The sequence below is a fragment of the Brucella sp. HL-2 genome (assembly GCF_025846885.2).
Taxonomy (GTDB): domain Bacteria; phylum Pseudomonadota; class Alphaproteobacteria; order Rhizobiales; family Rhizobiaceae; genus Brucella; species Brucella quorumnocens.
Genome location: NZ_JAOYTK010000032.1, coordinates 1 through 46,679 on the forward strand (window position 1 = coordinate 1; position 46,679 = coordinate 46,679).

The window sequence follows — 46,679 nt, forward strand, 5'->3', positions numbered from 1 at the left end:
CGCCTCAAGGACTGGAGGAGGGTCGCGACACGATATGACAAGCTCATGCTGAACTTTACAGCCACATGCTATATCGCTGCCATCGTCACATGGTGGCTCAATTGAGTCTGGACCCTAGAACGCATCCGGCCTCTTTGGGCAAGCCTGTGGCAGCACATAAAAAAAGCGGCAGATTGCTCCGCCGCTTTTTTCCAATCGCGAATTGCGAAAAATTATTCGCTTGCAGCTTCTTCAGCAGGAGCGGCAGCTGCTGCGGCCGCAGCTTCAGCAGCAGCGGCAGCCTTGGCTGCTGCATCTTCTTCAGCCTGCTTGGCGAGAGCGAGACGCTCCTGAGCCTTCTTGCCTGGCTCACCCTTGGTCAGGTTGCTGCGTTCTGGGCGCTTTGCAAGACCGGCCTGGTCGAGGAAGCGAAGAACGCGGTCGGTTGGCTGTGCGCCCTGCGAAATCCAATGCTGGATGCGGTCGCCATCGAGCTTTACGCGTTCAGCGTCCTTGGCAAGCATTGGGTTCCATGCACCAACGGTTTCGATGAAACGTCCGTCGCGTGGAGCGCGAGCATCAGCAACAACGATGTGGTAGTAAGGACGCTTCTTGGAGCCAGCGCGGGCGAGACGGATCTTAAGAGCCATTTTTTCTTTCCTTTAGACAAAAGTTCTACCCTGACGGGCAATTGGTTAAGCCGGTAGAGCATTTCCAGCAAAAGTGCGAAGCGGTTTTGCGTCGGATAATGCGTAAATTAAACAAACAGAGTGGTTTCATTTTCACTGAAACCGCTCTGTTCGGTTATTCAGTTTCCGCTGTGGTTGGCAGCGGCATGCTCATGGTGCCGTATGACTTCCTTCACGATAAAGTTCAGGAATTTTTCGGCAAAATCTGGATCGAGATGGGCATCAACAGCGAGGCCACGAAGGCGCTCGACCTGACGCTTCTCACGAGCCGGGTCAGCAGCAGCAAGGCCGCGCTCGGCTTTCAAGACACCTACAGCCTTGGTGCAGCGAAACCGCTCCGCAAGCATGTGGATGAGTGCTGCATCGATATTATCGATGGAAGCGCGCAAGGACAGAAGTTCAGCGGGTACGGTGTTCTGTTCGTCGGCCATGATACTCACTTCTTCTTAGGTAGCCCGGGGAGACCACCACCAAGACCAGGAAGCTTAGGTCCACCCAAACCCGGCAATCCTGGAAGACCGCCGCCTTTGGTTAGACCAGCTGCTTCTGCCTGCTTGGCCAGCGCTTCGAGCTGCTTGGGATCCATCTTGGAAAGATCAGGCATGCCACCCATACCACCACCAAGACCACCAAGCCCCATCTTGCCAGCCAGACCGCCCATCATCTGCTTCATCATTCCGCCCTTGCCCTTGCCCATGACTTTCATCATGTCGGCCATCTGGCGGTGCATCTTGAGAAGCTTGTTGATGTCGGCAGCATTCGTGCCTGAACCTTTGGCGATGCGCTGCTTGCGGCTATGCTTGAGAAGGTCTGGATTGGCGCGTTCGGCTTTGGTCATCGAACCGATGATTGCGATCTGACGATCAAATACCTTGTCGTCAAGACCAGCTGCAGCAACCTGATCCTTCATCTTGCCCATGCCGGGCATCATGCCCATGATGCCGCCCATACCGCCGAGTTTCTTCATCTGGCCCAGCTGGTCGGCAAGATCATTGAGATCGAACTTGCCCGACTGCATCTTCTTGGCCATCGCTGCAGCTTTTTCCGCATCGATGTTTTCGGCAGCTTTTTCGACGAGCGAAACAATGTCGCCCATGCCGAGAATACGGTCGGCAATACGCTTGGGATAGAACTCCTCAAGCGCATCCATCTTTTCGCCGGTGGCGATCAGCTTGATCGGCTTGCCAGTAATGGCACGCATCGAAAGTGCTGCGCCGCCACGGCCATCACCATCCATACGGGTCAGAACGATACCGGTAATGCCAACGCGCTCATCAAAGTTGCGTGCCAGATTGACGGCGTCCTGACCAGTGAGGCTATCGGCTACGAGCAGAATTTCATGCGGATTGGCGGCTTTGCGGATATCCGCCATTTCCACCATCAGCGGCTCGTCGATATGCGTACGGCCTGCGGTATCTAGGATGACCACATCATGACCGCCAAGTTTCGCAGCCTGAACGGCGCGCTTGGCAATCTCGACGGGCGACTGACCAGCAATGATCGGCAGTGTATCAACAGACGTCTGAATGCCGAGCTGACGGAGCTGTTCCTGCGCTGCCGGACGACGCGTATCAAGCGACGCCATCAGCACCTTCTTGCGCTGACGCTCCGTGAGGCGCTTGGAAAGCTTACCGGTGGTGGTCGTCTTACCCGAACCCTGCAAACCAACCATCATAATGACGACAGGTGCAGGCGCATTCAGATCAACCGTGACACCTTCAGTGCCCAGCATTTCGATAAGCTCGTCGTGGACGATCTTGACGACCATCTGACCGGGCTTGATGCTCTTGAGGATTTCCGCACCGACAGCCTTTTCGCGGACCTTGTCAGTGAACGAACGAACCACTTCCAGCGAGACGTCGGCTTCAATCAGCGCACGACGCACTTCGCGCAGCGCAGCCGTCACGTCGCTTTCAGAGAGAGCGCCGCGTCCGGTCAAGCCGTTCAGAATGGAGCCAAGACGCTCCTGAAGTGATTCAAACATCGAATTTCCTTTTAATCCGAGAGGAGGCTTAATGCTTCATCAGGGATAGATCGTCCCACATATCTGCCAGTTCAAGAAGCAGCCCAGTTATAAAACCAATCAAAGAGGTACAGCACCCGAGGGCGCATCGCGCTGTCGGATGTGGACCTCCGGGATCGTTTTATACCACAATGGGTCCCGGTCGGCGGCTCGCGTTCTGAAGATCGCGGATAGATTGGGGTAGGCTCTAAGGCGATAAACCTGCAATGTCAAGCAAAAGACGGGAAGCAGCCCTGTACAATGTAGCACAGAGCCGCTTGCTCGAGCGTTATTGTGCAACTGCTCCGACAAGTGGATCGCCGATGCCCAGCACATAGAAGCCGATTAACAACAACGTGCCTGCCAGCGTCACATAATAGATCGTCGGAATGATGGTCATGCGCATCGTCAAGCCTTCGCGGCCCAACAATCCGACCGTTGCAGAAGCAGCAACGACATTATGAATAGCGATCATATTGCCCGCCGCAGCACCAACCGACTGTCCTGCAACCATCAAAGCCCCGGATATTCCCAGCCCTTCCGCAACACCGTACTGGAACTGACTCAGCATGAGATTGGAAACAGTATTGGAACCCGCAAGAAACGCGCCGAGAGCACCGACGGATGGAGCGAAGAATGGATAGATATTGCCGACCTCGACAGCCACCCAATCCGCAACCATCAGCGGCATACTTACCAACTCCTTTGAATTGACGCCTGAATTGATCATCACTCGAACCATTGGGACGGTGAAGAGCAGCACAAAGCCAGCGCCGAGCAACGTCTTTGTACTCTCCCCAAACGCCTTGGATAGTTGTGTTACAGACATGCGGTGAATGAAGAACGTGATCAGGCAGACAATGACGAGCAGCCCTCCAGGTAGGAACAAGGGCGCAAAGTCACCGCTTATTCCGGTTTCCCCCATGATATTGGTTGCAGCGAAAGTCACCGACTTCAATGCACTGCCAACAGCAGGGAATGTACGGCTTATCACAAGGAACAGCGCCAGAAGTATGTAGGGCGTCCAGGCAAGTCCCAACGATATTTTCCGTGATGTCAGCTCATCGAGTTTCATCTCGACGCTGCCCATCCAGCCTTCCGGCCATTCAGACGCTGGCGCAAAATCCCACGTGTCTTTTGGCATCAGAAATCCGGCACGTGCTGCAAGCGTGGCGAAAGCCAGACCGACCAGACCGCCGATCATTGACGGAAATTCCGCACCCAGAAACACCGCGCTTAGAGCGTAAGGTATTGTGAATGAAATGGCTGCGAAGAGCGCGAAAGGCAGAATGGCCAGCCCCTCTGTCCACGACCGGTTGCGCCCGAAGAAACGCGTCATGATAAGAACAAGAAAGAGCGGAATGAAAGTGCCGCACATTGCATGCAGAATGGCTACTTCCGACGTGATGACGTGAAAGAAGTATTCCCAGCTTGAACCAGCGCCCTGAAGTTGCTCCGTCAATGCCTCGCGATTGAGGCCCGACTGAACGCCCACAATGAGAGGAGTTCCAACCGCTCCAAAGGAAACGGGCGTAGATTGAATAATGAGACCGAATGTGACGGCGGCAAGCGCTGGGAAGCCAACGGCAACCATCAATGGAGCGACAACAGCCGCAGGCGTTCCAAAGCCAGACGCCCCTTCAATGAAAGAACCGAAAAGCCACGCAATCAAAAACACCTGAATGCGTCGATCGGGACTAATCTGTGCGAAACCAGACCGGATCGCAGAAATGCCGCCCGAATGCTTCAGTGTGTTAAGCAGCAGGATCGCTCCGAAGATGATCCAGAGCAATCCGGCAGTCTGGATCAAGCCCTGAATGGTAGAAGCGATGATGCGATTGCCGCTCATACCCCATAGGGCCATGGCAATAATGACTGTGACAATGTAAGTGACCGGCATGGCGGTCCGGGCTTGAATACGAAATCCAACCAGCATTACACCGGCTACGAAAATCGGCAAAAATGCAAATAACGCAAGAAATCCATTCGACACGTGGCGTCCTCCCTCGTCAATGTCGTGGCCTAAAAGATCAAATTGTAATCATAGTGGTAAATAGTTTTTACCACCTCGGCTATAGTTCATAGGTATGAAGCACTTTGTCAACAGGGGCGAAAATGCTCGTTCTCAAGCCCTAAACTTGTCAAACTCCCCTATTTTAGCGATAAAATACTTGAAATGGTGGGACTTGATGCCCGGTTCCGGCATGACATTTGACGTAAAGAATGGCAAATTCGCGCCGAGGTAGAATCAACTCCGAAGGAGAAACGAATGGCATTGTTTGCCAAGGGCCGGTCTTGGACGGCAGCAGCAGTTCTTGCAGTGGGCATGATGGCCGGAACTGGCCTAGCCGAGGCAGCCCAGTGCGGAAACAACGGCGCTGGCTATAATGCCTGGCTCCAGCAGACGATCAAGGAAGCGCAGGGACGTGGTATTGGCAAGCGTGCAATCAGCGCACTGACCAATACAAAATATGCGCAGGCCACGATCAATGCTGATCGCAATCAGAAGAGCTTCAAGCTTTCCTTCGAGCAGTTCATGCAGAAGCGTGGCGCAAACACGATCATCCAGCGCGGACGTTCGATGAAGAAGCAGAATGCAGCGCTCTTTGCTGCAATCGAAAAGCGCTATGGCGTTCCTGCCGGCCCGTTGCTTGCAATCTGGGGTATGGAAACTGGCTTCGGTGCCTATCTCGGCAAGCAGCACACGCTTTCGGCTGTTGCAACGCTCGCCTATGATTGCCGCCGCAGCGACTATTTCACCCAGCAGCTTTATGCAGCGCTCAAGCTGATCGACAATCAGGATCTCGATCCAAATGCTGTCGGCGCCATGCATGGCGAAATCGGCCAGACACAGTTCCTGCCTGTTAACGTTCTGAAATACGGCGTGGACGGCGATGGCAGCGGTCATATTGACATGGCTCGCTCTAAGGCGGATGCACTCTATTCGACTGCTAACTTCCTCGTCGGTCACGGCTGGAGACGCGGCGCTGGCTACCAGCCAGGTGAAGCCAACTACGGCGCGATCCAGGGCTGGAATGCTGCAAGCGTTTACCAGCGCGCCATTGCAGAAATGGGCAAGGCAATCGACGAATAATCAAACTTATGGCGAAGTGAGAACATTGTTTCGCCATAAAACGAACAGAGAAAAGCCCCGAATTTCGGGGCTTTTTTCGTCTTATGCTGCTGTTTCCGGTGCGTCTATGACCGAACCTTCAGGTCTCTTGAAGTCACCGGTCTGCTGATCCATCACCCAAAGCTCGCCGGTCGAAATATCAAACCACGCGCCATAAAGGGTAAGCTTGCCCTTCTTCTCAAGAATGTCGACACATGGGAATGTGCGCAGATTGTTGAGCGAGTAGCGGATCGAAATACGCTCCAGCGCAGTCTGACGCTCGGTCGGTGTCATCAGCTGGTTGCCACTGATGGTCTCCGCCGCTGGCGCAATCAGGCTCATCCACTTGCCGATAAAGTCGCTTGGTGAAAGCGGCGCGCTTTGCGTATCAAGCGCTGCTTTAATGCCGCCGCATCGACCATGGCCCATGACGACGATATTCTTCACCTTGAGGCTCTGCACTGCAAATTCGAGCGCAGCAGAAGCCGCATGGAATTCACCATCCGGCTCATAAGGCGGAATAAGATTGGCAACATTGCGCAAAACGAATATTTCGCCCGGTGCCGTGTTGAAGATTGTTTCCGGAGCGGCGCGGGAATCGCAGCAGGCAATGACCAGCGTTTCTGGTGCCTGACCTTTTTCAGCGAGTTCCTTATAACGTGCCGTTTCAGACGCGAAATGCTCGCTCATGAAGGTTTGGTAACCGGCGAGGAGTGTATCTGGAATATCAGCCATGGCTTTCCATTATCCCTATCGAAAACGCAGAGCAATTAAAAACGTGAGGCGACAACTTGCGACCCGTTGCCACTTAACCCAACTCTTATACCAAGGCGGCTCAAGATGCTGCAGACGCATCACGCCTTGAAAAGTTCAATCACTGGCGCTTACAGCAGTTCCAGTTAATAGTGAATCGTTGGAACTGCTGTAGCTATTTGTTTTTAGGCATTTCCGAACGCAAAATCGGTTCCCACTTTTGCTGGAAATGCTTTAACCAAAATCCCATGAGTGATTCTCATGGGATTTTGGTATTATGCGCGCAATCCCTTGGTTGGATGTACCAACCGTCGGGTTTGTACCATTGCCATCGGCGTTGCGAGACTGGACGCATCTGCTTCCAGCATCAGTTCATCAGCCCCGCGCTTCGCAGAACGAGCCATGATCTCAAACACTGCAGCTGTCGTACTTTGCAACATCTTCTCGTCGGAAAGACCGGAAAGCTTGCGCGCCAGAAACACCGCCGAAGTTAGATCTCCAAGACCATTGGTGGGGCCTTCGACACAACGATGCTCCGCCATCAATGCGGCCGTAGGCGTCAGCAAAATATTACCGATACTGCCCGTCATAAGCGGGAAAGCAGATGTCACCAGCATCGTCGCAGGCCCCGCATCAAGTGCTGCTTCCATCAGTGCCTTGTTATCTTCAAGCGGCACGCCGGTCAGCCAGGACAACTCAAATCGATTGGGCGTGGCAATATCGGCAAGCGGCAACAACTTGTCGCGGATGCCGACGGCCGTCGCTTCAGGAACATACAGCCCCTTTTGATCGCCGATAACCGGATCACACAGATAGAGCGCATTTGGATTGCGCGCTTTCACCGCCTTGATCAGTCCGGCTACAGCTTCTGTTTGTTCGGGATGCCCGAGGTATCCGGTCAGGATCGCACCCACTTCACCCAGCCACGGCGCGCGTTCCAGATCCTGCATCAATGTCGCAAATTCCTGCGGCGGCGGCACAATGCGCCCAGCAGGCCCATGACCAGGATGCCATGGCAACACCACAGTTGGTACGGCCCAAACAGGAAAACCCAGCGTTTCCAATGCAAAAACCGCGGCGCGATTGCCCACCGAACCGCGAACGACATGACTTGAAATGACAATAACGGTTGTCGCATCCGACGGCGCTGAGAGCGTCATGTTGAACCTAGCTTTGCATGAGATAGAAAAGGAGCCAGCCGATAATCGCCAGCGTGATGATGAGGCCGAGTCCGCGCCCAACGCGCGTAGCCCAGAGTTCGATTGGATCATTCTCTGGTGCGTCGCTGGCGGAGAGATGATCGGCGGTGCGAGAAAGCCCACGCCGCACAATGCCCTCGGCACCAATCTGTTCACGCTGCAGCCGATCAAGAATACGCTGCGCCTCGTCCTGACGCTCGCGTCCCGGACCGCTGCCCTCGCCTATACCCGCCTGCTGGCGTTCACCCATGACCTGCCTGCCCTCAAGAAAAGACTCGCGTCTCAGAGAAGAACCACAGCATCACGCCCGAAGCGCCGTTCTGCAAGCAGAATGTTTGATCAAACGTAACTCGTCTGCAAACAGATTGGCATTTTTCGAAATGCACTCATGCGATTTTCACGATCAGCTTGCCAAAATTACCGCCCTCAAGCAGCGAGAAGAAGGCTTTTGGTGCATTTTCAAGCCCGTCAACAATGTCCTCGCGATAGCGCACATGACCATCGGCAATCCACTTCGCCATATCATGATAGAAGGCCGGGCGCTGCTCCACGAAATCACGCTGGATAAAACCGCGAATGGTAAGGCTCTTTGACAAAACGTCCCGCATGAAAACCGGCAGTCGATCCGGTCCATCGAACGCTCCGCTTTGGTTATATTGGGCAATCAGACCACAGACCGGCACACGCGCAAACTGATTGAGCAGCGGGAAAACTCCCGCAAAGACTTTGCCGCCCACATTCTCAAAATAGACGTCAATGCCTTTGGGGCAGGCTGCGGCCAGCTCTTCTGCAAAGTTATCGCTACGATGATCAATTGCTGCATCAAAGCCAAACTCTTCAATCAGCGCACGACATTTATCTGCACCACCCGCGATGCCGACAGCGCGCGCGCCTTTCAGCTTCGCAATCTGGCCAACAGCTGAACCCACAGGTCCTGTTGCTGCGGCGACCACAACGGTCTCACCTTCTTTCGGTTGACCAATTGTGAGAAGGCCCGAATAAGCGGTAAAGCCCGGCATTCCAAGAATGCCAAGTGCCGTGGTTACGGGCGCTGCTTTCTGATCAAGCTTGCGAACATCGGTGGCTTTTGCCAGCGCATAACTTTGCCAGCCCGAATGGGAAAGCACGAGGTCGCCCGGCGCAAAACCAGCGCTTCGACTTTCAACCACTTCGCCCACGGTTCCACCATCCATGACGGCACCGATCTCGACAGGCGCAGCATAGGATTTGGCGGCACTCATGCGCCCACGCATATAGGGATCAAGCGAAAGGTAACGCAGTTTGAGAAGCAGCTCACCTTCGCCCGGGCTTGGGATTGCCACTTCCTCAAGTCTAAAATTCTCAGCTACCGGCTGCCCATCGGGACGCGATGCGAGGACGATACGTTGATTGACTTTCGTGGCCATGGAAAACTCCCTGCACATTCTGGCTGATCAAAAGGCATTATGCCCCTTACTCTTGATCCGAACGTAAGTTAATCGCTTCGACTGAGAAACGACCGCACGGAAATCTTCGTGCTTGTTTTAAACGAATGGAAAGAAACTCTGTTCCCTTTCCGGCACGCCATTAGAAAAGAAAACCCCGCCACGATGGGCGGGGTCGATATTCCATAAAATGCGGTCGTTACTTCATCGTTGGAATAACGAATCGGCTCCGTCCTTGACGTCACCGCACGTCCGCAGCGAAGTGAGGACGCGCAATGTAAAAATCGTCTGGCGTTACTTCATCGTTGGAATAACAAATTCAGCTCCGTCCTTGACACCAGACGGCCAGCGCGAGGTGACTGTCTTGGTCTTGGTATAGAAGCGGAATGCATCCGGGCCATGCTGGTTGAGATCACCGAAGCCAGAAGCTTTCCAGCCACCAAAGGTGTAATAAGCAATCGGAACAGGGATCGGCACATTGATACCAACCATGCCGACCTGAACACGGCTTGCGAAATCCCGGGCTGCATCACCGTCGCGGGTGAAAATGGCAACGCCGTTGCCGTATTCATGTTCATTCGGAAGGGCCAGCGCTTCCTCGTAGGTCTTAGCGCGCACAACCGAGAGAACCGGACCGAAGATTTCTTCCTTATAGATGCGCATATCCGACGTGACATTATCGAACAGGCAACCACCCATGTAGAAGCCGTTTTCATAACCCTGCATCTTGAAGTTGCGGCCATCGACGACGAGCTTTGCACCTTCTTCGACACCGAGATCGACATAACCACGAATGCGATCTAGTGCAGCCTTGGTAACAACCGGACCGTAATCAGCTGAATTATCAGTCGAAGGACCAATCTTCAGCGATTCAACGCGTGGGATCAACTTTTCCATCAGGCGGTTTGCAGTGTCTTCACCAACCGGAACAGCTACCGAGATCGCCATGCAGCGTTCGCCTGCCGAACCGTAACCCGCGCCGATCAGTGCATCCACGGTCTGATCCATGTCCGCATCCGGCATGATCAGCATGTGGTTCTTGGCACCACCGAAACACTGGACGCGCTTGCCGTTCGAGCAGCCGCGACCATAGATATACTGCGCAATCGGTGTTGAGCCGACAAAGCCAATAGCCTGAACATCAGGATCATCAAGCAGCGCATCAACGGCATCCTTGTCGCCATTGACGACGTTGAAAATGCCGGCTGGAAGACCGGCTTCCATGAACAGTTCGGCCAAGCGCATCGGCACACCTGGATCGCGCTCGGATGGCTTCAACACAAAAGCATTGCCGCAAGCAATCGCAGGTCCGGCCTTCCAAAGGGGAATCATTGCCGGGAAGTTGAACGGAGTAATACCAGCAACCACACCCAGCGGCTGGCGCATGGAATAGGTGTCGATGCCGGTTCCTGCATTGTCGGTGAATTCGCCCTTCAGCATATGCGCAGAGCCAAGACAAACCTCGACCACTTCAAGACCGCGCTGAATATCGCCCTTGGCGTCAGCAATGGTTTTGCCGTGTTCACGTGCAAGCAGTTCGGCAAGGCTGTCATATTCGGCTTCAACCAGTTCAAGGAACTTGCGCAAAATACGAACGCGGCGCTGCGGGTTGGTTGCACCCCATGCAGGCTGTGCGGCCTTGGCATTTTCCACCGCTTCGCGGACTTCGTCTTTTGTGGCGAGAGCGACAGTACCCTGCACCGTGCCATCAAGCGGCTGGAAAATATCCGATGCACGTCCGCTTTTGCCAGCGACATGCTTGCCGCCGATGAAATGTCCTACAGTGCGCATTGAAAAGACCTCCCTGAATTCCGGTTCCATCTGGCAGATTCAAAACTGCCATCTTGATATCCATCCTGGCTCTGCAAATTCACAATTGCAAGGCGCTGAAAAGCGTATCCGTTGTGCATTTTCTATAGTACGATGGAGCAATATTCCGAAAAGTGCGTAGCGGTTTTCGGACAAGGTCATGCTCAAATTAAAGCATTTCCAGCAAAAGTGGGAACCGCTTTTGCGTTCGGAAATGCGTAAAAACAAATAGTTACAGCGGCTCCAACGATTCAATATTAACTGGAACCGCTGTAAGATCACGCTCAAACAAAGAACGCCATGAACTGGGACGATATCCGCATATTCCTTGCCGTTGCGCGCTCTGGGCAGATTCTGGGCGCGGCCAAAAGGCTTGGCCTCAATCATACAACAGTTGCCCGCAGACTGACTGCACTTGAGGCTGCACTTTCCACGACTCTGCTGACGCGCCGAACCAACGGCTCGACGCTCACGCAGGCGGGCGAGGAATTTCTGCTTGCAGCCGAACGCATGGAAGCAGAAATGCTTTCCGCGCGTTCGCAGGTCGGCAATGCGGATATCGCTGTTTCAGGTACAGTGCGGATCGGTGCGCCCGATGGTTTTGGCGTTACGTTTCTGGCTCCAAGGCTGGCGAGGCTGACACAGCAATATCCCGACCTCACGATCCAGCTTGTGCCGGTGCCGCGCTCCTTCTCATTGTCGCGGCGTGAAGCAGATATAGCTATCACGGTCGAACGCCCGGAACAGGGGCGGCTGATCGCCCGCAGGCTGGTCGATTATACGCTCGGTCTTTTTGCACATCGCTCCTACATTGAAGCGAATGGCATGCCGGAAAGCGTCGAAGATCTGAACAAGCATCGGACCATTGGCTATGTGGAAGATCTGGTGATCAATCCTTCTCTGGCATATGCGCCGGAAATCAGCCGCGACTGGAAGCCTGCTTTTGAAGTTTCAAGTGCGCTGGGACAGGTAGAGGCAGTTCGTGCGGGTGCTGGCATTGGCATTCTTCACGCGTTCATCGCACGCGCTGATCCCAATCTGGTGCCTGTTCTGCCCGATCGCATCATCCGTCGATCCTATTGGCTGACCTATCACGAATCCGCGCGCACCCTGCGGCGCGTTACTGCCGTTTCAGCTTTGATTTCCGAGCTGGTAGAGAGCGAGAAGTCGCTGTTTAGCTAGAGTGCATCCCGAAAAGTGTGAAACGGTTTCGGGATGCACGTAGAAACGCGCTCTAATTCGCTCGCCAGTAAATTGCCATCACACTGAGGATCATAGCTGCTGGGATAAACAGCGCATCAAGGCCAATGAAATAATGCGCAAAGCCGCCCAGAACGGCACCAATCATCAGTGACAGCCAAACGGCGAAATGTTGCAACCAGCGCCACCGTGGTGCTTCGCCCCGCAATGATCCGGCAAGATCGGCAGCAGAATTAAACAAAGTTCCTGTCACATAAGTCACACCGAGGCGCGCTGAGCCGATCGGTTGTACGGCGGCATTCTGCGCACCCATGGCGGCTGCCAGAAGCAGCACCGGATGGATAAGATTGAGCCCCTCTTGGCGCAAGACACTGACCAGAAGAAGTATCGCCGCCACGCTAGCCATAACTGCAAGACTACCGTTCTTGCCATGAGCGCGAACGGTCAACGTACCTAAAAAAGCTCCGGTGAAAAACAAGGCGATAAGAGCCGCCGGAAGCCAGATAATTGCCCGTCCCATCGCATCCGACTGCCCGGCAATAGCGAGACCGAGCTGTGTGGTGTTGCCACTCATGAAAGAGGCAAAAAAGCCGCCCAGTTCGAGAAAAGCAATTCCATCAATGAAGCCCGCCGATGCGGTCAGAGCCAGACCGAGAGACAGTCGCGAATTCGGTGTCATGGGATTGAACTTTGAAAAAGAGTGGCCCGGCTTTTGAAAAAACCGGGCCTTAATTCAAGATTGGAACGCGCCCTCAGACGCGTTTAACGATACGCAGAATAACAAGAAGGATCGCAGCACCGATAAAGGCGTTGACGATAGCCGCGATAATACCGCCGCCGACCGAAAAACCCAGTCGCGGCAAAAGCCAGCCTGCGAAGAAAGCGCCGATCACACCCACAATGATGTTACCGATGAGGCCGAAACCACCACCCTGAACCACTTTGCCAGCAAGCCAGCCGGCGATCAGGCCGACCAACAGAAATACGAGAAGACTTCCACCGTCCATAAGCAATTCTCCCTCTCATCATGCATCCCGCGACGCATCTGCAATGAGTTGACAATATGTTGGCCTGTCAGACAAGAGGCTATGAGAATTAAGGCGCCAGATGCCGGAAAGCGGCAACCACATCTTCATAGACCTTACGCTTGAAGGGCACGATCAAATCCGGCAGTTCCTGCATCGGTTTCCACGCCCATTCCTCGAATTCAGCCGTATGACCACCGGGAGGAGGATTGATCGCGATCTCGCTCTCGTCGCCTTCAAAGCGATAAGCAAACCACTTCTGGGTCTGTCCGCGATATTTTCCTTTAAGCGCCTGCCCGACCAGACGCGGCGGCAGATCGTAATTGATCCAGTTTGGGGCTTCAGCAAGGAGGGATACCGACTTCATGCCGGTTTCCTCATAAAGCTCACGCAGCGATGCAACTGCTGGATCTTCGCCTTTATCGATACCGCCTTGCGGCATCTGCCAAAGCTGTGTTGCCCCATCCATCTCATCACCTGGAATAACGATGCGCCGCCCGGCCCAGACGAGACCTTCCTTGTTGAGCACCATCAACCCCACACAGGGGCGATAAGGCAGGCTTTCGGGATCGACAGGACCTTTATGCTTCGACATCGTAATCTCCGTGTATTCGCAGGTATGCGCACCCATTGATATGCGGCAGCTCTTAGCGTTTCAATGTTATTAAACTGCGACAAAAAGAAAACGCGGGAGCCGAGGCTTCCGCGTTTGTTGTTTCAGTCGTCGTCACAGATAGATCAGTTCAGCACACCCTTTTTAGGATCTGGCGGGAACGCAGCATTGGCTTCCTCACCGCGCAGAAGCTTCAGCGCTTCGTTGAGCTGAACGTCATCCTTAGTCTCAAGCGGAACATAAGCTGCCGAACCCGATCCCTGATCGTCTTCAGCATTGCCCTTGATGTGGCCCTTGAGCTCGGACTCACCGCGAACAACATCCTCACCGCGCAGTTCTGGCGGCAATGGCTGTTCAACCTTGATGTCCGGCGTGATGCCCTTGCCCTGGATCGACTTGCCCGACGGCGTATAATAGAGCGCTGTCGTCAGACGCAGCGAGCCATTTTCACCAAGCGGGATGATCGTCTGAACGGAACCCTTGCCGAAAGACTGCGTGCCCAGCACGGTCGCACGACGATGATCCTGCAATGCACCGGCAACGATTTCCGAAGCACTGGCCGAGCCGCCATTGATCAGCACGATCACTGGCTTGCCATCAACAAGATCACCCTTGCGCGCGTCAAAGCGGGTTACATCCTGCGGATCACGTCCACGGGTCGAAACAATTTCACCCTTATCGAGGAACGTGTCTGAAACAGCCACGGCCTGATCAAGCAGTCCACCTGGATTGAGGCGAAGGTCGAGCACATAGCCTTTGAGCTTGTCGCCCGGCAGCTTCTCCTGAATGTCCTTGATCGCCTTCTTGAGATCTTCCGAAGTCTGCTCGGTGAAGGAAATCACGCGCAGATAGCCAACATCATTCTCAATCCGCGAGCGAACCGCCTTGACCTTGATCACAGCGCGATCGATCTTGAGCGTGATAGGCTTATCAGCACCCTGACGAATAAGTGTGAGCTCAATCGGCGAACCGATTTCACCGCGCATCTTTTCAACGGCGTCGCTGAGGCTCAGTCCACGGACTTCCTGTCCGTCGATCTTGCTGATCAGATCGCCCGCGAGAACACCGGCCTTGGAGGCAGGCGTATCATCAATCGGCGCGATGACCTTCACAAGATCATTGTCCATTGTCACTTCGATACCAAGACCACCGAACTCACCTTTGGTCTGCACGCGCATATCCTGCGCGGCTTCCGGGTTGAGATAGGACGAATGCGGATCCAGCGACGTCAACATACCGTTGATCGCGCTTTCGGTCAGCTTCTTGTCATCGGGCGGCGTCACGTATTGCTGACGCACACGCTCGAAAATATCACCGAAGAGTGCAAGGTCCTTATAGACATCGCTGTCTTTCCCCGCTGCCGCAAAGGCAGTGGAAGCAGGCGCGCCCTGAACCATCACCATGGCTGACGCCCCCATAAGGGCTCCGGCGAACAGCAGCGACAGTTTACGTATCATTTTGTGTCCTTCCAGAAAGCCGTTCAGTCCACCACGGGGCCGGATCAACGGGTTTTCCATCCTTTCGAAACTCAATGTAAAGCAATGGCGCGCCATTGCCCACCTCTATCGGTGCAACACTTGCGAGAAGTTTTTCACCCATTGCGCCGACAGGTTCACCCGCCAACACAAACTGACCTTGCGCCACATCGATTCGACCCATGCCAGCCATCACGATATGATATCCGCCGCCAGCGTCCAGGATCAAGAGCTGCCCATAAGATCTGAATGTACCTGCATAAAGCACAACGCCATCGGAAGGTGACGTAATCGTGGCAGCGGGCAAGGTTTCGACCACCTGCCCCATCATGTTGCCGCCAACACCATCCTTTTCAGCAAAGTGTCGGATTGTCTTGCCCGCAGCAGGCAATCCCAACTTTCCCTGCAATGATGCAAAGTCGATCTGAGCATGCAAGCGGTTCTCGCCAGGCGTTGCTTCTCCGGCCTTTTCTTGCGCTTTTGCAAGACGTTCGGCTTCCGCCTTGCGCGCAGCATCAGCCGCATCCCGGACCCCTGCCATCTGCTCATCGAGCCCGTCGATCAGTTCCTTGATGCTACCCGCCTTGGCCGCAAGTTCTTCCGAACGCTTGCGCTGTGTCTCTATTTCCTGCTCGGATTGTGCCTGCAACTTCTTCTTTTCTTCAAGAAGAAGTGATTGACGCTTCTGCTCTTCGGCCTGCGCAGTGCGTGTTTCCTTGAGCTTGTCCTGCTCTTGAGTAATCGAGGCCGTGACACGCTGCATATCCTGGAGATCGCTTGTGAGTTCTTCCACCTGCTCGCGCATTTCAGGCACAACCGCGCCAAGCAGCACCGCACTGCGTACCGATGCCAGGGCATCGTCGGGCCGTACAAGAATGGCAGGCGGCGGGTTCAAACCCATCCGCTGCAGGGCTGCCAGCACTTCAGCCAGAATGCTGCGCCGCGCACGCAAGGAATTGCGAATGCCGTCTTCCTGCTCGCGCAAGGAAACCAGCTTGTCGGCACTATCAGCAATATCCTGCTGCAATTTCTTGTCAGTCTTTGCAGATTGGATAAGTGCTGCCGTAATCGTTGCCTGGTCTTTCTTAAGGTTGGCTACCTCGTCTTCGAGCTGCTTCAGCTTGTCGCTTGATACCGAGAGTTCGGTGCTGAGCTGCTCATATTCACTTGCTGCCTTGTCGCGCTGCTGCTGGATTCCTTCCTGCGCAAAAGCCAGCGTTGCGCCCGACATAAGCGCAGTCGCAACAAGGCCAGCCCGCATCAAGGCAGACAGCAAAGACTTTTTTGGAAGGCGAAAAGGACTCATGGCGCGCTATATCAGGAACAAACAAGGCAAAAACTAGCCGCATACTGTTAACGAACCATCAACCATAACCCGGCAGAGCCGATTATAGCCGTCATGACGCGAGCTGTTCCATCAATTCGATACGATTCCCGAATGGATCAGAGATATAGCATCTTGCATAACCAATCAGCGGTTCATCGTCGACAACAGAGACACCGGCGACGGTCAGCGTTTCGATCAACTTTGCCAGCTCCTTAACAATGAAGGCCGGATGCGCTTTGCGGGCGGGAACAAATTCGGGATCGATACCGAGGTGAATTTTCAACGAACCTCGCTCAAACCAGCAACCACCTCTTACCGCCAGATTTGATGGCTTCGGCTCTTCAGGAATTCCCAGAAGTCCTTCGTAAAAAGCACGAGCTTTTTCTTCTTCGCCCTTTGGCATCGCCAGCTGTATATGATCGAGCCGAGTGATATGCATCCGTGCTTGTCCAACCATTGTTCGTGGCAGTATTAGGCAAGAAGATTACTCAAAGGGCAAGGTCAGGGTATTTGCTCGCATATTCCTGCATTTCACGGCGATAGCGCCAGACGGCTCGTGCGCGACTTTTCCAAAGATCGCGGCGCGGTCTTTTCCACGGTTTTTCGGGGCCATGGAAATGCACGATAATATCCGGAACCGTCTTGCTTTCCTCGGCGTCTCCACCAAGTCGGACAATATGTCTGCGTTGTCGGGACGCATCGCGCCATGAAGAATTGTAAGCCGGATTGATAAGATGCACACGACCACGAAACACATTATTGAGGTGGTCCTGATCACCTAGCGGGAATGCGGAAGCTCGAACGAGATCGTGCATTGCTTGATGTAGTTCTGGCTCGGCGCGGATCGCATCTGTATCAAGCAGCAAGACACCGGCGTTAAAATAGCGCGATATATCGGTCTGCTCCAACAGTCTCTGTAACTCGCTTACGCGAACCAGACATTTATCGCGCACTTTAAGACCGCGCGCCGACCACTTCGCCACGACGCAATCACGTACTGCACCAATCGGACAACCATTGAGATTGAGCGAGAAAAGCGGTGCAACATCACCGACGACCTGAGTATCGCCGTCGATATAAAGAACGCGACCAGAAATTCGAGCTGGAATATGCAGACGCCCCATCGTTGCAGCTGAAATATGTGCGGTCGGCCCCTTGGCGCCATCCAGATCATCGGCCGACAAAGCGAGGCAATTAAGTGTAACAGCCGGATTTGTCATCGCAACACGCCTGACCGCGTCCCAGTCCTGGTCGCTAAGGCCGTCACCCCAGAAATGAATGATACCCGGTAGGGTCAAGTGACGGAGCACGCCCCACATAGCCACAAGAGTGGGTTTGAGAAAGCCGCTATCCGTCACGAAAGCGATCTGTGGCAACGTCTCGGTAAGTGAGTTATGTGACATGGTTTTCTGCAGGTGATGCAAGAGGCAGTTATAAAATCGGCCAAAAAACAGGACCGATTTCGCCACCTATTTGAAAAACATGAAAGAACTAGGACCTATGATACGGATGGCCTGCAAGAATTGTTGCAGCACGATATAATTGCTCAGCTATCAATATACGCGCGATCTGATGCGGCCATGTGAGCTCGCCTAGCGCCAGAACCAGATCTGCGCGCGATCGTAACGAAGGATCGTGCCCATCCGGGCCGCCAATGGCAACAATCAGCTGGCGCTTGCCATCATCACGCATGCGGCCAATGCGTTCAGCAAAAGATTCTGAGCCGAGCGCTTTGCCGCGCTCGTCGAGCAGGATAAGGGCTGCCCCGTTATCAAGTGCTTCATTGATGCGCTGTGCTTCTTCGGCCTTACGCAGATCAGCTGTTTGTCCGCGGCTTTCGGGTATTTCATTCACACCCGCAAATTCGAGCCCTAATGGCGGTCCCGCCTTGGAAAAGCGGTCGAAATAACGCTCGACCAACTCCCGCTCGGGGCCGGCTTTCATCCGGCCCACGGCCATCACACTCACACGCATAGTGCCCTCATACGACTTGATCAGTGCACCGTTCCCGATGCGCGCTGATCTTCGGCATCGTCGTTGATCCAGATTTTTTCCAGATTATAGAAATCACGGATTTCCGGACGGAAAATATGGACGACAATATCGCCTGTATCGATGAGAACCCAATCACCGCCCTCGAGCCCTTCGACCCGGACATTCTTGCAGCCCATTTGACTGAGCGCCTGCAAAAGATGGTCAGCGACAGCCGTCACGTGACGATGCGAACGACCAGAAGCGACGATCATATAATCGCCGATCGAAGATCTTCCGCGAATGTCGATGGGGATAATGGATTCTGCTTTGGAGTTTTCGAGACTGGCCAAAGCCGCGTCGAAGGTCTGGGACACGAAAGCTGTTTCGTTCATCCCGACCGGTGAAGGCGCGTGGTGAGCCTTCTTCTCAATTGCTGTTCTCAGTGTAGTTCCTTTCCGACAAGAACAACGCCGTACGGCAGTCATAAGCACCGCACATACCTAAGATAGGCAGAGTCCCTGTATTCTTTCAAGAGTCTTGGCTTCTTTTGAAGCGCATCTTAGACGTAAAGTGGCTTTACACTTTTCGGATGCGCTCAAGACATCCTTCACTTGTTCGATTTTTGTTTACGCAGCGCACTTGAAGAAAGCGAAGAACGCGGCCCGTGAATAAACGTCCAGGCCGGTGGATTACGCCGTGCAAGGATCGGCGCGTAATGTTCATCTAGCCGGCTATCGGAAAATGTTTGCGCCATCCGTGACGACAGATAAGCCAAAGTCGAACCCGGCCGGTCGATCACTGCGATCGGGAAGTTCTGCACAATCTCCCGCCAGCGCTGCCAGCGATGGAAAGAAGCCAGATTGTCTGCACCCATAACCCAGACGAAATGCACACCGGGATTGGCCTTGCGGATCAGCGCCAGAGTGTCGGCTGTGTAGCGCACATTGAAGGCTGCTTCCAGCGCCGTCACCTTGATGCGCGGATCGCTTGCGACATGCTCACTGAGCTCTAAGCGTTCAGCAAGCGGCGCAAGTTCCCGCTTATCCTTCAGTGGATTGCCGGGCGTCACCATCCACCAGAGCTGATCGAGCTTCAGCCGCCGGATGGCGATTTCAGCGACCAGCGCATGACCACCATGTGGTGGATTGAACGAGCCGCCAAACAGGCCGACCGTCATGCCCTTTTCGACATGCGGCATGCGCAAATATTGTGCATCAACGTCCGGATAACTCGCCTTTAATGCGGAAAGCCCAAAGCCGAACCGCATTAGCACATGATCCCGAAAAGGGGGTACCGGTTTTCGGATAAGATCATGTCGAGCCTAACCTCTAACCTGTCCGTTTCCACGAACACGATATTTGAAGGAGGTCAGTTGTTCGACGCCAACCGGACCACGCGCATGCATCTTGCCAGTCGCGATACCGATTTCCGCACCCATGCCGAACTCGCCGCCATCAGCAAACTGCGTCGAAGCATTGTGCAAAAGAATGGCCGAGTCGATCTCGTTGAAGAAGCGTGCAACGACATCCGCATCCCTAGCCACAACAGCTTCGGTGTGGTGCGAGGAATAACGGTTGATATGCTCAATCGCGCCAGAAACACCATCGACCAGCGCCACCGAAATGATTGCATCGAGATATTCGGTAGACCAGTCTTCTTGCGCGGCAGGCGTCGCGGCTTCATAAAGTGCGACGACTTCACCGCTGCCCCGAATTTCGCAGCCCTTCGAAGCCAGATCTTCAAGAACCGGCACCAGATGCGTTTGAGCCACCGCGCGATCCACAAGCAAGGTTTCGGTCGCACCGCAAATACCGGTGCGGCGCATCTTGGCATTCACAGCAATCGCACGCGCCATGTCGAGTTCAGCGGACTTATCGATATAGAGATGACAGATGCCTTCAAGATGCGCGAAAACCGGCACGCGCGCTTCCGATTGCACCCGCGCAACGAGGCTTTTACCGCCCCGTGGCACGATCACGTCAATCGCGCCATTGAGACCTTTGAGCATTTCGCCAACCGCCGCGCGGTCTGTAACCGGCACAATCTGGATTGCATCGGCAGGCAACTGAGCTGCCTCCAGTCCCGCAACCAGAGCCTTGTGAATGGCAGCCGATGAGTGAACAGAATCTGAACCGCCACGCAGGATCACCGCATTCCCAGCCTTAAGACATAGCGCGCCAGCATCTGCGGTCACGTTGGGGCGGCTTTCATAGATCACGCCAATCACACCTAACGGCGTGCGAACACGCTCGATATGGAGGCCATTCGGACGATCCCACTCGGCAATCACTTCACCGACTGGATCATTCAATTCAGCAATAGCGCGAATGCCGTCAGCAATCGCCTGAATACGACTGTCATCCAGTGTCAGCCGATCAACAAACGAAGCTGCCATCCCGCTTTCCGCAGCATTGGCAAGATCGAGCTTGTTGGCTTCAAGAATAGCGTCTTTGCTTGCAAGGATGCTATCTGCAGCAGCAAGCAGGGCTTTGTTTTTCTGTTGAGGCGAAGCGATGGAAAGGGGAGCCGCTGCCTGTCTGGCTTTACGACCAACTTCTGCCATGATGGCTGCGATGTCAGTTCCGGCATCCACTTTGTTCAACATCCTCTTCCCCTTACGCTTCTTCCGTCTCGGTAGTGGTCACACCTCGTACCACCAGATCATTACGGTGGATCATCGCAGCGCGCGCATCATAACCAAGAATGGCACTAATCTCATCGCTTTTATGCCCAGCAATTTTGCGCGCATCGTCAGCATCGTAAGCAATCAGTCCACGCGCGATTTCGCGGCGCTCTTCATTCAGCACTCCAACCGTATCACCGCGCTCGAACTGACCTTCAATCTCTTTCACACCCGCAGGCAGTAGCGATCTTCCAGACTTCAGCGCCTTAGCCGCACCGGCATCGACCAATAATTTTCCAGCAGGTTCCAGATTGCCGGAAATCCAGGTCTTCCAAGCATTAACCGGCGCACGCGACGGCTCAAACAAGGTTGCGCGTTCTCCACGATCAATGGCTGAAAGTGGCGCCATACGCGTGCCGGAGGTGATAATCATCGCGGTGCCTGCAGCATTGGCAATCTTGCCAGCATCAAGCTTGGTCTTCATGCCACCGCGCGAAAGTTCGGATGCAGCCGCACCCGCCATAGCCTCAATCTGGGGAGTAATCGTTGTAACGAGCGGCAGAAATTGCGCGTTCGGGTCCTTGTGCGGAGGTGCCGTATAAAGCCCGTCAATGTCCGAAAGAAGGATCAGCAGATCAGCACCCATCATAGTGGCTACACGCGCTGCCAGACGGTCATTGTCGCCATAACGAATTTCGGTTGTCGCGACCGTATCGTTTTCATTGATGATCGGAACCGCGCCAAGTTTCAAAAGCGTTTCAATGGTCGCGCGCGCATTGAGGTAGCGGCGGCGCTCCTCGGTGTCTGAAAGTGTCACCAGAATCTGGCCAGACTTGATGCCGTGGCTGCCGAGCACGTCGGCATAAGCCTTGGCGAGCGCGATCTGACCAGCGGCAGCTGCCGCCTGGCTTTCCTCAAGCTTTAACGACTTTTTCGGCAGCCCAAGAACTGTGCGGCCAAGTGCAATGGCCCCTGAAGAAACTACCAGAACTTCCACCCCGGCACGCGCCAGATTGGCAATGTCCTGACCCAATGTCTCAAGCCAGCTCTGCTTGAGACCAGTTGATCGGTCCACCAGCAGAGCGGAACCGATTTTTATGACGATGCGGCGATAGTCTTTGAGTTGTTTCAGCATGCATTCATTTCCTCGCCGCACCGAAAGCGCATACCCAAAAGGGTGAAGTTGTTTTCGGACAAGATGCGCTTAAGATAATAATTATCCTCAGTCTTCGGCTTCAGCCGTACCCGCCTCTGCAGCCCGGCTCTTATCAATAACACTTGCAAGCTGACGCAGCGTATCGTTCAGACCTTCATGACTGACCGCAGAAAGTAGCAACGGATCGCGCCCGCAGGCCTTTTTCAGTGCCTTGATCTTGATCTTGCGTGCATCCGGATCAAGCGTATCAATTTGCGATAGCGCTACAATTTCCGTCTTTTCAGCAAGACCGTGCTCGTAAGCTTCGAGCTCGCCACGAATAACGGTGTAAGCCTTTGCCACATCCTCTTCCTGCGCCGATACCAGATGCAACAGCACACGCGTGCGCTCGACATGGCCAAGGAATCGGTCACCAAGGCCCACACCTTCGCTTGCGCCTTCAATAAGCCCAGGAATATCGGCAATCACAAACTCACGACCATCAACACGCGAAACACCAAGATTAGGATGCAGCGTGGTAAAAGGATAATCGGCAATCTTTGGCTTGGCCGCTGTCACACTTGCGAGGAATGTGGATTTGCCCGCATTCGGCAATCCGACCAGACCGGCATCGGCAATCAGCTTCAGGCGCAGCCAGATCGTGCGCTCGATACCGTCAAGGCCCGGATTGGCGCGGCGCGGCGCACGGTTTGTTGACGTTGTAAAATGCAGATTGCCAAAGCCACCATTACCACCCTTGGCGAGACGATAACGCTGACCGAGTTGAGTAATGTCACAAATCAGCGTTTCATTATCTTCTTCAAAAATCTGCGTACCAACAGGCACTCTAAGCACGACATCGTCGCCCTTGCCACCCGTCATGTTGCGGCCCATGCCATGCATGCCGGTCTTGGCCTTGAAATGCTGCTGGTAGCGATAATCGATCAGCGTATTGAGACCGTCTACCGCCTCGACCCACACATCACCGCCACGACCGCCATCACCGCCGTCAGGACCACCGAATTCAAGAAATTTCTCGCGCCGAAACGAAACAGCGCCTGCACCGCCCGCGCCGGAGCGAATGTAAATCTTGGCCTGATCGAGAAATTTCATTGAACTTACCTCTTGTGACGCATCCGAAACTTGTATCGTAGCGCGTCTTAAACTTGGGACCGCACGCAATCTCGTGCAATCCGATTTGCAATTACAGCAAAACCCTTGTCCTGCAAACAGCTAGTGCTCCGATTCCGACATTTGCATCACTTCGCTGCAGGTAACGAACAAATGTCAAATTCAATCCACTCGACGACACTGGTTTTCAGCCTAAATTCTGTTTCCACGCAGGATCGCTGAAATCGATATGGAGCAGTTCCTGATCCAGATACTGCCCCTGCACGAAAAGCGACTTTGGCTCAACGCCATAGGATTTGAAACCAAGCTCATAATAGATGCGCTTCGCAGGCTCATTGGTCGCCACGACTTTCGCATCCAGTATCACGACGTGCTGCGCCGCCTGTTCGATAATCCGTTCAACAAGCGCCTTACCAAGAGCTAATCCACGTGCTTCCGGCGCAACATAGACACTTACCAGAGTGCCGCGATGCCGCTCCGACTTGCGCTCGTGCCGATAAAGCCCGGCAATGCCCATCAAGTTCTCGCCATCAAAGGCACCGAAAATAACATTGCCATTCACTTGTTCCAGACGACGTGCAAACACGCTGTCGGAATAGGCGTTTTCTTCATCAAAACTCGATCCGAATGCCTGCGGCGCAAGCTGTAGCGCCGAAAGTCGGATTGCCCGAAACCTGTGCAGATCGCCTTTGTCGAGTGCACGTAACGTCAGCCGGTCGCGGCTTAACGCGTGAATATCAATCATTTCATTCCCCGATCATTATCGGCCCTGTAACTGAAGCCACAGGGCCATTTTTTATAATTATGACTGCCAGCTTCTCAGGCCGATCCAAGTCCGACGGTCAAGAACGTAACGTTCGACAGGAACGTTACCAACGGCCAGCGAATCCGACATACCCATTCCGCTGAACTGGAAGCCGCACTTATGGATCACCCGTCTTGAACCGTCATTGCTGACACGGCACGAAACATGCAGCCGTTCTATAGGCGTTGCCCGGAAAGCCAGATCAATCAACACGTGCGCGGCTTCGGTGGCAAAACCATGCCCCCAATAGGGCTCACCGAGCCAATATCCGATCTCCAGCCCTTCGCCGTGTTTATGCGCATGGATGCCACAACAGCCCATAAATATGCCAGTTTCAGCTTGGGTAATTGCGTAAATGCAATTGCCCATCTCGCCTTTTCGCACGCGCTCGACAAAGTCGACTGCATTTTCGCGGGTGTACGGATGAGGCATACGGGCGAGCATAGCGGAGACGCGGGTGTTATCGGCAAGATAGGAAATTGCATCCACGTCTTCAGTGTGCGGCGGGCGGAGCACCAGCCGTTCGGTAACAAGGACGGGGCAATCTAACTGATCTGCTAATCCGGGCGAGAGATCAGCATAGCTGTCCTCCCGCTCACTACAGCTCTCGTAATAATCTTCTTCTAAAACTTCGACGACCATTGTTCTGTCCTCCAGATGAAAAAAAGGGAAGATGGTTGTCCCATCTTCCCTTCGATCTTCTGGCAGGTCGCCATATGTACCGGGTCCATGGGACGCCGGTACTTTATAGAGGTCCGGCTTACTCTGCTGCTTCCGCGATCGGATTGACCGACACGTAGGTGCGGCCGTTGGCTTTCGCGCGGAAAGACACCGAACCTTGGGTAAGCGCAAACAAGGTGTGATCCTTGCCGATGCCTACATTGGCGCCCGGATGCCACTTGGTGCCGCGCTGACGCACGATAATGTTGCCAGCGAGCACAGCTTCGCCACCAAACTTCTTCACGCCAAGGCGCTTCGACTCTGAATCGCGACCGTTACGCGACGAACCACCAGCTTTTTTGTGTGCCATTGGATTTCTCCTTTAATCTCTTCTACTTACTCAGCCGACTCAGCCTTGGCTGCAGCCTTCTTAGGCGCTGCCTTCTTTGGCTTTGCGGCTTCGCCTTCAGCGGCGTCTGCCTTCGGAGCCGCCTTCTTGGCTTCTGCCTTCTTGGAAGGCTTCGCACCATCGGTGAGGATCTCCGAGATACGGATAGTCGTCAGTTCCTGACGATGACCGCGGGTACGCTTGGAGTTCTGACGACGACGCTTCTTGAACGCGATCACCTTGCGAGCGCGGCCCTGTTCAACGACTTCTGCCGTTACCAGAGCGCCTTCAACAACTGGCGCGCCAATGGTCGAACCAACCATCAGAACTTCTGCAAATTCTACAATGTCGCCAGCTTCGCCAGCAACCTTTTCAACCTTGATCAGGTCGTTTGCGGCAACGCGGTACTGCTTGCCACCAGTCTTAATGACTGCGAACATTTGTTTTCCTTTCGGGTCGTTCGGTCCAGCTCTCATACCCAGCAACGCAAGCGCCTTGGGCACGGGCCGTCTTTTTATCAGTCGATTGATTTTGGAAGCTTCTCAGCCTCCTGATCAGAGCCCGGAAAACCGGAAATCTCCAATCAAAACAATAAGCGCGGACTACCCCACACATAAAGTCAGGTGCTTATAGATATGAGGTAGCGGAAAAGTCAAGAATTTTCGTCCCGGAATGCAAATTAGGTCTTGTCTAATTGTGTTTGGCCCGTTATTGAGCCGCTACACACTTAGCATTCGCTTTAGATGCTTACCGACGGCGCGATTTTCATAGATCGTTTTACCGTGGTGCACAATGCGGAGAGGTGGCTGAGTGGTCGAAAGTACCGCACTCGAAATGCGGCGTGGGGGTAACTCCACCGTGGGTTCGAATCCCACCCTCTCCGCCATTTTATCGATTATATCAAACAGTTACGATTAATTCAGCTTGCTCGTGTGGCTATATCTGTGCTGTTCGGCATTTGCTTCTAATCAAGGGCCACGCTCGAGGCACGTTTAAGCTTTAATAAGCGCAGTATCAAACGTGATAGGTTTTTGAGCGCAAAATCATAAATGCCTTAAGAAAGCCTCAGCGAAATTTAGCTGTGTCCGCTTTCCACCAGACTCCAGAGATCTGGCCTGTAACACACAGCCCACGCGGCTTAAAAATCGACAATCGTCGCTCGTGACAAAAATCAAAAGCTTGTCGTAAATCAGCTTTGGGGGCGGCACACTCATGCATTCGCTCCACCTGAGAATAATGTCACCATTTGGATATGATTTGTGAGCTTAGATGCAAGATGTTTCACTTTATTAGTCCGCGTTTAAATTGCAGTCAGAACGCCTTGCTCCACGTCTCCGCTATCCAGCACGAGCTAAAGTGGTATGTTTAAATAGCCTATGTGATAAAGAGATCCTTAGTGTATTTCCGAGCATTGCATTAGTTTTTACATGCAGTAATGTCATTTTAAATTTCAAACAAAACAACTGTGACAGAGAATGCTGATTCAACCGAATATTTTAAAATCTTCCTTTAGATCACAGCCTGTGAAAGTATTTTTATGTGGTCCCGGATACATGTCTGGATCCATAGCTCTTAGAGAAAAAGTTAAAAGCATATTGCTTCATATACCTAATGTAAGTGTTGTTTACGGTGAAGAAATAGAAAAAGATTATCAATTTAAGAAAAGAAAAACAGACTTACAAACTCTCGAAATTTCATTCGCAAAATCTGTTGACTTCACGTTATTATTGCTTGAATCTCCTGGATCAATGGCAGAGATAGGGACATTTACTCAAATACCGTCTATTACCCAAAGATTAATTGTGATGGTTCAAGAACAATTTTATAAAGCCGAAAGTTATATCTCAAGAGGCCCTCTAAGCTTACTGGCAAGAAATCATCCAAGTTCAATTATTTATTATAATTCGAGTAATACAGAAATCGTAAAACAAAGTGTTTTATATAACTTAACATTTTATAAATATGTTCGATTTCATGCTGGATTTAAATATAGATACCTATTAACAAATCCGAATAATGAAGATTATATCCAACTGATAAAGACGCATCGAAACGCCTATAATCAATCTATAACTCTAGCATCTCTGATTAGTCTGGAGTCCCCAACTTTTCCAGATTTGGTGTTACGTTCTGGTTTAAGCCCTAAAGAAGTAAACCAAGCATTAAGCGGCCTTTTTAGTAACAACCATATTAAAAAAATATCTAACGGTGTATATCAATCAATAAACGGCTACTCAGATAATCTTCTAAGTTCGTTCAGCACTTCGGCATTAAGTCAATCACGAGCCAAGTTAATTGCAACCGCTTGACACGAACTTACCTTATTAATAAACATATCATACTTCCTAGCACTTCCTCTTAAATGAGGAGACGCAGCGTAGCGTTGCGGGCACGTGAAGCACGTAGAAACCTGTCTTCTAAGATAATTTCGAAGAAATCTCTCTTCAAAATCATCTTAGAATTCATCGAATTAGGTTAGAAGTAGGAAGTCTATGACTGCGGTGCAAAGCTCCGATCTTGTTAGCTTAGCTAGTTTTTTGGGCTTTGCACCCCAGCACATATACTACCTCGTTGAGAATGCAGATAGTTTATACACTACTATCGAAATTCCAAAAAACAGCGATAAAAACCAAAAAAGAACGATAAGTATTCCTTTCAATGACCTTAAAGGAATACAGAGGACTATCAATAAAAAAATACTTAAAGAATTTCCTGTAAGTTTATATACACATTCTTATGTCTCAGGAAGGTCAATAATTACAGCGACAAACGAGCTATGTGGTGGTAAGTCCGTTTTAAAAATGGATATAAAAGATTTTTTTCCATCAATTACAATTCGTCGTGTTATTGGATTATTTGAAAGCCTTGGCTTTAATAAAAAATGCTCATATATACTGGGAAAATTATGCACTAAAGACGGAATACTTGCTCAGGGCTCGCCAAGCAGCCCCGCAATTTCGAACTTAATACTTTATAAGTTGGATGAAAAGCTTGTAAAATTTTCTAATAGCTGGGAAATAGGCTATGTTAGATACTCTGATGACCTATTTTTTCATCATAACAAGAATTTCAATCATCCAAAATTCTCGAAGATAGTTGAAGAGATAGTTTCTCATTCTGATTTCACCATTAATAAATTAAAAACAGCATATCACCCATGCAATAAACCTAGAATTACACTAGGATTATTAACACATGGTGATAGACCTAAAATCCCAGGTAAGTCGAGAAAAGAACATCGTGCTATGTTCTATAAGGCCTCAACTAATTTACATTGGGCACAAGAAAAAAAAGATACACTAAAAGGTATTATAGAGTGGCACCGAATAGTTAATGGTAAAGATGAAACTTATCTTTCTTACATGAAAATTTATCGAAATATAGATCTAATTAAAATGCACCTTGAATATAGAAGTGAATAGATATCTAACAAATAAACAATCTGATACCAAGATTAATTTAATTGAATGAATAATCAATACTTAGAGGAATTTAATTTTCGGTTGATTATAAATTTTCCTTGGCTCCCCATCCGGGGCGTCCTACGCGTAATCTTCAATATCTCTTGGAGATCACATGGCAACGATCCGAAAACTCAGACGACGCTGGCAAGCACAGGTGCGCAGACGTGGTATGAAACCACGCTGCAAATCTTTCGACAGTAAGACTGAAGCTGAGAAGTGGGCGCGCGAGTTGGAAAGTCAGGTCGACAAGTTTGGCGCTGCACCAGATACACGCATTCTCGAAAGCACAACACTCGGCGCACTGATGAAGCGATACGCCGAAGAAGTATCGCCAGCCAAGCGAGGTGCTACTCAAGAGATACAACGCCTCGGAGTGCTTCAGCGTCATGATCTCGCTTACCGGACGCTGGTCGGGCTGTCACAGCAAGACATCGCATCATTCCGGGATGAACGTCTGAAGACTGTGAAGCCAGCCACCGCCGTTCGTGAGCTTGCTATTCTCAGCCACGTTCTTGATGTCGCCATGCGTGACTGGGGCTACCCCCTCGCCCAAAACGTCGTGAAGATGATCCGGCGACCGACCATTAACAATGCGCGTTCACGCCGCCTCAGCGCGCCAGAGGAACAGTGCTTATTAGCCGCCTGTGACGACGGTAGAGTCGAATGCTTCCGTGCGCTGGTCATTGTTGCCATTGAGACCGGGATGCGCCGTGGTGAGCTTCTGGGACTCAAATGGAGCGACATCTCGCACAATCGTCGGGTAATCTCACTGGCAATGACCAAGAACGGAACCAGCCGTGAGGTTCCACTATCGAAACGAGCTTATGAAACGCTGATGACATTGAAGCAGAGCGACAGCGTAGATCAATCCATTCCGTTCGGTATGACGACCTCAGCATTTGACCAAACGTGGAAGCGCGTGATCAAGCGCTCCGGTATTAAGGACCTAAAGTTTCACGACCTACGCCATGAAGCCGTCAGTCGGTTCTTCGAGCTTGGTTTGAACATTATGGAAGTCAGCACGATCTCCGGTCACAAGGAGCTGTCGATGCTGAAGCGCTACACTCACTTGAATGCTGATAACTTGGTTAGCCGCCTCGGTTAAATCAACCTTTAATTGATTTACAATGTTTACATTCAACCAATACATCACCTGCATATGTAAACATAGCGCTTCAAAAGCGACTGAAAACAGCCCAAAATGACAACCATTACGACTATAACATTGATCAAAATTCGCGTTTTAGGTGCGCTATGTTGACAAATGTTGACAAAAGTTTACGTTTTTTTGCTGATTTCGGCGTTTTTGGAAATTTGTCAACATTGGTATCTGCCTTAACTAACTACCTCGAGGGCCGAAGCCATGTGCAAAACGCTATCTATAGCTGGGTAGATTGATCTACGATTACGCGCTGAACGTCGACGTAAAACCTCGTCTCTTAAAACCCTTACGGTGCAGCGCCGAAAATATATTCGGCGACTTTCTCGAAGAGACCAGAAATCGTCCCAAGACGTTCAATACCGACACCTTTCGAGCGTGTCGCCTCCACACCTCATTGACGACGAGCGGACGATTATCGGAATTGCCGGATAGATCTGGACGATTGCAAGAGACGCGCTGTGAAGATCCTTCCTCTGCACTGGTAAAATGCATCCTCCTCATTGGGTGACCAATCTGCTGACCATCAGTTGATGAGCAGCATGTATGATGCCGGTCATCGAAGTCTTAGAAGAATGCAACTGTGCTTATGGGGATGGCTTCCGTCTTCGGGATGGAAGTTGGGTCGGATCCTCCCATTTCAGAAAATCGCCATAGAGAGTCACTGGCGCGCTTAGACGACTCTATAGCACAATGTGGCAGAAAGCAGCACGGAACGCGCTGGTGACGATCCTCGAGTCAAAAATATCCATACTCTGACAATCGTATGCAGCCCGTTTCGTTTGTCGCTACATAGTAAGTAGCTAATCAGGATTTAGCACCAAACTCACGCCCCTTTAGATTTTTCTGACAAACTGAAGCGTTCCGTTTTGGAGAGCGCTATAAATACAAGTAGCAGCGCTGCAAACCCATCGAAACTCAAAACGGCCAGATCACTCTGTTCGAAGGAATAACCATGTCAAAAATTGACCATCTTGAAATTGCGAAGCGCAACGACACAATTGAATCACTGCGTTTGGTGATGCCAAGCGTATTGGAAGCCGAGCGGGAGGCCGCACACTCAAAGTGGTATGCCTATCGGTTCATGACCCCTCTCGAGGCGACAAAGCATTTCATCGAGCTTTATCGCATCGGGTTCAAACGGTATCTCTATCGTGGGAACGATCGTGATTTAGCAGATCTGGCGAAAGGTTTGAGCACTCGCATTCTCGGCCATCCAAGCAGTTCACTGACGGAAGTATGGAACGCTAGGCAGCGCGCCGATATTCTGGGCTTACCGTATGAAATGTTGATTGAGTTTGGGTTTTGGTTTGCAAGTAATCGTAAATGGAAAAATGCACCCCGCCCTGCTCAGCTTTTTGGATCCAAGAACTCTGAATTTGCTTGGCCTATCAAGCTTGAATATTGGCTGAATGAACGCCTTCCCACTGCTGTTAATCGCTTAGGCGATATTGCTCAGTATCATATCGAACACTACCGTGGATTCCCCATTCAAGATGAGTTTCGTTCCTACCTTTTGGAATCGCTGAACGAGAGTGTTGGCAACTGGGCACTGAAACTCGAGCGCCAGTGTTTAGCGACCCGGCACTTGCCGTTCCGTCTTGCTATGAAAGCTGTTCCAAAAGGAGGACGCAGGAGTGTAGTGAACAAACTTCGTTCAGAGATGTCGAGTTATGTCAGCCATGAAACTATTATTCCGTTGGAGGAGCTGGATCTTGCACCAGCATGCTTTGGCATTCCCGGCGCTCACTCTCCTGCTGCGAAAGATTGCATCGAGTGCCCTTTGCTCAATCGGTGTGCCGCGGCGACAAAATTCGTTGCTGAACATATGGTTCAGAAGCACGGCAGTCTCTCACCGTTGTCTACCACGCGCATTAATAATCGCCGGGAAAAAACAAACGCAAGGGTGGCCAAGCTTCGCGCTAACCGGGAGCTTAAAAAAGTGAGTTCTGAAGAAGCTGCTTAACCGGATGTTCTTGTCTGTAACGCTCAACCTAATAGCTCATATATCTATATATAAGTAAGATATTCGGTTGAGCGTTACAAAAAAGCCGAAAACCCTCCGGTTACAGACAGAATTTCATCGCTATTAGGAAGAAACATCACACCACCTCCGGTGGTGTGAACGATAATACTTACTTTGGAGAAGACCATGAAATATGAAGAATTAGACCTCCGCCGGTTTTTCCGTAACCGGTTTGAATCCTTCGTCGACCACAATGATGCCTCCGGTGCATACGTTAACGACGGTGTGCCTTTGACTTTGCTTGAAGTCTGTAAGCTGCTTGAAAACGACACAGAGCCGTTCCCGCTGAATTATGATAAGGACTTTCGGAAAGTCTGCGGCCATGAGTTTCTTATCTGGCTTCGTCAGCCACGGACGTATGGTGATGTCGCTCGGCTGCTCACATATCGCGTAAATGCCCTGAATAATGGAGTTATGCGCCCTAATGGACTTTGGGTATCAGCATTGCTTCAGGGCAACGAAATCCCGCAATCAAATAAGTTTCTTTCACCCCATCATATCACTGGATCGGTCACCAACTAATGAAGTCAGCCTCATCTTACTTTTAAGCGTCCTCGGATGAATTGAATATTGTTTGGCAAGATCCTCGAGGCTGATGCCATCATCAACGAATGCGCTGGTCGCTTCAGCTACCTGCTCCGGTGACATAGCTGGCTTACGACCTATCCGGCTGCCCCTTGCTCGGGCAGCCGCCATACCAGCACGCGTGCGCTCGCTCACCAACGACCGCTCAAATTCGGCCATAGCTGCAAGAAGATGGAAAAGCAGTCGCCCACCAGACGTGCCGGTATCAATGCTTTCGCTCAATGAGCGGAACTGAACTCCACGCTCCTCGAGCTCCCTGACCAGTTTAATCAAATTGAATAGCGATCTTCCCAATCGATCCAGCCACCAGACGGTCAATGTATCGCCAGTGCGCAGTCGTTTAAGTAACTTCGAAAGCCCAGGTCGGGAAAACTCGGACCCAGATATGCCCTCGTCAGTCAGCACGTCGTGGCAACCGACCGCACGAAGTGCAGATAGCTGCAAATCGAAATTCTGTTCAACTGTGCTTACGCGAGCATATCCAAAGTTTCGCATCGTGCGCCGAGCCTTACTATTCCGGGATCTTGCAGCGAATATACCCGGTAAGGGATTGATTTAAAGGAACCTTTTCATGCAGAACGGGTTTTCTGTTGACCATGGAAAGCCGCCTGAAGGATATCAGTAGCTTACGATGGCGACGAGTTTGCGAGATCTTTCATGTCAGAAAGGTTCCCTTTCATGCAGCGCAAACATCATGATTGTCTCGCATATGAAGCTCGTTTCGTCGGTCATCACAACATTCGCCGCAAGCTTATTAGGCATTAGTGCATCAATGGCTGCTCAGGCTGACGTCCATCTCTTTCTTGACGCGCCGACGGCGAAAACTTCAATAGATGCACTGAGGGGCAGCTTTCAAAGCGAGCTTGTCGATAAAGATCTAACCGAACGGTTTGTAACAGAACGCCCTCGTCTGACACTCTCATGCAACGACAAACAAACTCAGGTTCTTAGTCTTTATATACCCGGCGACCTAAACCCTTGGCCGACTTTCAAAGGCAGCCTGTCAACCGAAGGTGAAGTCAAAACCGTAAATGGATTTTCGCCCTACAAAGGTTATCTCTTAGCGGCATCGCTTGGGTCAGGGCTTGATATCACGATGGGCGTCGGAGACAGGGCCGCAGGCATCGGTCGTGCATGGTATGAAGGTATGCCAATCACTTTGGCCATTCCATCAGGAAGTGATCTGCCTGATATTAACATCAGCCTCTTTGGCGCAGATCTGACAAGGCACTTCACAACTGAGCTTGCATCAGCGATCAAGGTCTGTGAAATTTTCTCCAATCTTTGAGTTCCAGCTTTTAGATTGGCAGACAATATATGTGGCTTGTGGCCTCGCTGTCAGTGCTTACTTACAGGGTGTGCTTAGGTGCAAGTCAGCTTTACGGCGCTGTTTACATTGCACCCTGACGCGTCGTTCATTGACAATGACACAGACCTAAACACTGTATATTGATCAGTATTAGTTTCCATACACCAAGTGCTACACAAGAATTTCGCGGACGATCTCATTCATCTCTCGCCCCTCATGCGTTGAGTTAAGTAGCACTCTGACATGGCGCCGAGTTGCTGCAAAATGCAGCCCAAAATTAATTTCAAAGTCAGCAGCAATTGTCTCTGCTACTGCGCCCAGTTGGGACAATCGAATATGATCAATGTTGTTGGGATCGAATAAGGGAATCGATACTTCCCAGACATGCTTCGCAATATCGCGCTCATCTTTCCCATAAGTCATGAATGGTCGCACGAGTTGCGTTGTAACTGGCGCGTTTAATATGGCGCAAAGAAAATCAGCTTCGTCATGCGAATGCACCGCAGCCCAATATAGCCCACTTCCCAAAACCGCCCTTGAGTTTGAAATCTTAGCAGCCACTATATGCATTCCCGAACGATTGTATACGACTCGTAGAGGAGGGCTCGGAAGCTGTTTGGAGAGCTTTGACTGATAATCGATCTGTCCAAACAAGGAGAGGTTATGATTCGTGCGGTTACTTTCCCACAGATCTTGCGCTTTTGACCACCATTGCTGAAGACCTGGATGGAGATCTATCTTGTGCTGGTCGAGAATACCAGTAATGCCGCCGGGAATGACTACCGAGAAAGGCTCGCCGATGCGGAAAGGATAAAGATTATCGCCCGTAAAGAATGGACGCACAAATTCAGTCTCAACTACACCGGTTAGGCTAGGTAAGTTCTTCCAAGGTTTTTTTTCTTGCACACTTCGCGACGATTTCACTGCAACCTTTCCTGCCGGAATACCCAAAGCGGAAGCATCTACTTTTTCAACCATAAAAGCTAAACGAGGTAGCAAATTTGCTCCCTGCGTAAAAAGATCAGCATAAGGCGACTTTGAAAGTTGTCCAATAGTCTGAACTTTACCGTTAGTTCTTTGAAAACGGGATTGAGCGTCATCCCATGACATGTTTGGACTAGGTAATCGCCCAGTCCAGATTTCCGCATCGTCAGGCATCTTCTTGCCCGCCCACGTGCTTTCGGATTCTGTGGTAACTCGTGCGTGATCTTCTCTTATCCCGAACACGACGCATGCTGCGCGCGGGAAAAAATGTGGGCGAACCTTGCGGAGGTCCCAGGATGGTTCGAAAGCGATGGCAACATCACCTACTTTGCCTCCATAATAACCAGTCCGAAAGCCAGCATAATGCTCTCTATCGACAGCTGCATTAGGAAGAATCAATCCAAATTTTCCTCCTTTTCTCAGGTATAACTCACATGCTCTGACTGCAAAAAGTCCTGACAAGTCTTGATGCGTAGAAAGCTCACCGCCCGCCCACAATCCTCGACTCTCACTCATTTTCTTGAATGTTATCTGCATATCAGCGGTCATTTTTCGATAAGCCAGCCATGGTGGATTACCGACAAGAACATCGACGCGGTTTTTTAATCGCGAGAGCCATAATGGGCGAGCGAGATTTCGAACATAATAGCCCCAGATATGATCCCGGCCTTCATCGTGAAGGCGGCACATCGTTCCAAAAGTGTTTTCAACAGTTGCATGATATTTCGACGGAATTGATAAACGTTGTAGCACTGCTCGCAAAGACGGGATTGCGGAGCCCTGCTTTCTATTTGAAGCGCGATTAGCCATTTCATTGATCAAATCGTCAAAACGAGATGCATCGTCAAGTAGCGCGTCAGGAAACGTCAGTTCATTCCCAAAAAGGTCGCGTTTGTCATCCACACGGATAATTAAATTTCCTGCTGACCATAAATCAATATTTTGTTCTTGCCATTGTAAAGAGTCTCCAAGATAAACAGGTATATGGATGGATCGACGATCGGGGTGGACAAGACGTTCACGACCAATTGCCAATAAATATGTAACACGAGCCAGAGTTACCGCTACCGGATGCAAATCCATACCGATGACGTTTTGCGTCACTCCTTCGATTATTTCTCCAACATTTTTTCCAAGGCTTTCAGCAGCAGAAATGTATTGCTTAATTGCGTGAAAAAGAAATGTGCCGGACCCACAAGCAGCATCGAGAACCCGCTCATTTAGTGGATCAGTTATAGTTTTTTGAACTATAATATCCGCGAGCCAGTCTGGAGTGTAGTATTCACCCAGCCGTTGACGAGTTTCGGTGCCAATGACACTTTCGTATAAAATTTTAAGAACGTCCTGCTCTACGGCACTCCAGTCAAAGCGCGATAAGCGCTTAGCAAGTGTCTTTACAAAAACCTCGCCATCCTCAACTTCGACTACCCAGTCGAAAAAGTCGGGTTCAACGACTCCATGAATTCCACTCTCATCAAACTTCTCACCTGCTAGTAAGGCCGCAGGATTGAGAGATTGAATGGATAAGCCAAGAACGGCATGAGCAATGATTTCAGCGGTATTTACTAACAGCGTATGTTCGATAAAGAGAGCATCAGTATCTTCGAACTGAGTGCCAAGGGCGGAAGTGAGCAAACGTGACCACAGGGTCCGCTTCATTTTCACAGTCGGATTATCTTTGTTTCGTAAATAGAGAGCAGCAAGACTGGCTCGATCAAGTGCATACGAACTACTTCCAGCACCCAGCCTTGCCTCGATATTTTCTGCAGAAGGGGCTATGTCACTAGCTGTTGCGAGAACACCCTCCAGCCAGACAACCAGACGCTCAAAATCAGTAGCGTTTGCATCTACCGAAATTGATGAAACCTCGCGCAGCTGTGAATCCACTAGATCGTAGCAGATCCAATCGGTGCCGTCTGTTAGCACACCTACATAGCGCATACCGGACTGCATCATACGAAGCTGAACGTATCCCGTAAGCTGCTCTATCGCATCTGCTTTAATCTTACCTTTCCGCAAGTCGCGTTTAACTTCGATAACAGTTGAGCCGACCTCGACATCAATCCTCCGGCGATCACCCAGTTGAGATTCCAGCGACACAATTGATACATCGCTCTCATCTAGATCGAAAGGCGCAGACAAAATGAACTGGCGCACATCTGCTTGGATCTCCGATTCCGTGCGCTTATCATTTCGCTGTGCTAGTCTAAAAAACAGGTCTAACAATTGCTACATCTCGCTCCGGTGATGTCGAATCACCCGTTGACATTATTCGATTGGTTTATGCTACAGGGGATGCAGAGAAAAACTCAAACTCAAGCTTATTCCCATCGTATGAGGTAAAATGGATGAGTGCCACGCCATCGGAGGGAAGAGTTGTCAGGATTTTTATTACTGGGCAAGATCCTCGTAGTCTCAGAACGGTTGAGTTGGACAACTGGACGGGTATTGCCATCACGGGACAACCCGAGTTCTTTAAGAAAGCGCTAGAAGACGAGGTTCTCAGTCGATCTTGCGTTTATCTGCTTATCCGATCAAGCGCCGATGATGACTTGCCTGAGATTTATTGCGGTGAAAGTGACGACTTCTCTCAGCGTTATACGAGTAGCAAATTTCCAATTGATTTCGATACCTTCCTAATTTTTACCAGCAAGGATGACAATCTAACACGAGCCCACGTTAAGTGGCTCGAACGTGAACTCTGGTCTATCCTTAAAGGTAACAGCGGCAAGGTATTGGTTGCGAATATCAATAAACCCACAGGTTCTAACTTGCCTCGCGGAGATGTCGCAACGATGCGGACATACCTCAGCAACATGATCTATGTGCTAGAGGCATTGGGGTATGATTTGTTTTCCGTTCAGGAGCGCACGCTGGCTTCTCCATCTTCAGCAAAGTCTCTTGAAAATCCTGCTGATGATCACGATCTTTCGCTCAATCTATATTCCACCTTACCACGCCGCTTTGAGGACCGCGCATTCTTGCGATACGTAAACGGAGCCTATACGTTGATATCCGGTTCTAAGATCAATTCCAGAATAACGGATAGCCTTCCGGCGAATGTCAGAAAACTTCGGCAGCAGTTGATCGATGATGGTGAACTTGTGGTGCGGGATGAATATCTCGAACTAATGCGAGACATACCATTCTCGAAACCTTCTCCAGCTTCTGCGCTTGTCAAAGGCAGGAGCTCGACCGGTTACATGGATTGGATCAGAGAGACAGATAACATGCCTCTTGGCGCTATCCTCGGCATTGCGGCATCAGGTCAATCACTCGACGATCCGGCACAGTGAGGGCACATGGTGCTCATCCCTTCTTCTGGGGTTCATAGCACGAACCAACAACTATCATCAGCCCGGGTCATACAAGGGGTTTGAGGTGGCAGATTGATCGACCCGCACTCGAAATGCGGCGTGGGGGTAACTCCACCGTGGGTTCGAATCCCACCCTCTCCGCCATATCACTTCAAGGTCGCGTGTTTTCCTGACAGGTATTTTCGGGCTTGCAGACCAGTCCGGCCTGCGCCAGCAGATCAGCCACGCCGTCCCGCGCGCCCAGCCCCTCGGCATCGCACAGATATTCCATGTGATCACTCAAGTATCCGGCCATCGGCGCACGCCAGTCCGGTGAGGTTTCGATCATCTGTTCAGACGTATAAAGCAGATACTCGACATATGCCCCATAGGCGGTGAGCTCGGTCGTGCCTCTCAGCGAGCAATAATCGGCCTGCGCCAGTTCGGGTTTTTGCACCGTCAGATTCAGGAACTCGCGATATATTTCGCGCGCTGTCTGATCACGCTGTATCAGATCAGTCTGGCCAATCTGATACGGAATAATGACCAATGCGGAAAGCGCAGCAAAGGCCGTAGCTATTCCGCCCAACGCGGCCAAGGGCTCAGTATTGCGTCGCAGCCAGTTCCACATGATCAGACCTTGGATTGCTCATGGGTAGCACAGTGGATGCCACCACCAACCTCGCCCAAGGGATCGACATTTAATGTAACAATCTCGCGGTCGGGATACAATTTTCCAAGAATGGCCACCGCACGTTCATCGGCTTCCCGATCCCCGAACTCGGCAGCTATCACCGCGCCGTTACAAACATAGTAATTGACATAGGAAGACACGAAATCGCTGTTGCTCGAACGTATGTCATAAGGTTCCGGCAAAATGACCATATCCAGCTTGCGCCCCTCGGCATCGGTTGCTGCAGCCAGTATGTCATGCGTTTCAAAGGCGGCAGCCGACCAAGGGTCGTCGGGATCGATCTTATCTCCCATCTGGATCAGCAACTGTCCGGGCTTAACAAAACGGGCAAGCGCGTCGATATGATAATCGGTGATATCAGCACCAATAATTCCGGGTGCCCAGAGCATCTTTCTCGCTCCCATCGTGTCCAGCAACATCTGCTCAATTTCAGCTTTGCTGCCCCGGTTGCGGTTGGCATTGATGAAGCTGCTTTCGTGGGCTATCAGCGTGCCGTGTCCATCTGTTTCAACACCTCCCGCTTCCCCCACCAAACCTGCGTCGAAAACCTGCAACCCCAACCGTTCGGCTACCCGCGCAGCAATCTGGCCATCTGCGCCGTGGGTCTGCTTGTTACCCCAGCCGTTGAAGTTGAACTGTGTGACAGCCAGACCTCCCTTGCCATTGACAACAAAGGACGGGCCGGAATCGCGACACCACAAATCGTCGGTCGGAATGTCCCATAATTCAACTTTGCCGGAAACCAGTTTGCGGACTGCACGATGGTGCTGTGCCGCCGCTAGCATTACCACTGGTTCAAAATCCGCGATTGTGTTGGCGATTTTCGCTATCGTTATCTGAATATCATAAAGAAAATCGGGATCGTCATGCACAGCGGGATTCACCGGCCATTGCATGAAGGTGCGCTCATGTGGTTCTGTTTCTTCAGGATACCAAAACCCAGCAGCACCAGCCGACGAACCAGCAGCCTTACCCAATCGTGACTGCATCGACATACCAACTGCAGCTGCAGTGGCGCCCAGCCAGATTTGGCGGCGTGTAATCATCATATCACCATGAAAACTAAAATATGTATTTAAGAATTCTTGAATATAAATTAGGGCCGCACGTAAACACTGTCAACAGACGCAAATCCAGAGGATGCTGGCACGTCCGCAGATGCGGAATACCCTTGAAATGCGACGTGAGGGAAACTCCACCGCAAGTTTTAATCCCGCCACCTTTCTATTGAAGCCAATATTCCAAAGACAACGCATTCTATTCGCCCGATTTAAGCTGCACCGCTAACTGACAATTTCCAATACGGGCCAAGCTTGCGGCATCTCCATCTAGATTAACCTGACGAAGTGATCCGCAACTGTTTGTGTATGATACATACCCCCTGCCATCCGGCTCGTCGTGCAGTTGCCGATAGCGGAGTGCGCGGCTTGAACATCTCTGGTGACTGTAAATCTGCGGCTAGATAGAATATCGAATATTCCTTAGTGGGACTGACGAGAACCAAAAATAAGGGAAAATAAACAGAAGACAGCATCCTGTCGTTCTGAGGTCCCCATGCGGCACACCCGATATGCGAGATTCCGTTACCGAAACCTCAAATATTCTTCTGGGCAAATCGATCAAATGCTTTGAGGAATTCGCCTAAGAACTTTGCCGTATCAGGCATAAGCTTGCCGCTTTCATCAACGAGTTTATCAACATGCGCGAGATAAGCCTCGGGCTGTTGCAAGGTCGGCATATCGAGGAATACCAGCGATTGCCGCAGATGATGATTGGCGCCAAAGGCAGAAATATTTCCCGGCGAACCGCTGATAATCGCTGCAGGCTTTCCGCTCCAGACACTCTGACCGTAAGGACGCGACCCCACATCGATTGCGTTCTTCAAAGCACCCGGAACAGATCGATTATATTCTGGTGTCACGAAAAGAACGGCATTTGTCTTACTCACTTCTGATCGAAACCGCATCCATTCTGCGGGTGGCGTATTCTCATCTAGATCAGGATTATAAAGCGGCAAATCGCCGATCTCAATGCTCCTTAGAGTCATGTCCTTCGGCACAACGGAACTCAACCCCAAAGCCACTCGGCGATTAAACGAATCTTTTCTCAGGCTTCCAACCAGAACAGCTACATTCAACTGTGACATTCGCTTTCTCCCTTGTTGCAGCAATACGAGCCGTTTCAAAACACACTCGCCTTATAAGCTAAGACAGCACACAACAATTGACAGCAGAAACTCAACTCTGATCAAAATTCAATTCGGGATGGGCCGCTTTTCATGCCCGGCTGATAACAACGAAATGTCGTCTTTCCCGCAGCCTTAGCAGAATAAAGCGCCGTATCCGCATTGATAAAGACACTGGATGCAGAATCTCCTGATATCTCTGCTATGCCGATTGATGCTCCGAGCTTTAACATTTTATTGCCAAACTTTATCGGTTCACAGAGACGTTCAATTATGATTTGTGCAAGCTTTTCAGCCTCTTCTTTATCATAAGAGCTCGGCGCGATAACTGCGAACTCATCTCCACCTATTCTGAAAATACTGTTGCCTGTGTGATTTATTGCACTAAGGCGCTCACCCATCGTCTTGATACACGCATCACCAGCGAGGTGACCATAATCGTCATTTATACTTTTGAACCCATCCAGATCGATAAGCAAAAGAAATCCAGATTTGCTGTCGATGGCCGCATATTCCAACGCTGAAGTCAGTTTTAAATGGAACTGGCTTTTATTGGCCAGTCCCGTCATTTGATCATATTCGGCGAGATATATGATGCGGTCAAACAAAGCTTTCTGATCTGTGATATCTTGCTTCATACCAAAAATTCGAACCGGCACGTTATCCTGACATTCGATAGAAGCCGTGATCCGTATCCAGCGCTTGTTACCACGGAATGTTGTTATTTCGGCTTCCAGTGTGAAACCGCTGCATTCTGCTATGGCACCCGACCTGCGCTTTTGTAGCTCCTGCCGGGAACTCTCGGTATAGCAATCCAGTGTCTGAGATCGGTTAAGCGGCGCGCCCCGTGGAAGCTCAAATATATCATAGACATAGTCTGACCACGTCAACGCCTCGTCGGGTAATGTACACTCCCAGATACCGATTTGAGCGACAATAGAAGATTGCCCATATATTTTTTTGAAGTGTGAAAGCGTTTGCGCCTGCTCATTGATGAGCTTTTCTTTGTTTTCTAAGTCGAGCCGCAGCCGCTCCAACTCGTCTTTCAACTGGCTCAGCGCAGCGTCATCCTTGATGGACATTAATATTCTCTACTGTTGCAGCAACAATGACAGTCATACCATCATATCCGAAAGGATCCGTTTATTAAGGTACTGCTTATGAAGATAAACTATATATGAGTCATGCTCAACGACGCGGCAAATTCGTTATCGACACTAACTCTCAGCATAGCTCACTCATGGCCAAACCGCGCCAGTTCAGCATACTCAATTACGCGGTCTTCGCGCTTCTCGTAGAGAGCCAAACCATGCTAGATGACCGACATGAGTGTGTTGTCTGATATTTCTCCCGTTTATAATCCGCCGCTAGAGCCGTATGTTTCGATCATCCATCGCGATGCGGATATTCTGGTTCTGGATAAGCCAAGCGGACTGTTATCCGTGCCCGGACGTCATCCGGCACTTTCTGACAGCCTGGCCACACGCGTCCAAAAGCAGTTTCCAAAAGCTTTGATGATCAATCGTCTGGACAAGGACACGTCCGGTCTCGTGCTCATGTCGCTCAATCGCAAAGCCCACGCCGCTATTGCTGCGCAGTTTGAAGCGCGTACAACAGAGAAGCGCTACATTGCCAAGGTTTGGGGTCGGGTGGAACAAGACGGGGGACTGATCGATCTGCCATTGGCAATTGATCCGGACAATAAACCGCGTCATCGTGTCGATTTTGATAACGGCAAGCCAGCCCAGACACGCTGGCAGGTGCTGGAGCGTCATGAAAACAGCACGAGGATGCAGTTGTTTCCGCTGACTGGTCGTACTCATCAGTTGCGCGTTCACATGAAAGCGCTGGGGCATGTTATTCTTGGCGATGAGTTTTATGCCGAAGGTGAGGCACTTGGCGCAGCAGACCGCTTGCTTCTTCACGCAGAAGAAGTCGCTTTCCATCACCCGGATGGTCGGCATGTGCAATTCACGGCCCCTTGCCCTTTCTAACAATGGCTATGTTTCGGAAATACCCATGTCGCAGAAAATAGACACATCGGAACTGGTTGTTGATTTTGTCGGCGGTGCCGTCGGGCATCGCTTTCGTTCTGGCGAGGGGCGCGGACAGGCTCTGGCAAAGGCGGCGGGTCTTGTAAGTGGCATCACGCCAGACATCGTGGATGCAACAGCCGGTCTTGGCCGCGACGCTTTTCTGCTCGCCGCACTGGGGGCGAAAGTAACGCTGATAGAGCGATCAGAGAAAATGCACAGTCTGCTGGCTGAAGGGCTGGCGCGCGCTGCAGCTGAAGGCGGTCAGTATGCGGAAACCGTGGCGCGCATGACGCTATTACATGGCGATTCCTGCCTGCTGATACCGGAATTGAAGCCAATGGTCGTTCTGGTTGATCCCATGCACCCACCGCGAGGGAATTCAGCACTGGTCAAAAAGGAAATGCGCCAAATCCGCGAGATCGTCGGCACCGACGCAGACTCTGAGAAGCTGATGCAGGTCGCGCTGGAGCATGCGCAAAATCGCGTCGTGCTCAAATGGCCCTTGCGTGCAGAGCCGATGGCAGGGCTACGCAAGCCCTCCCATCAGATTCTCGGTAAAAGCACCCGCTACGATGTCTTCGTGAAAGCAAAGATCGTGGCTGATTAGATCAGTGCCCTCAACTTGTTGAGATGCACGCATTAGAGCATTTCCAGTTTTCATTGAACCGCTGGAACTGCTCTATCAATCTGTTTTGCGCGCATCTTGTTCTGCAAAACCGCTTCGCACTTTTCGAGATGCGCATTACGCTCTAATTCGAGCACTTCACATCATAAGACAGGACCGATGGCGTATCACCTACCGTTGTGACAGACAGGCTGTGGTCGGCATTCCTATAGGAGAAGCCGCAATAGCCGAAGCCGGTTCCTGAGCAGCCATCAACCTCGCTGATACCCATCTCTCGCAAACCCTTCGATATGATGTCCAGCTCATCCTTGCTTTCTTCTGGCTGCCAGCCATGTTCATTGAGCATGATACGCGCCAGACTAATCGGCAGTCGATAAATATTAGGTACCGTCACCTGGCCGGAACAGAATTTCTCTTCGCCCGGTAATGCGGTGATAATGATACCTTTGCCACCAACCAGCTTCACATCAGCAACCGGCTGCTGTACCCAGTCGCCGTCCCAAATGCGCAGGCCGTCGCCATTCTGTTCAACACGACCCAGACTGAGCGCGGCATTTTTGGCCGCATATGCAAGTGCAACAAGTTTGCCGTCTTCATAAAAGGCAAGATTGCCTTCCTTCAACAGGCACGATCCGCTCGTTCCTTGTTCCATGTCGGCCACGAAGCTGACAGCCTGCAGAGAACCAAGTTTCGCTTCACCGGTTACGGTCCAGCCCTGCTGTTCAACCGCGCGCGCCTCGACACTTGGAGTTTTGCTGGCTGGGGTATCACAGGATTCCGCTTCGTGACTCTTTTTCGGAACTTTCGGCAGTTCTGCTAAGCGCACAATATCAACACCACTGACCTGCGAAACGGGGATGAACTTATCGGGTTGAGTTGATGGGGTAGTGTGTGCTTGACCATTCGCAGAGGTTGCAAACGCCAATGTCATGCCGGCCACGAGAAGACGAGAGATCATACCATCCATTCCAAAATCGATATTCTTGCAGACGAAGCAGAGCATTGACTAAAGAGGCCCGGCCTGATTCCGGCACAAGATAGCAGCCAAACGTTCATTTTAAAGCCAAAACATTGGTTTTGTTGTTTCTTGACTGCAATTCAACTCAATCGTTCAAGATAGCGATTTGAATTGTTTGAAACTTGGAAGCATTATCGATGCTTGTGAAGCTGCAACACAGGCGAACCAGATTGAGGCCGGATGAAAAACACCATTGATCTGACGACAGCGCCTATCAATCAAGCATTGTTGCTCTTTGCTCTGCCCACACTCGGATCTTCGATCCTGCAATCAGCAAACGGCTCCATTGACACAATCTGGATCGGACAGCTGCTCGGGACAGATGCGCTTGCCGCGACCACCAACGGCAATCTGGTGATGTTTTTGCTAACAGCCTTTGTCTTTGGCTTTGGGATGGCATCAACTATTCTCATTGGTCAGTCTTTCGGACGCCGCGATATAGAAACAGCGCGCGCCATCACAGGCACAACGCTGGGCGCATTCATTCCGGTCAGCATCATAGTCTCAATCGTTGGCTGGTTTCTTGCGCCTTCTGTGTTGGGGCTTCTCGGAACGCCCGAAACCATCGAGCCATTGGCGCGCGCCTTCCTGCAGGTAACCTTCGTCGCGATGCCTGCCATTCTCATGCAGACCATTCTGATGATGGCGCTGCGCGGCAGTGGCGATTCCATGACTCCGCTCATGTTCATGGGTCTCGCCGTCATCCTCGACATAGCACTTAACCCGCTGCTTATTCTTGGGATCGGTCCTATTCCCGCGCTCGGCATATCAGGCTCAGCACTCGCCACAGCCGTAGCCAATTATATCAGCCTCGCTGCCATGCTCATCTATGTCTATCGCCGAGATTTGCCTTTGCGTCTCAAGGGACAGGAACTTTGGCTTCTGGTGCCAGACCTCAAGGTCTTGAAGCTGATTTTCAGCAAAGGACTTCCGATGGGTATCCAGATGATCGTGGTATCAAGCGCCATGCTGACAATGATGCGATTGGTCAATCAGGAAGGCGTCAACACGACCGCAGCCTTCGGCGCAACACAACAATTATGGACCTATGTTCAGATGCCAGCCATGGCGCTTGGCGCAGCGGTAAGCGCCATGGCAGCGCAAAATATCGGCGCAGGCAAGTGGGACCGCGTCAGCAGCATCACTCGCATCGGAGTTTTCTATGCAATCCTGATGACCGGTATTCTCGTTGTTGTTCTACTCGCCGCGGACAGGCAAGCCATGCAGATATTCCTGGGTGCTGACAGCCCTGCCATTCCGATAGGTCAGCACATCGGCAAGATCGCAACATGGGGCTTTATCGCCTTTGGCGTTTCCATGGTCCTGTTTGGTACCGTCCGAGCCAATGGCCAGGTTATGTGGCCGCTTATCATTCTGTTTGTTTCGATGTATCCGGTGCGACTTGGTGTTGCCGTCGGCATGAGAGACTGGCTCGGACCGGATGCCCTGTGGCTCAGCTTCCCTGTTGCCATGCTTTCGACGATGCTTATGGCTGGCGCGCTTTATCTTCATGGGGGATGGCGTAAGAACGAGTCAATGCATGTCGATAAATTCGAACTGGAAGGCACGGCTGCAGCCACAGCTCAGACAGCTGAAGCTGCCCCTTCATCGAACGCCCTGACACCGAACCCGTCGCACGTTCCTGAGAATAGTTAGAGCTGCCGCACCGTCGTTGTCATTGAGTGTGTGCAAGCAAAGCTCAATTCATCGCTTCGGAATCAAAAAGCCCGGCGACAGTTTGTCACCGGGCTTTGAGTGCTTAGAGCGCGTTTCGATCTGATTGGATCAGATCGGCACTCTAATTATCTGTTTTAACGCGCATCTTTGTCCGAAAACCGTTTCACACTTTTCGGGATGCGCTCTAGGGTCCAGACTCAATTGAGCCACCATGTGACGATGGCAGCGATATAGCATGTGGCTGTAAAGTTCAGCATGAGCTTGTCATATCGTGTCGCGACCCTCCTCCAGTCCTTGA

At 51.4% G+C, this 46,679-nt stretch carries 45 protein-coding genes, 1 tRNA gene and 1 pseudogene; 14 read left to right on the plus strand and 33 right to left on the minus strand.

Features of this window, described 5'->3' with window-relative positions:
* Positions 1 to 105: pseudogene (locus tag OIV19_RS20990) on the plus strand (IS5/IS1182 family transposase); the annotation flags it as partial.
* Between the two features lie 107 nt (positions 106 to 212).
* On the opposite strand, the gene rpsP reads toward OIV19_RS20990, so the two are convergent.
* From rpsP to OIV19_RS21010, 4 genes are all read right to left on the minus strand, one after another.
* On the minus strand, positions 213 to 629 hold the full coding sequence (rpsP, locus tag OIV19_RS20995; protein ID WP_095447416.1) for a 30S ribosomal protein S16: 417 nt from the start codon (positions 627 to 629) through the stop codon (positions 213 to 215).
* A 158-nt stretch (positions 630 to 787) separates the two neighbouring features.
* Entirely contained in the window at positions 788 to 1,099 is a 312-nt protein-coding gene (locus OIV19_RS21000) for a chorismate mutase (protein ID WP_095447417.1), read from the minus strand.
* Between the two features lie 5 nt (positions 1,100 to 1,104).
* The gene (gene ffh / locus OIV19_RS21005) at positions 1,105 to 2,652 is read right to left on the minus strand and encodes a signal recognition particle protein (RefSeq protein ID WP_264233628.1); all 1,548 of its coding nucleotides are present in this window, start codon (positions 2,650 to 2,652) and stop codon (positions 1,105 to 1,107) included.
* A gap of 307 nt (positions 2,653 to 2,959) precedes the next feature.
* Complete coding sequence (locus tag OIV19_RS21010) at positions 2,960 to 4,663, minus strand: L-lactate permease (protein WP_264233630.1); 1,704 nt, start codon at positions 4,661 to 4,663, stop codon at positions 2,960 to 2,962.
* Between the two features lie 276 nt (positions 4,664 to 4,939).
* Here OIV19_RS21010 and OIV19_RS21015 point away from each other — a divergent pair, with 276 nt between their 5' ends.
* Positions 4,940 to 5,764, plus strand: a complete 825-nt coding sequence (locus OIV19_RS21015) for a lytic murein transglycosylase (protein WP_095447420.1) — start codon at positions 4,940 to 4,942, stop codon at positions 5,762 to 5,764.
* An 81-nt stretch (positions 5,765 to 5,845) separates the two neighbouring features.
* On the opposite strand, the gene OIV19_RS21020 is transcribed toward OIV19_RS21015, so the two are convergent.
* From OIV19_RS21020 to OIV19_RS21040, 5 genes are all read right to left on the minus strand, one after another.
* On the minus strand, positions 5,846 to 6,517 hold the full coding sequence (locus tag OIV19_RS21020; RefSeq protein WP_095447421.1) for a carbonic anhydrase: 672 nt from the start codon (positions 6,515 to 6,517) through the stop codon (positions 5,846 to 5,848).
* A 293-nt stretch (positions 6,518 to 6,810) separates the two neighbouring features.
* A complete protein-coding gene (gene pdxY, locus OIV19_RS21025) occupies positions 6,811 to 7,695 on the minus strand; it encodes a pyridoxal kinase PdxY (RefSeq protein WP_095447422.1) in 885 nt (294 codons plus the stop codon).
* A gap of 7 nt (positions 7,696 to 7,702) precedes the next feature.
* A complete protein-coding gene (locus tag OIV19_RS21030; RefSeq protein ID WP_095447423.1) occupies positions 7,703 to 7,984 on the minus strand; it encodes a hypothetical protein in 282 nt (93 codons plus the stop codon).
* Positions 7,985 to 8,120: 136 nt separating this feature from the next.
* Positions 8,121 to 9,140: an NADPH-dependent curcumin/dihydrocurcumin reductase gene (gene curA / locus OIV19_RS21035; RefSeq protein ID WP_264233633.1), complete on the minus strand. Its 1,020-nt coding sequence runs from the start codon at positions 9,138 to 9,140 to the stop codon at positions 8,121 to 8,123.
* 312 nt (positions 9,141 to 9,452) lie between these two features.
* Entirely contained in the window at positions 9,453 to 10,949 is a 1,497-nt protein-coding gene (locus OIV19_RS21040) for a CoA-acylating methylmalonate-semialdehyde dehydrogenase (protein ID WP_264233635.1), read from the minus strand.
* Between the two features lie 318 nt (positions 10,950 to 11,267).
* Here OIV19_RS21040 and OIV19_RS21045 point away from each other — a divergent pair, with 318 nt between their 5' ends.
* The gene (locus OIV19_RS21045; RefSeq protein WP_095447426.1) at positions 11,268 to 12,149 is read left to right on the plus strand and encodes a LysR family transcriptional regulator; all 882 of its coding nucleotides are present in this window, start codon (positions 11,268 to 11,270) and stop codon (positions 12,147 to 12,149) included.
* Positions 12,150 to 12,201: 52 nt separating this feature from the next.
* Here the strand turns inward: OIV19_RS21045 and OIV19_RS21050 are convergent, their stop codons facing one another.
* The 17 genes from OIV19_RS21050 to rplU form a co-directional block, all read right to left on the minus strand.
* Positions 12,202 to 12,846: a YoaK family protein gene (locus tag OIV19_RS21050; RefSeq protein ID WP_264233637.1), complete on the minus strand. Its 645-nt coding sequence runs from the start codon at positions 12,844 to 12,846 to the stop codon at positions 12,202 to 12,204.
* Positions 12,847 to 12,919: 73 nt separating this feature from the next.
* The gene (locus OIV19_RS21055) at positions 12,920 to 13,174 is read right to left on the minus strand and encodes a GlsB/YeaQ/YmgE family stress response membrane protein (RefSeq protein WP_094578288.1); all 255 of its coding nucleotides are present in this window, start codon (positions 13,172 to 13,174) and stop codon (positions 12,920 to 12,922) included.
* An 88-nt stretch (positions 13,175 to 13,262) separates the two neighbouring features.
* Entirely contained in the window at positions 13,263 to 13,787 is a 525-nt protein-coding gene (locus OIV19_RS21060) for an RNA pyrophosphohydrolase (protein WP_095447428.1), read from the minus strand.
* Positions 13,788 to 13,930: 143 nt separating this feature from the next.
* Entirely contained in the window at positions 13,931 to 15,262 is a 1,332-nt protein-coding gene (locus OIV19_RS21065; protein ID WP_095447429.1) for a S41 family peptidase, read from the minus strand.
* On the minus strand, positions 15,252 to 16,511 hold the full coding sequence (locus OIV19_RS21070) for a murein hydrolase activator EnvC family protein (RefSeq protein WP_404901610.1): 1,260 nt from the start codon (positions 16,509 to 16,511) through the stop codon (positions 15,252 to 15,254). The genes OIV19_RS21065 and OIV19_RS21070 overlap by 11 nt, the downstream gene beginning before the upstream one ends.
* 166 nt (positions 16,512 to 16,677) lie before the next feature.
* The gene (locus tag OIV19_RS21075) at positions 16,678 to 17,046 is read right to left on the minus strand and encodes a VOC family protein (protein ID WP_264233642.1); all 369 of its coding nucleotides are present in this window, start codon (positions 17,044 to 17,046) and stop codon (positions 16,678 to 16,680) included.
* A gap of 49 nt (positions 17,047 to 17,095) precedes the next feature.
* Positions 17,096 to 18,010, minus strand: a complete 915-nt coding sequence (locus tag OIV19_RS21080) for a glycosyltransferase (RefSeq protein WP_264233644.1) — start codon at positions 18,008 to 18,010, stop codon at positions 17,096 to 17,098.
* Between the two features lie 88 nt (positions 18,011 to 18,098).
* The gene (gene rlmH, locus OIV19_RS21085; protein WP_191793427.1) at positions 18,099 to 18,581 is read right to left on the minus strand and encodes a 23S rRNA (pseudouridine(1915)-N(3))-methyltransferase RlmH; all 483 of its coding nucleotides are present in this window, start codon (positions 18,579 to 18,581) and stop codon (positions 18,099 to 18,101) included.
* 20 nt (positions 18,582 to 18,601) lie between these two features.
* On the minus strand, positions 18,602 to 18,973 hold the full coding sequence (gene rsfS, locus OIV19_RS21090) for a ribosome silencing factor (RefSeq protein WP_095447433.1): 372 nt from the start codon (positions 18,971 to 18,973) through the stop codon (positions 18,602 to 18,604).
* A gap of 215 nt (positions 18,974 to 19,188) precedes the next feature.
* Positions 19,189 to 19,848 (minus strand): nicotinate-nucleotide adenylyltransferase, encoded by a 660-nt coding sequence (locus OIV19_RS21095; protein WP_264233646.1) that lies wholly within the window; start codon positions 19,846 to 19,848, stop codon positions 19,189 to 19,191.
* A 54-nt stretch (positions 19,849 to 19,902) separates the two neighbouring features.
* Positions 19,903 to 21,186, minus strand: a complete 1,284-nt coding sequence (locus OIV19_RS21100; protein WP_264233648.1) for a glutamate-5-semialdehyde dehydrogenase — start codon at positions 21,184 to 21,186, stop codon at positions 19,903 to 19,905.
* A 10-nt stretch (positions 21,187 to 21,196) separates the two neighbouring features.
* On the minus strand, positions 21,197 to 22,339 hold the full coding sequence (proB, locus tag OIV19_RS21105; RefSeq protein WP_264233650.1) for a glutamate 5-kinase: 1,143 nt from the start codon (positions 22,337 to 22,339) through the stop codon (positions 21,197 to 21,199).
* A gap of 87 nt (positions 22,340 to 22,426) precedes the next feature.
* Positions 22,427 to 23,452 carry a GTPase ObgE gene (gene obgE / locus OIV19_RS21110; RefSeq protein WP_095447437.1) on the minus strand — a complete coding sequence of 342 codons (1,026 nt, stop codon included), beginning with the start codon at positions 23,450 to 23,452 and terminating at the stop codon, positions 22,427 to 22,429.
* A gap of 205 nt (positions 23,453 to 23,657) precedes the next feature.
* Complete coding sequence (locus OIV19_RS21115) at positions 23,658 to 24,215, minus strand: GNAT family N-acetyltransferase (protein WP_264233652.1); 558 nt, start codon at positions 24,213 to 24,215, stop codon at positions 23,658 to 23,660.
* A gap of 57 nt (positions 24,216 to 24,272) precedes the next feature.
* A complete protein-coding gene (locus OIV19_RS21120; RefSeq protein WP_095447439.1) occupies positions 24,273 to 24,917 on the minus strand; it encodes a GNAT family N-acetyltransferase in 645 nt (214 codons plus the stop codon).
* 118 nt (positions 24,918 to 25,035) lie between these two features.
* Positions 25,036 to 25,305 carry a 50S ribosomal protein L27 gene (gene rpmA, locus OIV19_RS21125; RefSeq protein WP_094578302.1) on the minus strand — a complete coding sequence of 90 codons (270 nt, stop codon included), beginning with the start codon at positions 25,303 to 25,305 and terminating at the stop codon, positions 25,036 to 25,038.
* A 26-nt stretch (positions 25,306 to 25,331) separates the two neighbouring features.
* Entirely contained in the window at positions 25,332 to 25,763 is a 432-nt protein-coding gene (rplU, locus tag OIV19_RS21130) for a 50S ribosomal protein L21 (protein ID WP_095447440.1), read from the minus strand.
* A 356-nt stretch (positions 25,764 to 26,119) separates the two neighbouring features.
* Between rplU and OIV19_RS21135 the strand changes: the two genes are divergently transcribed.
* From OIV19_RS21135 to OIV19_RS21160, 6 genes are all read left to right on the plus strand, one after another.
* Positions 26,120 to 26,209, plus strand: a tRNA-Ser gene (locus tag OIV19_RS21135).
* A gap of 589 nt (positions 26,210 to 26,798) precedes the next feature.
* The gene (locus OIV19_RS21140; protein WP_264233655.1) at positions 26,799 to 27,632 is read left to right on the plus strand and encodes a retron St85 family effector protein; all 834 of its coding nucleotides are present in this window, start codon (positions 26,799 to 26,801) and stop codon (positions 27,630 to 27,632) included.
* 183 nt (positions 27,633 to 27,815) lie between these two features.
* The gene (locus OIV19_RS21145) at positions 27,816 to 28,745 is read left to right on the plus strand and encodes a reverse transcriptase domain-containing protein (RefSeq protein WP_264233657.1); all 930 of its coding nucleotides are present in this window, start codon (positions 27,816 to 27,818) and stop codon (positions 28,743 to 28,745) included.
* A 154-nt stretch (positions 28,746 to 28,899) separates the two neighbouring features.
* Positions 28,900 to 29,892, plus strand: coding sequence for a site-specific integrase (locus OIV19_RS21150; protein WP_264233659.1), 993 nt, complete (start codon positions 28,900 to 28,902; stop codon positions 29,890 to 29,892).
* A gap of 1,009 nt (positions 29,893 to 30,901) precedes the next feature.
* Positions 30,902 to 31,912: a hypothetical protein gene (locus tag OIV19_RS21155; RefSeq protein ID WP_264233661.1), complete on the plus strand. Its 1,011-nt coding sequence runs from the start codon at positions 30,902 to 30,904 to the stop codon at positions 31,910 to 31,912.
* A gap of 186 nt (positions 31,913 to 32,098) precedes the next feature.
* Positions 32,099 to 32,494 (plus strand): hypothetical protein, encoded by a 396-nt coding sequence (locus OIV19_RS21160; protein ID WP_264233663.1) that lies wholly within the window; start codon positions 32,099 to 32,101, stop codon positions 32,492 to 32,494.
* Here the strand turns inward: OIV19_RS21160 and OIV19_RS21165 are convergent.
* Positions 32,459 to 33,052, minus strand: a complete 594-nt coding sequence (locus OIV19_RS21165) for a recombinase family protein (protein WP_264233665.1) — start codon at positions 33,050 to 33,052, stop codon at positions 32,459 to 32,461. The two genes, OIV19_RS21160 and OIV19_RS21165, sit on opposite strands and share 36 nt — an antisense overlap.
* 199 nt (positions 33,053 to 33,251) lie before the next feature.
* On the opposite strand from OIV19_RS21165, the gene OIV19_RS21170 reads away from it, so the two are divergent.
* Complete coding sequence (locus OIV19_RS21170; RefSeq protein ID WP_264233667.1) at positions 33,252 to 33,845, plus strand: hypothetical protein; 594 nt, start codon at positions 33,252 to 33,254, stop codon at positions 33,843 to 33,845.
* Positions 33,846 to 34,037: 192 nt separating this feature from the next.
* Here the strand turns inward: OIV19_RS21170 and OIV19_RS21175 are convergent, their stop codons facing one another.
* On the minus strand, positions 34,038 to 37,007 hold the full coding sequence (locus tag OIV19_RS21175; protein WP_264233669.1) for an N-6 DNA methylase: 2,970 nt from the start codon (positions 37,005 to 37,007) through the stop codon (positions 34,038 to 34,040).
* 191 nt (positions 37,008 to 37,198) lie between these two features.
* Here OIV19_RS21175 and OIV19_RS21180 point away from each other — a divergent pair, with 191 nt between their 5' ends.
* A complete protein-coding gene (locus OIV19_RS21180) occupies positions 37,199 to 38,146 on the plus strand; it encodes a DUF4357 domain-containing protein (protein WP_264233671.1) in 948 nt (315 codons plus the stop codon).
* Between the two features lie 172 nt (positions 38,147 to 38,318).
* On the opposite strand, the gene OIV19_RS21185 is transcribed toward OIV19_RS21180, so the two are convergent.
* The 4 genes from OIV19_RS21185 to OIV19_RS21200 all read right to left on the minus strand — a co-directional run bounded on the left by OIV19_RS21185 (position 38,319) and on the right by OIV19_RS21200 (position 42,107).
* Positions 38,319 to 38,777, minus strand: a complete 459-nt coding sequence (locus OIV19_RS21185; RefSeq protein WP_191793425.1) for a hypothetical protein — start codon at positions 38,775 to 38,777, stop codon at positions 38,319 to 38,321.
* A 2-nt stretch (positions 38,778 to 38,779) separates the two neighbouring features.
* Positions 38,780 to 39,889: an agmatine deiminase family protein gene (locus tag OIV19_RS21190; RefSeq protein WP_498831069.1), complete on the minus strand. Its 1,110-nt coding sequence runs from the start codon at positions 39,887 to 39,889 to the stop codon at positions 38,780 to 38,782.
* A 545-nt stretch (positions 39,890 to 40,434) separates the two neighbouring features.
* Positions 40,435 to 40,986 carry an NADPH-dependent FMN reductase gene (locus tag OIV19_RS21195; protein ID WP_095447445.1) on the minus strand — a complete coding sequence of 184 codons (552 nt, stop codon included), beginning with the start codon at positions 40,984 to 40,986 and terminating at the stop codon, positions 40,435 to 40,437.
* Between the two features lie 101 nt (positions 40,987 to 41,087).
* Positions 41,088 to 42,107 (minus strand): diguanylate cyclase domain-containing protein, encoded by a 1,020-nt coding sequence (locus OIV19_RS21200; RefSeq protein WP_095447446.1) that lies wholly within the window; start codon positions 42,105 to 42,107, stop codon positions 41,088 to 41,090.
* Between the two features lie 243 nt (positions 42,108 to 42,350).
* Here OIV19_RS21200 and OIV19_RS21205 point away from each other — a divergent pair, with 243 nt between their 5' ends.
* Both OIV19_RS21205 and OIV19_RS21210 read left to right on the plus strand, forming a co-directional pair.
* Positions 42,351 to 43,019 (plus strand): pseudouridine synthase, encoded by a 669-nt coding sequence (locus OIV19_RS21205; RefSeq protein WP_264233673.1) that lies wholly within the window; start codon positions 42,351 to 42,353, stop codon positions 43,017 to 43,019.
* A 25-nt stretch (positions 43,020 to 43,044) separates the two neighbouring features.
* Positions 43,045 to 43,668: a class I SAM-dependent methyltransferase gene (locus tag OIV19_RS21210; protein ID WP_095447447.1), complete on the plus strand. Its 624-nt coding sequence runs from the start codon at positions 43,045 to 43,047 to the stop codon at positions 43,666 to 43,668.
* A 142-nt stretch (positions 43,669 to 43,810) separates the two neighbouring features.
* Here the strand turns inward: OIV19_RS21210 and OIV19_RS21215 are convergent, their stop codons facing one another.
* On the minus strand, positions 43,811 to 44,644 hold the full coding sequence (locus tag OIV19_RS21215) for a hypothetical protein (protein WP_264233674.1): 834 nt from the start codon (positions 44,642 to 44,644) through the stop codon (positions 43,811 to 43,813).
* 240 nt (positions 44,645 to 44,884) lie between these two features.
* On the opposite strand from OIV19_RS21215, the gene OIV19_RS21220 reads away from it, so the two are divergent.
* Positions 44,885 to 46,360, plus strand: a complete 1,476-nt coding sequence (locus OIV19_RS21220) for an MATE family efflux transporter (protein ID WP_264233675.1) — start codon at positions 44,885 to 44,887, stop codon at positions 46,358 to 46,360.
* The last annotated feature ends 319 nt before the right edge of the window (positions 46,361 to 46,679 follow it).

Bases quoted from the DNA above. Each gene is read 5' to 3' on its own strand.
- OIV19_RS21040 (WP_264233635.1), bottom strand. From the start codon at position 10,949: ATGCGCACTGTAGGACATTTCATCGGCGGCAAGCATGTCGCTGGCAAA.
- OIV19_RS21210 (WP_095447447.1), top strand. From the start codon at position 43,045: ATGTCGCAGAAAATAGACACATCGGAACTGGTTGTTGATTTTGTCGGC.
- ffh (WP_264233628.1), bottom strand. From the start codon at position 2,652: ATGTTTGAATCACTTCAGGAGCGTCTTGGCTCCATTCTGAACGGCTTG.
- curA (WP_264233633.1), bottom strand. From the start codon at position 9,140: ATGGCCACGAAAGTCAATCAACGTATCGTCCTCGCATCGCGTCCCGAT.
- obgE (WP_095447437.1), bottom strand. From the start codon at position 23,452: ATGAAATTTCTCGATCAGGCCAAGATTTACATTCGCTCCGGCGCGGGC.
- rpsP (WP_095447416.1), bottom strand. From the start codon at position 629: ATGGCTCTTAAGATCCGTCTCGCCCGCGCTGGCTCCAAGAAGCGTCCT.
- OIV19_RS21065 (WP_095447429.1), bottom strand. From the start codon at position 15,262: ATGATACGTAAACTGTCGCTGCTGTTCGCCGGAGCCCTTATGGGGGCG.
- OIV19_RS21150 (WP_264233659.1), top strand. From the start codon at position 28,900: ATGGCAACGATCCGAAAACTCAGACGACGCTGGCAAGCACAGGTGCGC.
- rplU (WP_095447440.1), bottom strand. From the start codon at position 25,763: ATGTTCGCAGTCATTAAGACTGGTGGCAAGCAGTACCGCGTTGCCGCA.
- OIV19_RS21120 (WP_095447439.1), bottom strand. From the start codon at position 24,917: ATGGTCGTCGAAGTTTTAGAAGAAGATTATTACGAGAGCTGTAGTGAG.
- OIV19_RS21045 (WP_095447426.1), top strand. From the start codon at position 11,268: ATGAACTGGGACGATATCCGCATATTCCTTGCCGTTGCGCGCTCTGGG.
- OIV19_RS21055 (WP_094578288.1), bottom strand. From the start codon at position 13,174: ATGGACGGTGGAAGTCTTCTCGTATTTCTGTTGGTCGGCCTGATCGCC.
- OIV19_RS21155 (WP_264233661.1), top strand. From the start codon at position 30,902: ATGTCAAAAATTGACCATCTTGAAATTGCGAAGCGCAACGACACAATT.
- proB (WP_264233650.1), bottom strand. From the start codon at position 22,339: ATGCTGAAACAACTCAAAGACTATCGCCGCATCGTCATAAAAATCGGT.
- OIV19_RS21070 (WP_404901610.1), bottom strand. From the start codon at position 16,511: ATGTCGGGCGCAACGCTGGCTTTTGCGCAGGAAGGAATCCAGCAGCAG.
- OIV19_RS21220 (WP_264233675.1), top strand. From the start codon at position 44,885: ATGAAAAACACCATTGATCTGACGACAGCGCCTATCAATCAAGCATTG.
- OIV19_RS21195 (WP_095447445.1), bottom strand. From the start codon at position 40,986: ATGTCACAGTTGAATGTAGCTGTTCTGGTTGGAAGCCTGAGAAAAGAT.
- OIV19_RS21075 (WP_264233642.1), bottom strand. From the start codon at position 17,046: ATGCATATCACTCGGCTCGATCATATACAGCTGGCGATGCCAAAGGGC.
- OIV19_RS21050 (WP_264233637.1), bottom strand. From the start codon at position 12,846: ATGACACCGAATTCGCGACTGTCTCTCGGTCTGGCTCTGACCGCATCG.
- OIV19_RS21140 (WP_264233655.1), top strand. From the start codon at position 26,799: ATGCTGATTCAACCGAATATTTTAAAATCTTCCTTTAGATCACAGCCT.
- OIV19_RS21080 (WP_264233644.1), bottom strand. From the start codon at position 18,010: ATGTCACATAACTCACTTACCGAGACGTTGCCACAGATCGCTTTCGTG.
- rsfS (WP_095447433.1), bottom strand. From the start codon at position 18,973: ATGAACGAAACAGCTTTCGTGTCCCAGACCTTCGACGCGGCTTTGGCC.
- OIV19_RS21000 (WP_095447417.1), bottom strand. From the start codon at position 1,099: ATGGCCGACGAACAGAACACCGTACCCGCTGAACTTCTGTCCTTGCGC.
- OIV19_RS21185 (WP_191793425.1), bottom strand. From the start codon at position 38,777: ATGTGGAACTGGCTGCGACGCAATACTGAGCCCTTGGCCGCGTTGGGC.
- OIV19_RS21160 (WP_264233663.1), top strand. From the start codon at position 32,099: ATGAAATATGAAGAATTAGACCTCCGCCGGTTTTTCCGTAACCGGTTT.
- OIV19_RS21020 (WP_095447421.1), bottom strand. From the start codon at position 6,517: ATGGCTGATATTCCAGATACACTCCTCGCCGGTTACCAAACCTTCATG.
- rlmH (WP_191793427.1), bottom strand. From the start codon at position 18,581: ATGCGTGTGAGTGTGATGGCCGTGGGCCGGATGAAAGCCGGCCCCGAG.
- OIV19_RS21145 (WP_264233657.1), top strand. From the start codon at position 27,816: ATGACTGCGGTGCAAAGCTCCGATCTTGTTAGCTTAGCTAGTTTTTTG.
- OIV19_RS21165 (WP_264233665.1), bottom strand. From the start codon at position 33,052: ATGCGAAACTTTGGATATGCTCGCGTAAGCACAGTTGAACAGAATTTC.
- rpmA (WP_094578302.1), bottom strand. From the start codon at position 25,305: ATGGCACACAAAAAAGCTGGTGGTTCGTCGCGTAACGGTCGCGATTCA.
- OIV19_RS21190 (WP_498831069.1), bottom strand. From the start codon at position 39,889: ATGATGATTACACGCCGCCAAATCTGGCTGGGCGCCACTGCAGCTGCA.
- OIV19_RS21180 (WP_264233671.1), top strand. From the start codon at position 37,199: ATGAGTGCCACGCCATCGGAGGGAAGAGTTGTCAGGATTTTTATTACT.
- OIV19_RS21170 (WP_264233667.1), top strand. From the start codon at position 33,252: ATGATTGTCTCGCATATGAAGCTCGTTTCGTCGGTCATCACAACATTC.
- OIV19_RS21030 (WP_095447423.1), bottom strand. From the start codon at position 7,984: ATGGGTGAACGCCAGCAGGCGGGTATAGGCGAGGGCAGCGGTCCGGGA.
- OIV19_RS21095 (WP_264233646.1), bottom strand. From the start codon at position 19,848: ATGCGGTTCGGCTTTGGGCTTTCCGCATTAAAGGCGAGTTATCCGGAC.
- OIV19_RS21015 (WP_095447420.1), top strand. From the start codon at position 4,940: ATGGCATTGTTTGCCAAGGGCCGGTCTTGGACGGCAGCAGCAGTTCTT.
- OIV19_RS21205 (WP_264233673.1), top strand. From the start codon at position 42,351: ATGAGTGTGTTGTCTGATATTTCTCCCGTTTATAATCCGCCGCTAGAG.
- OIV19_RS21200 (WP_095447446.1), bottom strand. From the start codon at position 42,107: ATGTCCATCAAGGATGACGCTGCGCTGAGCCAGTTGAAAGACGAGTTG.
- OIV19_RS21115 (WP_264233652.1), bottom strand. From the start codon at position 24,215: ATGATTGATATTCACGCGTTAAGCCGCGACCGGCTGACGTTACGTGCA.
- OIV19_RS21060 (WP_095447428.1), bottom strand. From the start codon at position 13,787: ATGTCGAAGCATAAAGGTCCTGTCGATCCCGAAAGCCTGCCTTATCGC.
- OIV19_RS21100 (WP_264233648.1), bottom strand. From the start codon at position 21,186: ATGTTGAACAAAGTGGATGCCGGAACTGACATCGCAGCCATCATGGCA.
- pdxY (WP_095447422.1), bottom strand. From the start codon at position 7,695: ATGACGCTCTCAGCGCCGTCGGATGCGACAACCGTTATTGTCATTTCA.
- OIV19_RS21215 (WP_264233674.1), bottom strand. From the start codon at position 44,644: ATGATCTCTCGTCTTCTCGTGGCCGGCATGACATTGGCGTTTGCAACC.